This is a genomic window from Micromonospora sp. MGP-C2, assembly GCF_057766525.1.
Map to the genome: position 1 here is coordinate 2568689 of NZ_JBYMEN010000002.1, position 55582 is coordinate 2624270.

The 55582-nt window shown below is 70.8% G+C and carries 56 protein-coding genes, 1 tRNA gene, 1 other RNA gene and 3 pseudogenes (1 of these 61 only partly in view); 15 read left to right on the forward strand and 46 right to left on the reverse strand.

Translation table 11 applies throughout. From position 1 onward, the window contains the following. Together AC3CF1_RS11250 and panB are read left to right on the forward strand one after the other, a co-directional pair. Positions 1 to 1421 carry the 3' portion of an NAD+ synthase gene (locus AC3CF1_RS11250; RefSeq protein ID WP_488450399.1) on the forward strand. Its footprint begins 337 nt before the window's first position, so the window shows 1421 of its 1758 coding nt (coding positions 338-1758); the start codon falls outside the window, past its left edge; its stop codon occupies positions 1419 to 1421. 192 nt (positions 1422 to 1613) lie between these two features. After that, entirely contained in the window at positions 1614 to 2459 is an 846-nt protein-coding gene (panB, locus tag AC3CF1_RS11255) for a 3-methyl-2-oxobutanoate hydroxymethyltransferase (RefSeq protein WP_488450401.1), read from the forward strand. Between the two features lie 108 nt (positions 2460 to 2567). Here the strand turns inward: panB and npdG are convergent, their stop codons facing one another. The 4 genes from npdG to AC3CF1_RS11275 form a co-directional block, all read right to left on the reverse strand. Continuing rightward, a complete protein-coding gene (npdG, locus tag AC3CF1_RS11260) occupies positions 2568 to 3266 on the reverse strand; it encodes an NADPH-dependent F420 reductase (RefSeq protein WP_354983130.1) in 699 nt (232 codons plus the stop codon). A 79-nt stretch (positions 3267 to 3345) separates the two neighbouring features. Continuing rightward, complete coding sequence (locus AC3CF1_RS11265) at positions 3346 to 4776, reverse strand: RNB domain-containing ribonuclease (RefSeq protein ID WP_488450403.1); 1431 nt, start codon at positions 4774 to 4776, stop codon at positions 3346 to 3348. A gap of 86 nt (positions 4777 to 4862) precedes the next feature. Next, positions 4863 to 5702, reverse strand: a complete 840-nt coding sequence (locus tag AC3CF1_RS11270; RefSeq protein WP_330465879.1) for a histone — start codon at positions 5700 to 5702, stop codon at positions 4863 to 4865. 82 nt (positions 5703 to 5784) lie between these two features. Continuing rightward, entirely contained in the window at positions 5785 to 5988 is a 204-nt protein-coding gene (locus tag AC3CF1_RS11275) for a hypothetical protein (RefSeq protein ID WP_488450405.1), read from the reverse strand. 174 nt (positions 5989 to 6162) lie between these two features. Between AC3CF1_RS11275 and AC3CF1_RS11280 the strand changes: the two genes are divergently transcribed. Next, positions 6163 to 6660, forward strand: a complete 498-nt coding sequence (locus tag AC3CF1_RS11280) for an NUDIX hydrolase (RefSeq protein ID WP_488450407.1) — start codon at positions 6163 to 6165, stop codon at positions 6658 to 6660. Positions 6661 to 6666: 6 nt separating this feature from the next. On the opposite strand, the gene AC3CF1_RS11285 is transcribed toward AC3CF1_RS11280, so the two are convergent. The 4 genes from AC3CF1_RS11285 to AC3CF1_RS11300 are packed head-to-tail and all read right to left on the reverse strand — an operon-like array spanning position 6667 to position 8847. After that, positions 6667 to 7428 (reverse strand): hypothetical protein, encoded by a 762-nt coding sequence (locus tag AC3CF1_RS11285; protein WP_488450409.1) that lies wholly within the window; start codon positions 7426 to 7428, stop codon positions 6667 to 6669. Further along, positions 7428 to 7628 (reverse strand): hypothetical protein, encoded by a 201-nt coding sequence (locus AC3CF1_RS11290; protein WP_488450411.1) that lies wholly within the window; start codon positions 7626 to 7628, stop codon positions 7428 to 7430. Before AC3CF1_RS11290 ends, AC3CF1_RS11285 begins: the two co-directional genes overlap by 1 nt. Then, on the reverse strand, positions 7622 to 7954 hold the full coding sequence (locus AC3CF1_RS11295) for a PadR family transcriptional regulator (RefSeq protein ID WP_488450413.1): 333 nt from the start codon (positions 7952 to 7954) through the stop codon (positions 7622 to 7624). The genes AC3CF1_RS11290 and AC3CF1_RS11295 overlap by 7 nt, the downstream gene beginning before the upstream one ends. 20 nt (positions 7955 to 7974) lie before the next feature. Continuing rightward, the gene (locus tag AC3CF1_RS11300) at positions 7975 to 8847 is read right to left on the reverse strand and encodes an AraC family transcriptional regulator (protein WP_099856215.1); all 873 of its coding nucleotides are present in this window, start codon (positions 8845 to 8847) and stop codon (positions 7975 to 7977) included. A gap of 172 nt (positions 8848 to 9019) precedes the next feature. Between AC3CF1_RS11300 and AC3CF1_RS11305 the strand changes: the two genes are divergently transcribed. Continuing rightward, a complete protein-coding gene (locus AC3CF1_RS11305; RefSeq protein ID WP_488450415.1) occupies positions 9020 to 9394 on the forward strand; it encodes a GrpB family protein in 375 nt (124 codons plus the stop codon). A gap of 45 nt (positions 9395 to 9439) precedes the next feature. Here the strand turns inward: AC3CF1_RS11305 and AC3CF1_RS11310 are convergent, their stop codons facing one another. Beyond that, the gene (locus AC3CF1_RS11310) at positions 9440 to 10006 is read right to left on the reverse strand and encodes a GNAT family N-acetyltransferase (protein WP_354983134.1); all 567 of its coding nucleotides are present in this window, start codon (positions 10004 to 10006) and stop codon (positions 9440 to 9442) included. Between the two features lie 65 nt (positions 10007 to 10071). Between AC3CF1_RS11310 and AC3CF1_RS11315 the strand changes: the two genes are divergently transcribed. After that, the gene (locus AC3CF1_RS11315) at positions 10072 to 10956 is read left to right on the forward strand and encodes a transglutaminase-like domain-containing protein (RefSeq protein WP_488450418.1); all 885 of its coding nucleotides are present in this window, start codon (positions 10072 to 10074) and stop codon (positions 10954 to 10956) included. Here AC3CF1_RS11315 and AC3CF1_RS11320 read toward each other — a convergent pair. From AC3CF1_RS11320 to AC3CF1_RS11335, 4 genes are all read right to left on the reverse strand, one after another. Beyond that, entirely contained in the window at positions 10943 to 11884 is a 942-nt protein-coding gene (locus AC3CF1_RS11320; RefSeq protein WP_488450420.1) for a redoxin family protein, read from the reverse strand. The two genes, AC3CF1_RS11315 and AC3CF1_RS11320, sit on opposite strands and share 14 nt — an antisense overlap. Then, positions 11885 to 12373 carry a hypothetical protein gene (locus AC3CF1_RS11325; protein ID WP_488450421.1) on the reverse strand — a complete coding sequence of 163 codons (489 nt, stop codon included), beginning with the start codon at positions 12371 to 12373 and terminating at the stop codon, positions 11885 to 11887. Further along, positions 12316 to 13110: an epoxide hydrolase family protein gene (locus AC3CF1_RS11330; protein WP_488450423.1), complete on the reverse strand. Its 795-nt coding sequence runs from the start codon at positions 13108 to 13110 to the stop codon at positions 12316 to 12318. Before AC3CF1_RS11330 ends, AC3CF1_RS11325 begins: the two co-directional genes overlap by 58 nt. Before the next feature lie 156 nt (positions 13111 to 13266). Then, the gene (locus AC3CF1_RS11335) at positions 13267 to 14103 is read right to left on the reverse strand and encodes an SDR family oxidoreductase (protein ID WP_488450425.1); all 837 of its coding nucleotides are present in this window, start codon (positions 14101 to 14103) and stop codon (positions 13267 to 13269) included. Positions 14104 to 14226: 123 nt separating this feature from the next. Here AC3CF1_RS11335 and AC3CF1_RS11340 point away from each other — a divergent pair, with 123 nt between their 5' ends. Continuing rightward, positions 14227 to 14820 carry a TetR/AcrR family transcriptional regulator gene (locus AC3CF1_RS11340; protein WP_488450427.1) on the forward strand — a complete coding sequence of 198 codons (594 nt, stop codon included), beginning with the start codon at positions 14227 to 14229 and terminating at the stop codon, positions 14818 to 14820. A 42-nt stretch (positions 14821 to 14862) separates the two neighbouring features. On the opposite strand, the gene AC3CF1_RS11345 is transcribed toward AC3CF1_RS11340, so the two are convergent. Beyond that, positions 14863 to 16128: an MFS transporter gene (locus tag AC3CF1_RS11345; RefSeq protein WP_354983140.1), complete on the reverse strand. Its 1266-nt coding sequence runs from the start codon at positions 16126 to 16128 to the stop codon at positions 14863 to 14865. Positions 16129 to 16408: 280 nt separating this feature from the next. Here AC3CF1_RS11345 and AC3CF1_RS11350 point away from each other — a divergent pair, with 280 nt between their 5' ends. Beyond that, positions 16409 to 17323, forward strand: coding sequence for an expansin EXLX1 family cellulose-binding protein (locus AC3CF1_RS11350; protein ID WP_488450429.1), 915 nt, complete (start codon positions 16409 to 16411; stop codon positions 17321 to 17323). A 312-nt stretch (positions 17324 to 17635) separates the two neighbouring features. Here AC3CF1_RS11350 and AC3CF1_RS11355 read toward each other — a convergent pair whose 3' ends face one another. The 4 genes from AC3CF1_RS11355 to AC3CF1_RS11370 all read right to left on the reverse strand — a co-directional run bounded on the left by AC3CF1_RS11355 (position 17636) and on the right by AC3CF1_RS11370 (position 20108). After that, positions 17636 to 18142 (reverse strand): hypothetical protein, encoded by a 507-nt coding sequence (locus AC3CF1_RS11355; RefSeq protein WP_488450431.1) that lies wholly within the window; start codon positions 18140 to 18142, stop codon positions 17636 to 17638. Positions 18143 to 18200: 58 nt separating this feature from the next. Then, positions 18201 to 18659: a MerR family transcriptional regulator gene (locus tag AC3CF1_RS11360; protein ID WP_488450433.1), complete on the reverse strand. Its 459-nt coding sequence runs from the start codon at positions 18657 to 18659 to the stop codon at positions 18201 to 18203. Further along, positions 18656 to 19012: a hypothetical protein gene (locus AC3CF1_RS11365; RefSeq protein ID WP_488450435.1), complete on the reverse strand. Its 357-nt coding sequence runs from the start codon at positions 19010 to 19012 to the stop codon at positions 18656 to 18658. The genes AC3CF1_RS11360 and AC3CF1_RS11365 overlap by 4 nt, the downstream gene beginning before the upstream one ends. Positions 19013 to 19232: 220 nt before the next feature. After that, the gene (locus AC3CF1_RS11370; RefSeq protein ID WP_488450437.1) at positions 19233 to 20108 is read right to left on the reverse strand and encodes an SDR family NAD(P)-dependent oxidoreductase; all 876 of its coding nucleotides are present in this window, start codon (positions 20106 to 20108) and stop codon (positions 19233 to 19235) included. A gap of 51 nt (positions 20109 to 20159) precedes the next feature. Between AC3CF1_RS11370 and AC3CF1_RS11375 the strand changes: the two genes are divergently transcribed. Together AC3CF1_RS11375 and AC3CF1_RS11380 are read left to right on the forward strand one after the other, a co-directional pair. Continuing rightward, complete coding sequence (locus AC3CF1_RS11375) at positions 20160 to 20807, forward strand: TetR/AcrR family transcriptional regulator (RefSeq protein WP_488450438.1); 648 nt, start codon at positions 20160 to 20162, stop codon at positions 20805 to 20807. Positions 20808 to 20949: 142 nt separating this feature from the next. After that, positions 20950 to 21072 carry a DUF397 domain-containing protein gene (locus AC3CF1_RS11380; RefSeq protein WP_488450439.1) on the forward strand — a complete coding sequence of 41 codons (123 nt, stop codon included), beginning with the start codon at positions 20950 to 20952 and terminating at the stop codon, positions 21070 to 21072. Between the two features lie 128 nt (positions 21073 to 21200). On the opposite strand, the gene AC3CF1_RS11385 is transcribed toward AC3CF1_RS11380, so the two are convergent. Next, positions 21201 to 21881, reverse strand: a complete 681-nt coding sequence (locus tag AC3CF1_RS11385) for a hypothetical protein (protein WP_488450440.1) — start codon at positions 21879 to 21881, stop codon at positions 21201 to 21203. A 1606-nt stretch (positions 21882 to 23487) separates the two neighbouring features. Then, positions 23488 to 23903, reverse strand: an RNA gene (gene rnpB / locus AC3CF1_RS11390) — RNase P RNA component class A. A 132-nt stretch (positions 23904 to 24035) separates the two neighbouring features. Here rnpB and AC3CF1_RS11395 point away from each other — a divergent pair. Next, entirely contained in the window at positions 24036 to 24797 is a 762-nt protein-coding gene (locus AC3CF1_RS11395; protein ID WP_099856260.1) for a sulfite exporter TauE/SafE family protein, read from the forward strand. Between the two features lie 90 nt (positions 24798 to 24887). Here AC3CF1_RS11395 and AC3CF1_RS11400 read toward each other — a convergent pair whose 3' ends face one another. Beyond that, complete coding sequence (locus tag AC3CF1_RS11400) at positions 24888 to 26111, reverse strand: MFS transporter (RefSeq protein ID WP_355160361.1); 1224 nt, start codon at positions 26109 to 26111, stop codon at positions 24888 to 24890. Between the two features lie 54 nt (positions 26112 to 26165). On the opposite strand from AC3CF1_RS11400, the gene AC3CF1_RS11405 reads away from it, so the two are divergent. Continuing rightward, entirely contained in the window at positions 26166 to 26624 is a 459-nt protein-coding gene (locus tag AC3CF1_RS11405; protein ID WP_210794728.1) for a MarR family winged helix-turn-helix transcriptional regulator, read from the forward strand. 167 nt (positions 26625 to 26791) lie between these two features. Here AC3CF1_RS11405 and mctP read toward each other — a convergent pair whose 3' ends face one another. From mctP to AC3CF1_RS11440, 7 genes are all read right to left on the reverse strand, one after another. Further along, complete coding sequence (gene mctP, locus AC3CF1_RS11410) at positions 26792 to 28441, reverse strand: monocarboxylate uptake permease MctP (protein ID WP_088949529.1); 1650 nt, start codon at positions 28439 to 28441, stop codon at positions 26792 to 26794. Beyond that, the gene (locus AC3CF1_RS11415; protein ID WP_088949530.1) at positions 28441 to 28683 is read right to left on the reverse strand and encodes a DUF3311 domain-containing protein; all 243 of its coding nucleotides are present in this window, start codon (positions 28681 to 28683) and stop codon (positions 28441 to 28443) included. The genes mctP and AC3CF1_RS11415 overlap by 1 nt, the downstream gene beginning before the upstream one ends. Before the next feature lie 165 nt (positions 28684 to 28848). Beyond that, entirely contained in the window at positions 28849 to 29991 is a 1143-nt protein-coding gene (locus tag AC3CF1_RS11420; RefSeq protein WP_488450441.1) for a bifunctional RNase H/acid phosphatase, read from the reverse strand. A gap of 3 nt (positions 29992 to 29994) precedes the next feature. Beyond that, positions 29995 to 30732: a zinc ribbon domain-containing protein gene (locus tag AC3CF1_RS11425; protein ID WP_099856270.1), complete on the reverse strand. Its 738-nt coding sequence runs from the start codon at positions 30730 to 30732 to the stop codon at positions 29995 to 29997. Further along, positions 30722 to 31594 carry a Nif3-like dinuclear metal center hexameric protein gene (locus tag AC3CF1_RS11430; RefSeq protein ID WP_328371667.1) on the reverse strand — a complete coding sequence of 291 codons (873 nt, stop codon included), beginning with the start codon at positions 31592 to 31594 and terminating at the stop codon, positions 30722 to 30724. The genes AC3CF1_RS11425 and AC3CF1_RS11430 overlap by 11 nt, the downstream gene beginning before the upstream one ends. Before the next feature lie 82 nt (positions 31595 to 31676). Further along, positions 31677 to 32249, reverse strand: coding sequence for a flavoprotein (locus AC3CF1_RS11435; protein WP_088949535.1), 573 nt, complete (start codon positions 32247 to 32249; stop codon positions 31677 to 31679). Positions 32250 to 32265: 16 nt separating this feature from the next. Beyond that, positions 32266 to 33498, reverse strand: coding sequence for a helix-turn-helix domain-containing protein (locus AC3CF1_RS11440; RefSeq protein WP_141910646.1), 1233 nt, complete (start codon positions 33496 to 33498; stop codon positions 32266 to 32268). 248 nt (positions 33499 to 33746) lie between these two features. Here AC3CF1_RS11440 and AC3CF1_RS11445 point away from each other — a divergent pair, with 248 nt between their 5' ends. Continuing rightward, a complete protein-coding gene (locus AC3CF1_RS11445) occupies positions 33747 to 34418 on the forward strand; it encodes a bifunctional DNA primase/polymerase (protein ID WP_088949537.1) in 672 nt (223 codons plus the stop codon). Positions 34419 to 34695: 277 nt separating this feature from the next. Here the strand turns inward: AC3CF1_RS11445 and AC3CF1_RS11450 are convergent, their stop codons facing one another. Genes AC3CF1_RS11450 through AC3CF1_RS11470 form a run of 5 tightly spaced genes read right to left on the reverse strand, consistent with a single transcriptional unit; the run spans position 34696 to position 41006 of the window. Next, on the reverse strand, positions 34696 to 35421 hold the full coding sequence (locus AC3CF1_RS11450) for an FAD:protein FMN transferase (protein ID WP_488452069.1): 726 nt from the start codon (positions 35419 to 35421) through the stop codon (positions 34696 to 34698). 49 nt (positions 35422 to 35470) lie between these two features. Beyond that, the gene (locus AC3CF1_RS11455) at positions 35471 to 36088 is read right to left on the reverse strand and encodes an FMN-binding protein (protein WP_488450442.1); all 618 of its coding nucleotides are present in this window, start codon (positions 36086 to 36088) and stop codon (positions 35471 to 35473) included. A 12-nt stretch (positions 36089 to 36100) separates the two neighbouring features. Then, the gene (locus AC3CF1_RS11460; protein WP_488450443.1) at positions 36101 to 37519 is read right to left on the reverse strand and encodes a ferredoxin reductase family protein; all 1419 of its coding nucleotides are present in this window, start codon (positions 37517 to 37519) and stop codon (positions 36101 to 36103) included. After that, entirely contained in the window at positions 37516 to 38898 is a 1383-nt protein-coding gene (locus tag AC3CF1_RS11465; protein WP_327645415.1) for a DUF1501 domain-containing protein, read from the reverse strand. The genes AC3CF1_RS11460 and AC3CF1_RS11465 overlap by 4 nt, the downstream gene beginning before the upstream one ends. Before the next feature lie 8 nt (positions 38899 to 38906). Further along, entirely contained in the window at positions 38907 to 41006 is a 2100-nt protein-coding gene (locus tag AC3CF1_RS11470) for a DUF1800 domain-containing protein (RefSeq protein ID WP_488450444.1), read from the reverse strand. 431 nt (positions 41007 to 41437) lie between these two features. Between AC3CF1_RS11470 and AC3CF1_RS11475 the strand changes: the two genes are divergently transcribed. Further along, positions 41438 to 41695 carry a DUF3040 domain-containing protein gene (locus AC3CF1_RS11475; RefSeq protein WP_088949542.1) on the forward strand — a complete coding sequence of 86 codons (258 nt, stop codon included), beginning with the start codon at positions 41438 to 41440 and terminating at the stop codon, positions 41693 to 41695. Positions 41696 to 41699: 4 nt separating this feature from the next. Here the strand turns inward: AC3CF1_RS11475 and AC3CF1_RS11480 are convergent, their stop codons facing one another. From AC3CF1_RS11480 to AC3CF1_RS11495, 4 genes and pseudogenes are all read right to left on the reverse strand, one after another. Next, entirely contained in the window at positions 41700 to 42608 is a 909-nt protein-coding gene (locus AC3CF1_RS11480) for an SWIM zinc finger family protein (RefSeq protein WP_488450445.1), read from the reverse strand. A gap of 79 nt (positions 42609 to 42687) precedes the next feature. After that, a pseudogene (locus AC3CF1_RS11485) lies at positions 42688 to 44853 on the reverse strand (DEAD/DEAH box helicase); the annotation flags it as partial. Positions 44854 to 44924: 71 nt separating this feature from the next. Further along, positions 44925 to 45879: pseudogene (locus AC3CF1_RS11490) on the reverse strand (ATP-dependent helicase); the annotation flags it as partial. Positions 45880 to 45993: 114 nt separating this feature from the next. After that, positions 45994 to 46512, reverse strand: coding sequence for a DinB family protein (locus AC3CF1_RS11495; RefSeq protein WP_488450446.1), 519 nt, complete (start codon positions 46510 to 46512; stop codon positions 45994 to 45996). Between the two features lie 83 nt (positions 46513 to 46595). On the opposite strand from AC3CF1_RS11495, the gene AC3CF1_RS11500 reads away from it, so the two are divergent. Then, positions 46596 to 46802, forward strand: coding sequence for a hypothetical protein (locus AC3CF1_RS11500; protein ID WP_088949546.1), 207 nt, complete (start codon positions 46596 to 46598; stop codon positions 46800 to 46802). 9 nt (positions 46803 to 46811) lie between these two features. Here the strand turns inward: AC3CF1_RS11500 and AC3CF1_RS11505 are convergent, their stop codons facing one another. Beyond that, positions 46812 to 47954 (reverse strand): polysaccharide pyruvyl transferase family protein, encoded by a 1143-nt coding sequence (locus AC3CF1_RS11505; RefSeq protein WP_088949547.1) that lies wholly within the window; start codon positions 47952 to 47954, stop codon positions 46812 to 46814. A 94-nt stretch (positions 47955 to 48048) separates the two neighbouring features. Further along, on the reverse strand, positions 48049 to 48528 hold the full coding sequence (locus AC3CF1_RS11510) for a GNAT family N-acetyltransferase (RefSeq protein ID WP_158240973.1): 480 nt from the start codon (positions 48526 to 48528) through the stop codon (positions 48049 to 48051). Between the two features lie 211 nt (positions 48529 to 48739). Between AC3CF1_RS11510 and AC3CF1_RS11515 the strand changes: the two genes are divergently transcribed. Then, positions 48740 to 49675 (forward strand): phosphotransferase family protein, encoded by a 936-nt coding sequence (locus AC3CF1_RS11515; protein WP_488450447.1) that lies wholly within the window; start codon positions 48740 to 48742, stop codon positions 49673 to 49675. Between the two features lie 13 nt (positions 49676 to 49688). Here AC3CF1_RS11515 and AC3CF1_RS11520 read toward each other — a convergent pair whose 3' ends face one another. The 7 genes and pseudogenes from AC3CF1_RS11520 to AC3CF1_RS11550 form a co-directional block, all read right to left on the reverse strand. After that, positions 49689 to 50318 carry an HAD-IA family hydrolase gene (locus AC3CF1_RS11520; protein WP_488450448.1) on the reverse strand — a complete coding sequence of 210 codons (630 nt, stop codon included), beginning with the start codon at positions 50316 to 50318 and terminating at the stop codon, positions 49689 to 49691. Positions 50319 to 50480: 162 nt separating this feature from the next. Next, complete coding sequence (locus tag AC3CF1_RS11525) at positions 50481 to 51026, reverse strand: hypothetical protein (protein ID WP_488450449.1); 546 nt, start codon at positions 51024 to 51026, stop codon at positions 50481 to 50483. A gap of 163 nt (positions 51027 to 51189) precedes the next feature. Further along, positions 51190 to 51261, reverse strand: a tRNA-Val gene (locus tag AC3CF1_RS11530). Between the two features lie 77 nt (positions 51262 to 51338). Further along, positions 51339 to 51803 (reverse strand): peroxiredoxin, encoded by a 465-nt coding sequence (locus AC3CF1_RS11535; protein ID WP_328848737.1) that lies wholly within the window; start codon positions 51801 to 51803, stop codon positions 51339 to 51341. Positions 51804 to 51889: 86 nt separating this feature from the next. Next, positions 51890 to 52326 (reverse strand): annotated as a pseudogene (locus AC3CF1_RS11540) (DUF3052 domain-containing protein). Positions 52327 to 52438: 112 nt separating this feature from the next. Then, on the reverse strand, positions 52439 to 54958 hold the full coding sequence (locus AC3CF1_RS11545) for a thiamine pyrophosphate-dependent enzyme (RefSeq protein ID WP_488450450.1): 2520 nt from the start codon (positions 54956 to 54958) through the stop codon (positions 52439 to 52441). A gap of 51 nt (positions 54959 to 55009) precedes the next feature. Further along, entirely contained in the window at positions 55010 to 55414 is a 405-nt protein-coding gene (locus tag AC3CF1_RS11550; RefSeq protein WP_099856296.1) for a MarR family winged helix-turn-helix transcriptional regulator, read from the reverse strand. Positions 55415 to 55582 lie beyond the last annotated feature (168 nt).

Genomic DNA, 55582 nt, shown 5'->3' on the forward strand with positions numbered 1-55582 from the left:
CCGCGCTGCTGCACCGGGGGGTCGTCGCCGCCCGCTACTTCAAGCACCACCTGCCCAACTACGGGGTCTTCGACGAGGACCGCTACTTCCTCCCCGGCGACACGCTGACGGTGGTGCGGATCGGTGGCGTGGACGTCGCGCTGACCATCTGCGAGGACCTGTGGCAGGCCGGCGGCCCGTTCGCCGCCGCCCGGCAGGCCGGCGTCGGCCTCGTGGTCAACATCAACGGCTCGCCGTACGAGCTGAACAAGGACGACATCCGGCTGCCGCTGGTCCGCCGCCGGGCCGCCGAGGCGGGCGCCGCCATCGCGTACGTCAACATGATCGGCGGGCAGGACGAGCTGGTCTTCGAGGGCGACTCGATGATCGTGGCCGCCGACGGTGAGCTGCTCACCCGCGCCCCGCAGTTCGTCGAGCACCTGCTCGTGCACGACGTCGAGCTGCCGGCCGCCACCGCCACGACGACCACGGAGGCCGTCGCGGACGGCATGCGCATCGTGCACAGCACGCTGGACGGCATTCCGGCCGCGCCGACCGGCCCGGGCGCCACCGGCGGTCTGATCGAGCCGGTGGCCGACGAGGCCGAGGTGTGGCAGGCCCTGGTGCTCGGTCTGCGCGACTACGTCAACAAGAACCGGTTCCCGTCGGTGGTGCTCGGCCTCTCCGGCGGCATCGACTCGGCGGTGGTGGCCGCGTTGGCCGTCGACGCCCTCGGGCCGGACCGGGTGGTCGGGGTGTCGCTGCCCAGCCAGCACTCCTCCGAGCACTCCCGGGAGGACGCCGCCGACCTGGCCAAGCGCACCGGCCTGGACTACCGCGTCGAGCCGATCCAGCCGATGGTGGACGGCTTCCTGGCCAACCTGTCGCTGTCCGGTGTGGCGGTGGAGAACCTCCAGGCCCGGGTCCGTGGCGTGATCCTGATGGCGCTGTCGAACCAGGAGGGCCACCTGGTGCTGACCACCGGCAACAAGAGTGAGCTGGCGGTCGGCTACTCCACGCTGTACGGCGACTCGGTGGGCGGCTTCAACCCGGTCAAGGACGTCTGGAAGACCCTGATCTGGCGGCTCGCGAAGTGGCGCAACCGGGACGCGGCCCGGCGCGGCGAGACCGCCCCGATCCCGGAGAACTCGATCGGCAAGCCGCCGAGCGCCGAGCTGAGCCCGGGCCAACTGGACAGCGACAGCCTGCCCGACTACGACGTACTGGACCCGATTCTGATCGGTTACGTCGACGGTGACCTCGGCCGCGACGGGCTGGTGGAGTCGGGTCACGACCCGGCGATCGTGGACAAGGTGCTGCGGCTGGTGGATACCGCCGAGTACAAGCGGCGGCAGTCGGCGCCGGGCACGAAGATCTCCATGAAGGCGTTCGGTCGGGACCGCCGTCTGCCGATCACCAACCGGTGGCGCGAGCACGGCTGAGGCGTACCCCCGGGGATGTCGGGTCGGTGGCGGGACCCGGCGCCGCCTCGCGGGGGCCGCGCGGCGCGGACCTCGCGGTTTCGCTGTGGAGTGACATCTTGCACTGGGCCCTGCCGTCACCCCGTCTCACGGTGCGACGATCGCGACGGAACCCGGGGACCGCGCAGGCGGCCTCGAGGAAGGGAGACAGAGATGGTGGAGTCCACTCCGAACGAGGTGACCGCGCTGTACGGCGGCCCGGCCACCCGACGGGTCCGCACCCGGGACCTGATCGCCGCGAAGGAGCGCGGTGAGCGGTGGCCGATGCTGACGTCGTACGACCAGTACACGGCGTCGATCTTCGACCAGGCCGGTGTGCCGGTGCTGCTGGTCGGCGACTCGGCCGCGAACAACGTGTTCGGCTACGAGACGACTCTGCCGGTCACGGCCGACGAGTTGCTTCCGCTGGTGCGGGCCGTGGTGCGGGCGACCCGGCAGGCGCTGATCGTCGGTGACCTGCCGTTCGGCTCGTACGAGGAGGGGCCGGCGCAGGCGCTGCGCACCGCCGTCCGGTTCATGAAGGAGGGTGGCTGCCACGCGGTGAAGCTGGAGGGTGGCCGCCGCTGCGCCGAGCAGATCGCCGCGATCGTCGGCGCCGGCATTCCGGTGATGGCGCACATCGGTTTCACCCCGCAGAGCGAGCACACGCTGGGCGGCTACCGGGTGCAGGGCCGGGGCGACGCCGCCGACGATGTGCTCGCCGACGCGCGGGCGGTCACGGAGGCGGGGGCGTTCGCTGTAGTGCTGGAGATGGTGCCCGGCGAGGTGGCCAACCGGATCACCCACGAGCTGCCGATCCCGACGGTGGGCATCGGCGCCGGCCCGGACACCGACGCGCAGGTGCTGGTCTGGCAGGACATGGCCGGCCTGCGGACCGGAAAGACGCCCCGCTTCGTCAAGCGGTACGCGGACCTGGCCGGCGTGCTCACCGACGCCACCCGGCGTTTCGCCGACGAGGTCCGGGGCGGCGAGTTCCCGGCCGCCGAGCACACCTTCTAGGAATGCGCCCGGCGTGATCCACTCGGGTTTGCCGAAAACGCGGTGTCCCTGACCTCGGGACACCGCGTTTTCGCGAAACCGGAGTGGATCACGCCGGCAGAGAACGACTCAGATGTCGGTGACGCGAATGCCCGCGTGCGCCTTGTAACGCTTGTTGATCGCGATCAGGTTCGCGGTGAACGCCTCGATCTGGTGGGCGTTGCGCAACCGCCCGGCGTAGATGCCGCGCATCCCCGGGATCCGGGCAGCGAGCGAGCCGACCACGTCGACCAGCTCGCGGTCCTCGGTGCAGATCAGCACGTCCAGGTCGATCCGGTCGACCTCCGGGTCGGCCAGCAGCGGGGCGCTGACGTGGTTGAACGCCGAGCAGACCCGGGAGTCGGGCAGCAACGCGGCGGCCTGCTGCACGGCGCTGCCCTCGGCGACGGTCAGCGCGTACGGGCCCTGCTTGTCGAAGCCGAGCGGGTTGACGCAGTCGACGACGATCTTGCCGGCGAGTGGCTCGGCCAGGGCGGCGACGGTGGCGGCGTGCCCGTCCCACGGCACCGCGATGATCACCACGTCGCTGCGTCGGGCCACCTCGTCGTTGGCCGCGCCCGTGACACTGCCGGTGGCCGGCACACCGGGCAGGGCGGCGATCTCGGCTGCGGACTCGACGGCCCGCTCAGCGTTGCGGGAGCCGATCAACACCGTCTGCCCGGCCCGCGCGAACCGGTAGGCGAGGCCTCGCCCCTGGTCGCCGGTGCCACCGATGATGCCGACCGTCAGCCCGGACACGTCGGGGAGCGTGCTCGCGTCGTATGCCATGGGTTCATCCTCGCAAACCGACCGGGCCGGCAGCAGCGCGGAGCACTGTGACGATCCCCGCTGCCCCGCGCCCGCAGGGTCAGGCCAGCTCGAACAGGACCGTGCGGGCCGTCGGGTCCGCGGTGACCAGCCGGACGCGGACTCGTTCGCCGAGCGGCAGGTCGCCGAGGCATCGGCTGCGCACCGGCGGGGCGTCCAGCGCGACAGTGCCGCCGGGCGGTCGGGTGCGGGCGCGACCGTTGGGCGGCGCGTCGACGTCCAGCACTGCCGCGTCGAAGGTCTCACCCACCCGGTGCTCCAGCAGCACCGCCTCGGCCAACTCGACGGCGCCCCGGGTGGCTGTCGAGGCGATCCGGTCGGTGCTGGCCATCACCTCGGGCAGCCGGGGCAGCGCCGTGCGGGCCCAGTCGGGCACCGGCTGGCCCGCGTGCAGGGCCAGGCAGACCTCCGTGGCGTACCGGTCGGCCAGACGCCGCAACGGCGCCGTGACGTGGGCGTACGTGGCTGCCACGCCACCATGCTCCGGTTGCTCCGGCACCGTCCCGTCGAAGGCGGTGTACGCGGCGCCGCGCATCAGCTCGGCCGCCTGGTCGATGAACGCGGCGGCGCGCGGCTGGGAGGCGTCCAGACCGGCGATCACCTGACCCGGGCCCACGTCGTCCGGCCAGTGCACGCCCAGCGGCGCGGCGGCGGCCCGCAGCCGCTGCACGGCCTCCGGTTTCGGCGCGGGCATCGTCCGCAGCAACCCGACCCGGCCGGCCAGCATGATGTCGGCGGCGGCCATCCCGGTCAGCAGGGAGATCTGGGCGTTGTGCTCCTCCATCGGCACCGGCGCGCGCAGCACCAGTTGCCAGCCGTCGCCGTCGGGCTCCAGATCCTGCTCAGGCAACGGCAGGTTGATGGCGCCCCGGCGCAACCCGCGGGCCGTCAGCCGGTCGCCGATCTCGGGCAGCAGTGCGATCGGCTCGGGCAGCCGCCCGGCGTCGGCTGCCGCCTGCACCCCGGTGTAGTCGAGTTTGGCCCGGCTGCGAACCAGGGCACGTTCCAGCTCGACGGCCACGGTGCCGCCGTCGGCGTCCAGGTCGATGGTCCAGACCACAGCGGCCCGGTCGTCGTCGGGCAGCAGGCTGGCCGCACCCTCGCTGAGCGTGTGTGGGTGCAGCGGCACGTTCCCGTCGGGCAGGTAGATGGTCTGCCCGCGCCGCCAGGTCTCCGCCTCCAACGCGCCGCCCGGGGCGACGTGGGCGGCGACGTCGGCGATCGCGTACCGCACCCGGTAGCCGCCACCTGGACGGCGGGCGAGGTGCATCGCCTGATCCAGGTCGCGGGAGGTGGCCGGGTCGACAGTGACGAACGGTACGTCGGTGCGGTCGACGGGCGGGCGCGGCGGCGCGCCGGCCGCCTCGTCGGCCTCACGTTGGGCGTCGGCCGGGAACTCCCCGGGCAGGCCGAGTTCGCGGCGCAGTGCGCCGAAGTCGATGCGGGGCGCGAGTACGCGTCGAATGACCACGGGTCAATCCTGACAGCGCCGCCGGTGATCCGCTTCCGGTGACCGGCCGAGATATCTCTCCCCGGGCGAGCCGGGTCGACCGGCGCTCAGCCGGTCGCCTTCCGGGCAGCGCTGCGCGGGCTCCGGGGCGCGGTGGCCCGTGCGGCGGCAGGGCGGGCCGGTGACTTGCGGGCGGTCACCTTGCGGGCCGGGGCCTTGGCCGCGACGGTCTTCTTCGCCGGGGCCTTCTTGGCCGCCGCCTTGCGCGCGGTGGTCGACGAGGTGCCCGTCGCCTTCGCGGCCGGGGCCTTCTTCGCCGGAGCCTTGCGAGCACCGCCGCTGGGGCCGGTCGACGCGGTCTTCTTCGCCGGCGCCTTCTTGGCGGCCGTCTTCGTCGCCGCCGTCCTCTTCGCCGCTGTCTTCTTGACGGCGGACGCCTTGGCCGCGGTCTTACGCGCCGGCGCCTTCGCCGCTGCGGTGGTCTTCTTCGCCGCCGAGGTGGTGGTCTTCTTCGCGGCGCCCACGGTCTTCTTCGCGGCGCTGGTGGTCTTCTTCGCCGTACCCGTGGTCTTCTTCGCCGTGCCCGTCGTCTTCTTCGCGGCGGCGGTGGTCTTGCGCGTCGCGGACGCCGGGGCCCGCTTCGCCGCGACAGTTGTCGAGCGGGTGGTGGTCTTCTTCGCGGGGGCCTTCTTGGCCGTCGTGGTGGCCTTGGTCGTGGTCTTCTTCGCGGGAGCCTTCGTGGCCGCCGTGGTGGTCTTCTTCGCCGGGGCACGTCCCGCGCCGCCGGCGGCCTTCCTCGCCGGGGCCTTCGCCGCCTTCGCACCCGCTGTGGACTTGCGGACGGGGGTGGTCCGGCTCGCGGCCGTGTTGCGCTCCGCCGCGGCGGTCTTCTTCGCGGTGGTGCGCCGGGCGGCCGGGCGGGTGGTGGCCTGCTGTGCTTCGGCCATCGTGGTTCCCTCCTTGGGGACATGCTCTCGCGTGCGTCCTCGCGGAGCACGAAATGCCTCGGCGCGGGCCGTCCCGCGCCGCCTACTTGTTCTCCCCGGCCCAACGAGCGTCCTCGGCATCCCACGCCTCGTTCCGCTCCTGCACGCGTTGCAGGGCGTTCTCCGCGTCGGCCGCCGAGTTGTACGGGCCGAGAACGTGCTTCGCCGGACACACGTCGGCGTCCGTCTCGACCCGGTGATGCCGGGTGCACCAGTAGAACTGCCCACCATGTTCGCTGTCGCTCATGGGAATCACTGTGCACCGCGAACCGTCAGGCCGCCACCGGATCGCACAAGTCGCCGACCCTCTCCACAGTAGATATGCATGGGGCCCGTGGGGCCCGAACAGCGAAACGCGTGGGACTGGAGACCGAAAAGATGCGCAGGTCAGTCTCCCCGCGCAGCGGCCTATGATCGCCGGATGGGGACACCGGACTACATCGTGGGGATGCGCAAGCACGTCGGCCACGACCTGCTCTGGCTGCCCAGCGTCAGCGCGGTGGTCCGCAATGACGCCGGTGAGCTGCTACTGGGCCAGCGTTCCGACGACGGGCGCTGGTCGGTGATCAGCGGGTTCGTCGAGCCGGGCGAACAGCCGGCCACCGCGCTGGTCCGTGAGGTGCAGGAGGAGACGGGCCTGGACGTCGCGCCGGTGCGGATGTCCAGCGCCGTGTCGCACCCGCACACCTACCCCAACGGGGACCAGTGCGAATACCTGAACCTGGGCTTTCTCTGCCGGGTGGTGGCCGGCACCGCCCGGGTCAACGACGACGAGTCGCTGGCCGTGCGGTGGTTCGGATTGGATCGGCTGCCCGAGCTGGACAAGCACGCCCTGCTGGTCATCGCCTACGCCCTGCGCGACAACCCGTCGGCCGGTTACCTGGAGCCGGGCATGACGTGGGACGACGTGCCCGACTGAAGGGGTTCACGCCGGGGTGGACGCGAGCACGACCGGCGCGGTCGGCGCCGACCGCGCCGCCCGGATGGTGTACGCGAGCGCGTACGGCGTGCAGGCCAGGTAGAGCATGGGTTCCGTCGGCACCCGGTTGCTGATGATTCCAAAGATCTCCCATGGAATCGTCGGTCGGGGTAGGCCGATGTTCCAGTCTGTCCAGGCGGCGAGGAGCCACAGCGGCGCGGAGATCCGGTCGATGCTCTCCACCGGCGTCGGACCGATGACCGGGCCAGCGCGATAGCCCGCCGAGATGGCGTCGACGACAGCGAGAATCACCGCGAGGTCGGCGGCGGCGAGTGCGCCGAGAACGCCCACCCACCAGGCCGCGTGGAGGCGACCCCGGGCGGCAAGGCTCGCGGCGGCCCAGAGAGCCAGCGTCAGACCGGCCAACCAGAGCAGCAGCCCGGGTACGAAGGTGGCCAGGTTGTCCGGGGAGATGGCCGACAGGAACACGACTGCTGCCGCCCCGATGGGGAGCACCACGCCGAGCGCGATGCGTAGCGGGCCGTCGAGTGCGGTGCGCCGGGCCCAGCGCGCGGCGAACACCGCCAGCAGCAGCGCCAACCCGACGGTGAACGCCGACCAGAGCGGCCTCTGCGCCCGCTCCGACCAGCTCTCGGCCAACACGCGCTCGATCGGGTACAGGGCGTACGCACCGACGAGCACGATCCCGACGCAGGCGATCGGGGACAGCAGCAACGCGGCTGCGGTGCGGCCGATCCGACCGCGCATCACTGCGCGGTCGACGATCGGGCGCCGGCCCGGCTGACGGCCAGGCTCACCGCGAAGCCGAGCATCTTCGTCCGGTGACCGCTCTCGGCGAGCACGTGCAGCTCGGCGGCCCACTCGCGGCGCAGGTCGACGCGGACGTCGGCCGGCCAGCGGCGCGCAGCCATCTCCAGCAGCAGTTCGGCGGCCCGGCGGGTCACCACGCTGGCGCTCCGGTGGGCTCGGTGCCGCCCCACGAGGGACGAGCGTCGGGGATCGCGGCGCGCAGGTCGGCGAGCGCCTGGCGGGCCTGCGTCACCCCGACGGCGGTCAGCCGGTAGTAGCGACGGGCCGGCCGGCCAGCCGCGACGGGGTCGATCGCCTCCCAGTCGGCGTCCAGCCAGCCGGCCGCGTTCAGCCGGTGCAGCACCGGGTAGAGGGTGCCGCTGGGCAGGCCGGTCAATCGCATCAGGTCCAGCCCGTAGCGCTGCTCGTCGGGTTCGGCGAGCAGCGCCGCGAGCACCTTCGCGACCGGAATGGTCATCCGCATCCGACCACTGTATCGAAACTCTACATAGGGGTGGGTGCCCGTTCGACGGGAATCCACAGCTCGGCGTCCGCCTCGGTGCCGTCCGCGGACACCCGGACCCGGGAGATCTCCGGTCCAGGTCGGCTGCGGTACGGGTTGGACGGAAACCACTGGGTGAACACGTCACGCCACAGGTGCTGCACCGCCTGCGGGAACGCTCCGGAGGTGGTGAACACCGCCCACGTCCCGGCCTGCACCGGCAGCGCGTCCAGGTCCTCCGGTGGCACGGCACCGGTCACCACCCCGTGCCAGTAGTCCAGCTCGGTGCCCTCCTCCCGGCTGTCGGCGAGGTTGTCGCTGACGTTGACGATCCCCGCCGGCTCCTGATCGGAGAGCGCCTCGATCCGTGCGGTCGTCTCCTTGTCGATGCTCCGGATGAACGCGACGATCGCCGGGTTCATCCCCTCGTGCACCAGCGGGACCCGCGCCTTGCGCCCCACCAGCGCGAACGCGTCCTTGCTGACGATTCGGTACTCCATGCTGCCGCTCCCTTCGACGGTGAGTCGGAAGGACATCCGGGGCTGGGCACGCAGCGCTGCCCCCGTACGCCGAGCCTCTCCGGGCCCCACGCCGTGCACGGCGTGGAACGCCCGCGCGAACGCCTCGGCGGATCCGTAGCCGTAGTGCACAGCGACGTCGAGCAACGTCCGCTCCCCCGCGAGCACATCCGCCCCGGCGACGGTGAGACGACGCCGCCGGATGTACTCCGACAGCGGCATCCCGGCCAGTGCGGAGAACAGCCGCCGGAAGTGGTACTCCGACGTCAGCGCGATCCGCGCAAGGTCGGCCACCTCGATCTTCTGGTCGAGGTGACGCTCGATGTGAGCCATCGCCTCGTTGAGCCGATCCAGCACCCGGGCCTCCTTCCCTTTCGAGCACTGACGCTAGGTCGCGGGGTCGGTGGCCCACCCGACATCCGATGCCCGCATCGGTCGGGTGCGCCCGCACCGGTCGTCGTGTCGTAGCCTGGCGGACTTTGCTTCTCCAGGAGGTTGACGTGGCCGAGTATCCGCAGGGTCCACGGCGGTGCCGGGGCTCGCGGCCAAACCCGTCATCGACATCGACCTGGTCATCCAGGACACCGCCGAGGAGTCCGGGTATCTCCCCGCCCTGGAACGGCTCGGCTACCGGCTCGTCCTGCGGGAGCCCTGGTGGCACGGGCACCGGATGCTGCTCAGCGCCGCCGAGGACGTCAACCTGCACGTCTGGCCGCAGGGTGCGCCCGAACCGGTCCGGCACCGGCTGTTCCGCGACTGGCTGCGCTCGCATCCACAAGACCGGGAGCTCTACGCCGCGACCAAACGACGCCTCGCGCAGGACACCGCGCACCGACCCCGCGACTACAGCCTGGCGAAAAACGACGTCATCGACGAGATCTACGCGCGCATCTTCGCCGCCTGAAGCTGGTCGGCGATCCGGGGCCGAGCGCGCCGGCTCGGGTGGCTCTCAGCGCGGCGACTGCTGCATGACCCAGGTGGGCACGGGCTCCGACATTGAGCCCACCACCTCCCAGCCGGCGCGGCGGTACAGCTCGACGTTGGCCGGTTTGCTGGTTTCCAGGATCGCCGGCAGACCGTCGGCGGCGGCGCGCTCCAGCCCGGCCCGCATGACGGCGCGGCCCCAACCGCGTCCGGCGCTGTCGGGGTGGGTGCCCAGGACGCCGAGATACCAGAACGGAAACGCGGGCAGGGCTGCGTGCACGGCATCGTCGTAGCTCTGCACCCGAGCCTGCACGTCAGCGGGGTATCGAGCTGGCGTTGTGTGGCCGGCCGCCGGCTCGGCCGGTGGCTCCCAGATGGCGACCGACGCTCCCCCAGCGATCGTCCAGATCGACGACCGGTGCACCCGCTTGTCGAAGAGGTTCCCGAAGAAGGTGGCGGCGTACTCGGGATAGGTCTCATCGTCGGGAAACAGGTGCCGCAGCACGGGATCCTTGACGAACGCGGCGACCAGCGTGTCGACCACTGCTCGACGGTCCGCTGGGGTGGCGATGGTGATCTCGGGCGCTGTCACAGCAGTCGACACTATCCGGAAAAGCGCCTTGACCCTGACACCGTGGCGGACCGGAGACTGGCCCCATGGACCTCGATGACTACCGGAACCACTCCCCCTACAGCGACCCCGGTCGGCACGGCGGGCTTCTCGACGCCGTGGCGACCGACATCCCCACAGTGGCGGCGACCGCCCGCAACGTGATCGTCCACTACCGGGCCGGCGGCGTAGAGCTGCCCGACGATCGGCTGGACGAGGTGAACTGCCGCTGGGTGGACCGCATCCTGGATACGGACCAGTCCCGCTTTCCCCTGCCACTCACCGCTGAGCGCCCGGCCGTAGACCGGGTTGCCGGCTGCTGCCGGGACCACACGTTGCTCTCGGTGGCGGTGCTGCGCCAACACGGCATTCCCAGCCGCAGCCGGGTCGGGTTCGCCTCCTACTTCACGCCGGGCTGGCACCACGATCACGTGCTGCTGGAGTACTGGAACGGCGAACGATGGGTCTGGGCCGATCCGGAGATCGACCCGGCCGGCGACTGGCGGTTCGACGGCTACGACATCGACCCGACGGCAGGGCTCTTCGACTCGGCAGCACGGGTGTGGTTGGCGTACCGGGCCGGGGCGATCGACCCCGAGGTTTACGGCGTGGCCCCGGAATCGCCGATCCGCGGTGCCTGGTTCATCCACGACTACGTCATCCAGGAGCTGGCTCACCGGCAGAAGGACGAGCTGTTGCTGTGGGACAGCTTCGGCGCGATGACCGACGACCTCACCGACGCCGACCTCACGCTCGCCGACGAGATCGCCGCCCTGCTGCTCGCCGCCGACGACGGCGACGAGGGCGCGGAGAAGGCGCTCGCCGACCGGTACGCGACGGACAGCCGCCTGCGTCCCGGCGCTCAGGTGCAGAGCTTTTCACCGGTCTCCAACACGGTGAGCACAGTCCATCTGCGCCTCAGCCGAACGTGAAGGCGTATGCCTGGACGCCCGGCTCGCCGAATGTGATCTCCAGGGTCCGCTCCCGGACCACGCCGGCCTGGCGGACGAGCTGGTAGAGGCGGCCGTCCTGGAGCACGCCGTTGCCGTCTTCGTCGACGTCGACGCCGTGTGACGGGCCGGGAGCCTGGCCGTCGAGGAGCACCCGGAACGGGATCGACCGTCCCGCCCCGGGGGCCAGCACGAGATGCGCGTCGCGGCCGTGGAACCGGAAGGCGATGCTGCCGCCGGCCCGATCGGCCACGACGCTCTCCGACCCGATCGTCCACTCGCCCGCCAGGGCCCACTGGTTGAGGCCCAGGCTCGCCGGCAGCTCGTAGGCGCGGCGTTCGTCGAGCGCCGGGCCGTTCGGCGACGCGAAGTGTTCGCCACGACCGAATCCGAGGTACGTCTCGGGCGTCCGCAGCTCGCCCCAGTCGGCCTCCGCCTCCGGGCCGACCCCCTTCACGGGTACGGGGGCGCGCTCGATGCCGAGCAGTTGCTGGAGAACCCGCTCGGACTGCTCGTAGCGCCCCTCACCGAAGTGCTCGTCGCGGATGACCCCGTCGGTGTCGACGAAGTACAGCGCCGGCCAGTACTGGTTGCCGAAGGCGCGCCAGATCGCGTAGTCGTTGTCGACCGCCACCGGATAGTCGATCGACCGCGCCGCGACCGCCCGCCGCACCCCGTCGACGTCGTGCTCGAACGAGAACTCCGGCGTGTGCACCCCGATGACGACCAGCCCGTCGTCGCGGTAGGCCTGCGACCAGGCACGGACGTACGGCTCCTGGCGCAGCCAGTTGATGCAGGTCAGCGTCCAGAAGTTCACCAGGACGACGCGCCCGCGCAGGTCGGCGGGGCCGAGTGGCTCGGAGTTGAGCCACTCGGCCGCCCCGTTCAGCGGGGGCAGGTGCACGGCCATCTAGCGAAGCGACCGGAAGGCGGTGCGAAGCTCTTCGGAGAAGATCTTCGGCTGTTCCCAGGCCGCGAAGTGCCCGCCCACGTCGAGCTTGTTGTAGTAGATGAGGTTCGAGTACGCCTGCTCGGCCCAGCTCTGCGGTGCCTCGTACAGCTCGTCGGGAAAGACGCTCACGGCGACCGGAACCTTGACGCCCTTGGCGGCGAAGAACGAGAGCTTGTTCTCCGCGTACAGCCGGGCGGCGGAGATCGCGGTGTTCGTCAACCAGTAGAGCGAGATGTTGTCCAGGATGTCGTCGCGGGTGAGACCGGCCTTGGCCCCGTCGAAGACCTGCGCGATCAGGGCCAGGCTCTTCGCGTCGTGGTCGAGCAGGAAGGACGCCAGGCCGACCGGAGAGTCCGCCAGCCCGGTCAGCGTCTGCGGTCGCGTCGCCATCATGAGGGCGTACGCGACGTGCTTCCAGACGTAGTTGGCTTCCTCGGCGGCACGCATCTCATCGTCGGAGAGGCCGGATGGCAGCGAGCCCATGGCGTTGTTCGCGCCGGTGGTGTCGCCCTGGAACAACAGGTCGATCTCGGGTGGGATCGCACCGGGCATGTTGGTGTGGATGCCGAGCAGTTCCGGGGCGCCTGGATGCCCATCTGGTCGACGATGACCGCGCCCCAGTCGCCGCCCTGCGCGACGAACCGGTTGTAGCCGAGACGCTTCATCAGCTCGGTCCAAGCGGTCGCGATCTTCTGCGGGTTCCATCCCGACGTTGTCGGCTTGCCGGAGAAGCCGTGGCCCGGCAGCGACGGGATCACCAGGTGGAAGGCGTCCGACGCGCTGCCGCCGTACGCGGTGGGGTCGGTCAGCGGCTCGATGATCTTCATCTGCTCGATCACCGACCCGGGCCACCCGTGGGTGACGATCAGCGGCAGCGCGTCCTCGTGCTTCGAACGCACGTGGATGAAGTGGATGTCGACGCCGTCGATGGTGGTCATGAACTGCGGCACCGAGTTCATTCGTGCCTCGACCTTGCGCCAGTCGTACTCCTTTTCCCAATAGCGGGCAACGGCCTGAATCGTCGCGAGTGGCACGCCCTGCGACTGGTCGTCAACCGTTTCCTTGTCCGGCCAGCGGGTGGCCGCGATGCGCCGTTTCAGGTCGTCCAGGTCCGCCTGGGGAATGTCGACCGAGAACGGCCGAATCTCCGTGGTGCCGGGGCGAGTCTTGGTTTTGACAGCCATGCGTGTTCCTCTCCGTCTAGGTTTGCGCCTCGTGAGGGGAATCATGGGGTGAAGGCACTGCCCGGACCTGTGTGCCAATTCGAGATGGGCACGCCGCCGCCATATCTCGGAGCCTAGAACGCCGCGCCCCGGGCTCGTGGCGATACGAGCAGTCCCTCACTGGTCCTGCCCGGGGGCGGCTACCGCGTGCTCGGCGGCTCGGCTGACCTGCTCCCAGCCCGCCCAGGTGTCCATCCGCCGGCGGGAGAGGTCGAACGCCAGGTCGTACACCATGCTCCCGAGCAGGAGCCGCAGCGGCGGGTCGTCGCTGTCGACCAGGCGCAGCAACGCCTCGGCGGCCAGCCGGGGCTCGCTGTCGATCGATCCTTCCGCCCACTGTCGTTCCAGTTCGGCGCGCAGCGGCGCGTACGCCTCTATTGGGCTGGTGGCGCTCAAACTGGTGTAGAGATCGGTCCAGTAACCGCCCGGCTGCACGATGCTGAGCTTGATGTCGAAGGCCGCCGCCTCCATTGCCAACGCCTCGCTCATGCCTTCCAGGGCGAATTTGCTCGCGCTGTACATGCCGGTGCTCGGAAAACCACCCAACGCGGCGATGCTGGACACCTGCACGATGTGGCCGGACCGTTGGGCTCGCAGATGCGGCAGCACCGCCTGACTGACCCACAGCGCGCCGAAGAGGTTGACCTCGAACTGGGCTCGCGCCTCCGCCTCGGTGAACTCTTCGACCATTCCCATGGAGAGGGTCCCGGCGTTGTTGACGACGATGTCGAGCCGTCCGAAGTGCTCGACGGCGGTGGCCACGGCGGCGAATACCGCAGCCCGGTCGGTCACGTCGAGGGTCAGCGTCAGCAGCCGGTCGCCGTGGCGCTCGTCGAAGTCGCCCCGGGCGATGGTCCGGGCGGCGGCGACCACCCGGTCCCCCCGGTCGAGCGCGGCGTCGGTGAAGGCGCGGCCCAGGCCGCGGCTGGCGCCGGTGATGAACCAGGTGCGCATGTCGGAACTCCATCCCCTTAGCGAGACGAGACGGTCCGTCTCGTCATGGAGGAGAGATTAGGGCGCACCGTCCCGGCCGTCAAGACGAGACGGTTCGTCTCGTTGCTGATATCGTGGCGCCCCATGACCCCCAACACGGCCCGCCGGAGAGAGACCTCCCGACGCGCCATCCTGACCGCGGCCTTCGACCTGCTCCAGGAGATCGGGTACGCGAAGGTCAGCATCGAGGGCATCGCCGCGCGCGCCGGCGTCGGCAAACAGACCATCTACCGTTGGTGGCCGTCCAAGGGCGCGGTCATCTTCGACGCGTTCCTCATGCTCAGCGAGGCCACCGAGGGCGGGCCACCGACCCTGCCGGACACCCGCGACCTGGCAGCCGACCTGACCCTGGTGCTTCGCGCCACGGTCGAGGAGATGAACGATCCCCGGTACGAGCAACCGATGCGCGCGCTGGCCACCGAGATCGCGCTCGACCCCGAGCTGGCGGCGGCCTACGCCGAACGCCTGGACGGGCCGCTAAAGGAGGCCAAACGGCAGCGCCTACGCAGCGCCCAGCAGGCCGGGCAACTCGCCGACGACATCGACCTCGACGTGGCGGTGGACCTGATCTGGGGACCGTTGTTCAGCCGATGGCTGCAACGCAGCGGCCCGCTCACCGCCGAGTACGCCGACCTCGTCGTCACCACCGCCCTCAACGGGTTACGCCCCCGCCAATGACAACCGCCTGACGGGTGCGTAGCGGTGGCTCACGCGGCCGCATCAATCATCATCGCGCGAGCCCGTCGAGGCCAGCGCCGCGCGACCGCGTTGGCGGCCCAGTACGCGGAGCGCGGGGATCGTGACCAGATTCAGCGCGAGCACGACGAGGAACGGCGCGCTGTGGTGGAGCGCGAACAGTGTGCCGAAGAGGATGGGGCCGCCGATCTCGGCTGCCATGAACGAGTATTGCCACACGGCCAGGTAGTCGCCCCGTTCCGCCTCGGGTGCCATGTTGCTGACGATTGCGACCGATGTCGGCGCATGGAGGATCTCGGCGAGACTGAACGCGAGGACCGCCGCAGCGAGAGGAGCGACCGCGAACGGAAGCGCCGAGGATGTCGCGAACGCCAGCAGCGCGCAGCCCGCAGCCCATGCGACGGCCGCGGCCCGCAGCACGGCGAACGGTTCGCGGCGACCCGCTTGGCGGGCGCCGATGATGCCGAAGCCAGAGATGAGCAGCGCGTTCCCGACCAGCACGACGGAGCTGACCCATCCCGGGCCGTCCAGCGCCGTGTTCATGACCACCGGCACAGTCAGGCCCAGGAGGAGCGTCGAGATCGCGAAGACGACGTTTGTCGACAGCAGACCGAGAAAACGCCCGTCACGCAGCACCGTCCCCTGCGCGTGCGATGCGCCGGGAACCCGTGCGCGCGCTCGCGACCGTGCGACAGGCAGCATGAGCAGGAGAGATGCCGCCAGACAGCCGGCGGCGAGGAGTGCGAGCACGATATAGACCCGCGTACCCGGAATCGTCAGCGCGACGCCGGTGATGATCCCGCCTGCCGCAATCCCCGCGGTGCGGGCGATGTTCGCCAGCGCGAACCAGTGCTGCTGCCTGGGACCGTCCTGCGCATGATCAGCGAGAGCCGCGAAGATCGTCGACCAGAACAGCCGACCGCCGATCGACATGATCGCAGTGACGACGAAGACGCTCAGCGGGTCTCGGGCGAAGGCATAGCCGAGATAGGCGAGCGCCTGAATGCCTTGCGCGGCGAGGACGAGTCGGCGTGCACCGTATCTGTCGGCCAAGCGGCCGGCCGCGGCGGGCACCGGCACGGACGTGAAACCCGCGAGCCCCACGAGAACGCCGAGCGTGCTCAGGCGGATGTCGGTGAGCTCGACGAAGAACACCAGCGAGAGCGGTAGAAACAGTCCGCTTCCGATGGAAACGAACACAAGAGAAGCAGTAAGCGACGCGTCAACAGCGCGGCGCCCGGAATGGACAGACATTGAAGACCTTCGCGAAAGAGGTGAACAGGGCAGCATCCATCGCCCGCGCGCCTCAAAGACCCGCGGGAGCTAGCCCTGTCTCACGTCCATCGCGAACTTCACGGCCATGACTGTACCCACGCGCAAGCCACTGAACGTCAGTGCCCGACTGCTTGCATCACCCCGTCGACAACCTGCTGGCCAGCAACACCCGCCGAGCACGACGACCACGTCGTGACCACCGCCCTGAACGGAGTGCGATCCCGTCCGTGCTCCAAGTGACGGTCCGCTCGACGATTTTGCGCTGCCGCAGCACACTGCGGCAACATCAGGCGCCGTGACGGCACCAGGCTCGGCCCCCTTCAACGACACCCCGGTCGGCACACTCCGGTCGCGTCGGCGGGTCAGACACTGGTTGTCCGGCGCCGGGGTCACCGCCCTGGCCGCCGTACTCGGCATCACCCTCGCCGTACGCGGTGGTGCCACCCCGGCCTGCGCCGCGCCACCGACCGGAGACACCGTCCACAAGGCCAAGGCCAGCTTTTACGACGCCGGCCGCTCGGGCGGCAACTGCTCCTTCCCCGGCCCACCCGCGGACCGGCTCTACGTGGCCCTCGGCTCGTCGGCGTACTCCGGGTCCGCGGCCTGCGGCAGCTATTTGGACGTGACCGGCCCGAAGGGCACCGTCCGCGTCATGGTCATGGACCAGTGCGGCGGGTGCGGGACCGGCAAGATCGACCTCTCCGATGAGGCGTACGCCAAGATTGCCGACCGGGCGCAGGGCATCGCGCAGGTGACGTACCGGGCGGTGGTGAACCCGCCGCTCGACGGAGGCCTCACCTTCCGGATGAAGGGCGGCGCCTCGCGGTACTGGTTCGCGGTGCAGGTCGGCAACCACGGCAACCCACTCCGCTCGGTCGAGGCACAGGGGCCCGACGGTGGCTTCCGCAAGGCGGCCCGCGAGAGCGACAACTACTGGACCGTCGAGGGCGGGCTCGGCCCCGGGCCCTACAACATCAGGGTCACCGATGTGTACGGACGCCAGGCGACCGCCACCGCCATCCGGATGGTCACGAAGCAGGTCCAACGCAGCACGGCCACGCTCGCCTCCCCCACGCCGCCCAGCAGTTCACCGTCGGCTCCGCCGTCCCCCAGCATCGCGCCCTCGCCGAGCACGTCCGAATCGGTCGCACCAACGACGACCATCGAAGCGCTCGCCGGTGCCGCTCCGCTCAACGCCCCTCGCTGCTGACCACACGCCCCTACCTGCCTCGGTCACGGCATCGGGCGAGCTGGGATCTGAGAACTGGTACGTGCCTCTCCTTGCCACGTTTTTTCGCCAGGGTAAGGGACAGGGCCGCGTCCACGACGGTGAGTGACGCCCTGACAATCGCTCCCGAGCAGGCCGACGGTTACCGGCCGGGCGGTTGGCCTCCGCTGCGTAGCAGCCGGTCAGCACAAGATTCACCGACTGGCCCATGAGGACCTGAAACCGCTGTCGGTCCACCACCCTCGTCAACGACGCCAGTCGTGAACGGTCGCCCGCACCGACCTTGACCTCTTGTTACCGGGCCCGGTCTGAAGCCGGATCTTCAGCTGGCTCGCGGTGCAGGATGGTCCGCGCCAGCGCGGCGAGCTGGATACGCAGATCGTCGTCGGCCCGTCCGTTGAGATCGTCCTCAAGACGACTGGCCAGCGCGGTGACGGCCGGAAGCAGATCGGCCAACTGGCTGCCCTCGTGTCCCACCACGTAGAGACCGTGTGTTCCCACCTCGTCGGTGATGCTCCGGTCGAGGATCCGCTCGGAGGTGTCGGCCGCGATCAGTGACACCGCGGTTGGCAGGTCCGGCTCCGGAAGCCCGAGCTCGGCGATGACCGCCGCCAGGCGCCGGTTCGCGTCATGCTCCGGCAGTGTCCGGGCCGACTCAGACGCGAGCGCCACCACGGCCTCACCGTCGACGCCGGCCACCAGCAGGTCGCAGGCCAGCAGCACCGCATGGTGCGGGTCGGCGTTGTCGAGCAGCGCTCGGGCCTGCTCGACCCGGAGCCGGCGAAGGAGTGTCTCGTCCACGAACCGAGGCTAAGCGATCTCTCATAATCGGTGAGCGCCCGATTCCGGCCGTCGCTGGTCAGCGTGGCCTCGGTTTCCCGCCCTGGAGTTGATCCATCGGACCACCGGAGAGAGGCAGCGGGCAGCAGGTGCTTTCGGCGCAGGCGACCAGGTCGTCACAACCGGCCGAGATGGCGTCCCGCAGGGTGTCGCGGATGACGGTGAGGTCCGTCAGCCTCTGCTCGACCTCGATGAGCTTCTCCCTGGCACGCGCCTGAAGACCGGTGTCGGTTCGGCCCCTCTGCTGGTGCCGGCCGGCGTCGAGCAGGTCGGCAACCTCGTTGAGGGTGAAACCCAGGCGTTGCGCGGTCTTGATGACTCGCAGCAGGGTGACCGTCTCGGCCGGGTAGAGCCGGTGCCCGCCCGGCGACCGCTGCGGCGAGTCGAGCAGGCCCCGGCGCTCGTAGTAGCGCAGCGTCTGCTGGTTGACACCTGCCGCGTCGGCGAGTTGACCGCTGCGCAGGCCAGACCCGGTCACCTCTGATCTCGCAGAGACACGGCCCGCGCGGCGAGGGCGTCGAGCACGTCGACGTAGGCTGCCGGCACCCGGACGTCCAGCGAGAGCGAGTCGGGGCCCGGCCGGGAGAGGCCGAACGTGAAGAACGAGCAGCAGGACGACTCACGGGCCGTCAGGTCCCGCGCCGTCTCCTCGACCTGCGCACCACCATCGAGCCGCAACCGCAGGTGCTGCGCCGACAGCCGGTCGAGGCCCCGCACCGCATCGGTGAAGAACTGGTCAAACTCGGCCAGCCGTAGCGGCCGTTCAGCCGTCGGAAGGGTGCAGGCCTCCGGCACCCAGGCGTCGTCCGTCGTGATGTGGCGATCACTCATACCGTCGACGGTAAGCCTGTACCCAGGTATCAGATGCAAGCCCGACGCCTGGCTGGGCTGGAATCCCCCGCCAGGCGTCGTGTGGTTACCAGGCTCGACCGGACCGGCGGGGCCGTCGGGCCAGGGACGACCGCCCGAGGAACCGCGCGTGCACCGCCGGCAGGTTAGGACGCAGACCCAGACCGTGTACGTCGTCGATCGGAGCGGCTCGCGGAGCCCCTCATCGACCGACGGCTCCCTTCGGGTAGTGGCGGCGCAGGTTGGCGGCGAGGACGCGGTCGAGCGTGCGGTCGGAGAGCATCCGGCCCAGGCGCATGATCAGGGCGGCATCCCGGCCGGCGGTGTAGCGGGTGCGCGGTCTACGCGTCGTCACAGCCCTCGCGATGACCCGGGCGGCGGCGTCGGCGGTCAGCCCTGAAGCAGTGCCTGCGGTCATCAACCTGTTATTCGCCTGGACGAGGCTGCCGTAGCGCTCGTCCTGCTCCGGCGTCATTTGGGCAGCCAGGTGGTTCGCCGTCTCGACCCCGCGGGCAGCCATCTCCGTGCGGACGCCTCCGGGCTCGATCACCACCACCTGCACGCCAAGTGGAGCGACCTCCCGGCGGAGCGAGTCGCTGACCGCCTCCAGGGCGAACTTGGCGCCGGCGTACGCGCCGTATGTGGCCATGGCGAACTTGCCGCCCACCGAGCTGATGTTGATTACACGACCCTTGCTGCGTAGCAGCGCGGGCAGGAGCGCTTGAGTGACAGCGATGTGCCCGAACAGGTTGACTTCGAACGCCCGCCGCCACTCCGCCATCGGCAGGACTTCGACTGGGGCGTTCACCTGGACGCCGGCGTTGTTGACGAGCGCGTGCAGTGCACGGGGGTCATCGGCGACCCGCGCGGCGAGTGCCTCCACGTGCTCGGACTTGGTGATGTCGAGGATGACCGGCTCGATGCCTGTCGATCGGATGACGTCGGCGTCACTGTCGCGTCGCACGCCGGCCAGGACGTGGAATCCCTGGCGAGCCAGCTCGCGGGCGGCTGACGCGCCCACGCCCGTGGACGCTCCGGTTACGACGACCAGCCTTTGGATTTCAGATGACGTTGTCATCTTCGCTACCCTACTGTTTCAGATGACACTGTCAACCCTATGATGGGCGTCATGACCACCCGTGCGGAGTCCGCCGCCGCCACCCGTCGCGCTCTGCTCGACGCGGCCGCCGAACTCCTCGACCTCGGCGGCCCCGACGCGGTCACCTTGCGCGAGGTGGGCGCGCGGGCAGGCGTGACCCGGGGAGCGCCGTACCGGCACTTCACGGGCAAGGACAGCCTGCTGACCGCCGTCGCGGCCGAAAGCTGGGAACGGATCGGCGACCAGGTGCACGCCCTTCGGACCGACCCGGCCCTGTCTGCCTCCGAGAAGCTGCGCGGCGCTCTCCGCACCCTCATCGACGTCGGCCGGGAGCAGCCGCACCTGTACCAGGTGTTGTTCAGGCGGCGCGCAAACCTTCCTGGGCAACTCGGTGACGGGATGGATCGCATCCGGCGTCAGCTATGCGGGCCGGAAGGCGACCCGGCCGTGGCCGACCGCGCGGCCGAACGCTTCCAGGGCGAGTTCCTGAACATCGTCGCCGACCTCGTGGGAGAGCGAAACGCACGGCGCCACGGCGCCCTGCTGCTAACCAGCGCCCACGGCATCGCGAGCATGGAGATCAGCGGCTACCTCGACACAGGCAAGTGGCACACCACCGCCGACGAACTCGTCGACACCCTCGTCCGCATGGTCACGGACGCCGGCGAAATGCCATAGCAACGCCCCCGCCCCCTCGACGGCAGACGCCCCGTGCGGATCCGCAGCGAGCGACCCCCTTGTTAAGAGCCATCAGGGACCTCAGTAACGCCCTCTGGCACAAGTCCACCCGCATCGGTGCGAGCGGCGGAAACTGCGTCGAGTGGCAAGCAACCTGCCCGGTGTCATGGCCGTCCACGACTCGACGGACGCCGCCGGACCGGCATTGACCTTCGCCCCAGCAGCCTGGGCCACGTTCGTCACCCAGGTCGCCGAGTGGCCGTAACCGACGCCGAACGCGCGCCAAACGACCCGGTCCGTTTGGTGGCTGGAGCGCGGGTCGAAGCCCGCTCCAGGGAGTGCGGTCGACGGGATGCCGGTCAGTGGCGACGGATCGGTTGACTGCCTAAATGCTTAGCGTCCAAGGTCGCGCCTGAGTCGCGCCGAGGTTTGGGCTTGGGTTGCCATTCCCAGGAGTGAAGACATGATAGACACGAGAATGCCAATGACGATCGGCGGAAGTAACCAGATATAGCTCAGCGCCCAGCAGAAAATGATTACTATGCCGATGACGCCAGCCGCCAGTAGGTCGACTTTCTGGGCGGCCTCGTAATTTTTGAAGGCACTACCTCGAATCTCTCTCTTACGAACGACCGAAGCGTGCCAGTTAGCTATGACGGCCGCGAACGAGAAGGCCGAGTAAAACAGCAGCCAGTGCCGTAGGTCTCTAACCACCGCCACTGATGTGGCAGCCTCCCTGCTGAGCACGTAAGTAGGCCAGAGGAAGAGGGCTAGCTGCGCCCCAGCGATCGAGAAGGAGGCGAGGACCTGCGTAAGGCGAAGTGGTCCAAATAGAAGCAGCGTGCCAACTTGGATACTATAATAGGCAAGAACGGCACCCAATATGGAGGCACCAGCAACTCCGAATGAGATGTACTCCACCGAAGTGGACTGCTTACCCATAACAACGCGACCAAGCAGTACGATGGCAAGCAGGATGTTGGCACTCGCTACGATTACTGAAAATTCATGCCAATGATTGCTGGCTTGATTCTCAAGTCGTTCTCGTACTCGTCTTACCGAATCCTCTTCCATATCTCGCCCCTAGCATAGGTCTAAGCGCGCCACGAGCAGGTAAGTTGGGGCACCCGCTTGGTCGGATCAACCGCCGCTAGTCACTGGGCATTCGTGGCACGGTAGTTCTGCGCGCACGCCCACCGCGTCGGAATGCGGCCGACCGCACACGCGAAGGAACGACATCTCTCTCGCCTTCGACTTGGCCGCTCCCCGGGTAGTCCCCACTTGACCGGACGTCTGGGAAGTAATGGCAGCTACGGGCAGCCAAAACGGCGAATGAGGTTAGGATGGCAAAGCTCACAGCCAGCACGCCAAAAAGGGCAGGGTCGGGCAGCAGGTACGTTACAGGTTTCGTGCCCACGAACACCGTACCGGCAATCATGGTAACCGCCGATCCGATGATGAGGCGGGCCATCACCTTTGGAATCCACAGTGGCGGGGGCGTGCGCGGCTTGCGGAACACGACCAGCGCGAGCACTCCTATCAGCACGGTGAGCGCACTGAGCAAAAGGCCGAACCCGTAGGGACGAGTAAGCGCGACCTCCTTGTTGACTCGGCACACGTCGGAGACACCCTGGCCCAGCCCTGCTTGGCCGGTACAGCCTCTTATATCAATGTCCAACGCTGCAGCGGCGATAAGGGTCATTGCTACAACGGGGCCGATCGCCCCGACCAAGATCCGGGCCGACGCCAGCATCGGCAATAGATGGCCAAACGGCGCAGCTGCGAGCGCCGTAGCGTAGAACATTCCGAGAATCGCCAGACAGAACGCGGGACCGTGAAGAAATATAGCGGAAAACGCGATCTCAGAATCAGGCGGGTGACTCGCGAGTATCCCGTATGATACCGCACATATAATCAAGGAGCCGAGCGTATTGAATAGGACCACTGTAACCTGCTGGTGGACCCGTGAGCCTTCGTCGGGACGCCGCTTGTTCACCGACTGCACAGGTTCCGACGCTCCAGGCATTCGGTTGAGGTATAGGAGAAGCGCACTAAAGGCGAAACCGGCGAGAACGCCGGCGACCTGGGAATACGAGGCCGCAGTTGCGCCGATGTCTATGACCGAACTTGCGAGGATCACCAGAGTCCCTGCCCATCGCAGTTACGAAGTGCAACCTCCCTCAGTCTGCTCTGCTCGCATCGACAGGGCAACCGCCCCGCCGAGTCAACTTCGCCGAAAAGCAGCACCGCAGCAGATGATGCGCCTCAATGTAGAGAGGGAATTGTCCGATCATCTCGCAGAAGTAGACGGACAGGCGTTCGACGTGTCGGGCGTGCATCCGGTCGGCTAACCTGGTCAGATGGTTAGGGAGTTGCCGCTCGGGATCACTGGCCCTCCCGCAGCGGCCGCAGCGGGAGGGTAGTGCCGCGGCGGGCCTCGGTGACGACCAGGTTGTCCGGTCACCGCGGTCCAACCCCGGGACTGGCTTGCCACCGTGTGACGGGGTCGAGGCACCAGCTCCACCGCCAGGACGTGCCCGCCCTCGCTCAGGCCGCCTCCAGGCCGTCCCAGGCCGTGGCCAGGCCGTCAAACGGCACCCAACGATGACCAAGGTCAACCAACACCACCAGATGAACAACGAGGTCAGAGCCTTGATCAGGTCTCTGAGCGGGTGGGCGACGGACGAGTCGACCTGTACGCCGGATTCTGTGCGCGACGCGTACCCCGAAGGGTTTGCGCCGGCGGCGGCCATCCATCTCGGCCTGCCGTTGCCGGCAGGCTCCAGCGGCCTACCCGCAGACATCGGGCGGGCAGCCCTCAAGCGTCTGCGCCGGGTCGTCAGCTTGCGGTGACGGCCCTTGCTTGGCCTTGCTCCGGGTGGGGTTTACCTAGCCACCCCGGTCACCCGGGGTGCTGGTGGGCTCTTACCCCACCGTTTCACCCTTACCGTCCCCGTTGGGGTCGGCGGTCTGTTTTCTGTGGCACTGTCCCGCGGGTCGCCCCGGGTTGCCGTTAACAACCACCCTGCCCTGTGGAGTCCGGACGTTCCTCGGCGGCGGGCCTGAGCCCGCCGACGCGACCGCCCGGTCGACTCGTCCGTCGCGCTCCTATCCTAACGACGGACGGTCCGTCGGCACTCCCGCCCCACCTGGGCAAGATCGCGCAGGTCAGGAGGGGTCGAGGGCGAGGTCTTCGCCCTCCGAGGCGACGGCTAGCCTCGTGGGGCTATGGATCTCTCCCACGCCGCGCTGCTGCTCGCCGCCGGTCTCGCCGCTGGCACGGTCAACGCGGTGGCCGGTGGTGGCTCCCTGATCACCTTCCCGGCGATGATCGCGGTCGGGTTGCCCCCGGTGCCGGCGAACGTCAGCAACTCGGTGGCGGTGTTCCCCGGCTACCTGGCCAGCGTGGCGGGTAGCCGGCAGGATCTGCCGCGTCCCCGCGCGTTGGCCACGCTGGTGCCCACCACGATCGTCGGCACGATCCTCGGGGCGCTGTTGCTGCTGGCCACGCCGGCCCGCGCGTTCGAGCTGGTCGTACCGTTTCTGGTCCTCGGCGCGACAGCGGTCCTGGCCTTCCAGGATCCGTTGCGCCGGCTGGTCGGTCACCCCCGGGACATGTCGCCCCGCCAGCGGACGGTCGCGGTGCAGACGATGGTCGGGCTCGGTGCGGTGTACGGCGGGTACTTCGGTGCGGCGCTCGGGGTGATGCTGGTCGCCGGCCTGGCCCTGGTGTTGGACGCGACCCTGGCGCGGGTGAGCGCGATCAAGAATCTGCTGTCCGCGGTGGTGGGGTTCACGACGCTTGTGGTGTTCGCCCTGTTCGGCCCGGTGAACTGGGCGGCCGTCGCGGTGGTCGCGCCAGCCACGTTGATCGGCGGGTACGCGGGTGCCCGACTGGTCCGCCGGCTGCCGCCGGTGCTGCTGAAGACGCTGATCGTTGTGTTCGGTACGACGATCGGCCTCTACCTGCTCTGGCGCGCGTTGAGCTGACGCCAGGACTCGCGCAACTTCGGGGAAACTGCTGCCTCAGCGCGCGTCGAGGCAGCAGTTTCCCGGAAAGTGCGCGGATCTAGAAGGAGGTCAGCCGACCGGCTCCTCGGCGACCTTCTCGGTGTCGGCGGCGGCTCGGTTCCAGCGGGACCAGAGGACGCGCTCGCCGTAGCCGGCGGCCATCAGGTGCGCGAAGGCCAGGTAGACCAGCACACCGACGGCGAGCACCCCGAAGCCGACCCAGAACGGCAGCGACAGCGAGTGTTCGGCGAGCTTGCCGGAGATGATCGGCGCTGGCGCGGCGGCGCCCCAGCGGACCAGGTTGAACGCGCCGGTGGCGACGCGGCGGTCGCTGGAGCCGAGGCCGAGCGCCAGGTCGGTGAGGTTGGCGTTGGCCAGGCCCATGCAGAGTCCGGCGAGCACCAGCACCACGAGCGCTTCGGCGGTGCTGGTGGAGGTGGCGAAGAGGACCATGCAGACCAGCAGCCCGGCAATGGCCACGCCGACGGTCTGCACGGCGCCGATCCGGTGGGCCAGCCGGTGGCCGATCACCATGATGCCGGCGGCCAGGCCGAGCCCCCAGCCGGTGAAGGCAAGCCCCAGCGGGATGACGTCCAGGCCGAGGAAGAGCGGCGTGTAGCCGAGCACCACGAAGAACACGAAGTTGTACGCGCCGGTCACCACGCAGAGGGCGATGAACGCCGGCCGGCGGTAGGTGGCGAAGATCTGGCCGACGCGCACCGGGGCCTGGCGGTTGGTGGGCTCGCGCAGCTTGCGGGAGGCCACACCGAGGGCGAGGACCATGAAGACGCCGCAGACGAAGAACGGCAGCCGCCAGCTGATCTCACCGAGCAGGCCGCCGATCAGCGGGCCGACGGCGAAGCCCATGCCCAGGGCGGTCTCGAAGAGGCCGACCACCCATTCCCGGTCGACGGCCAGGTTGACCAGCACCACCATGGCGGTGGCGAAGAACATCGCGTTGCCCAGACCCCAGACGCCGCGCAGCACGGAGAGCTGCACGATGTTGTCGCTGAACGAGGCGAGGATCGCGGCGAGGCCGACCACTGAGACGCCGGTGATGAGCACCGGTTTGAAGCCGAAGCGGCCGCTGGCCAGGGTCGCGGGGATCATGCCCAGGGCCATGACCGCGATGTACGCGGTGAACAGCAGCTCGACCTGCCAGGCGGTGACGCCGATCGCCTCGCCGATGGCGGGCAGGATCGGGTCGACGACGGCGATGCCGGCGATGGCGAGGAAGGCCACCAGCGTGGTGGCGTAGATGGCACTGCGGTTCGGTTCGGAACGCCGATCCACTCCGACTCCTCAGATAGCTGTATGGTACAGGTACTTATCCTGTATCATACAGCTATGAGTGACGACGACGAGATCACCCTCGGCCGCATCGAGACCGAGGTTGCCCTGCTGATGCGCTTCGGCGAGGCGACCCGGCGGGCCACCGGCACCGCCGAGCACCGGGTGCTCGACCGGGCGGCGTACGTGATCCTGCGTCACCTGGACACCGCCGGCCCGCAGAACGTCTCCGCGCTCGCCGCCCGGCTCAACCTGGACGGCTCGACCGTCACCCGGCAGGTGTCGGCGCTGCAACGCGACGGCCTGATCGTGCGCGCCCCCGACCCGACGGACGGCCGCGGCACGGTCATCTCCCCCACCCCGGCCGGGCTCCAGCGGATGGCCGCCGTGCAGAACGCCCGCACCCGGCTCTACGGCGACATGCTGGCCGACTGGAGCGCCGAGGACCGCACCTCCCTGGCGACCCTGCTGGGCCGCCTCAACCAGGCCCTGGTCTCCCGCAGCCGCCCCCGTTGAGTGCCGAAACGCGCCTGAGCGGCGGGAAACGCCCCTGATTCGTTTACGACATCAGCTCCACAGCGTCCGAGCAACACCCGCAGCGCCCGGACGCCACCCCACCCGATCGCGGCGGAAAAGGTGCGCCCCGGCACCGACCACGTCGGCACCCGGGCGCGTACCCGATCTCAGGCGACCGGCTCCCGGGCGGAGTCGGCGTCGCGGTCGGTGCCGGGGGTGACGCGGGGGTCGCCCTCGTCGGCGAAGTAGTCGTCCGGCTCGGTGCCGTCGACTCCCTCGTCCACCTTCGCGGCCCGCAGCGCCAGCGTCACCAGTGCCGCGACGGCCAGGTTGACCGCCACCGCCACGATGCCGACGTAGATCGTCCTGGTGGTGTCGAACCCGAACTCCGACAGCGGGAACGCCGAGCCACCGAAGTGCTTCCGGGTCGGGCTCGCCACCTGGTAGAGCATCCACATGCCCAACCCCATACCGACCGCCCAGCCGACGATCAGGCCGGTGCGGTGGAACCAGCGGGTGTAGAGACCCAGCGCCACCGCCGGCAGCGTCTGAAGGATGATCACGCCACCGATCAGCTGAAGGTCGATGGAGAACTGCGGGTCGAGGAAGACGATGCAGGCCACCGCACCGACCTTCACCACCAGCGAGGTGATCTTCGAGACGTTGGCCTCCTGGGCCGGGGAGGCGTCCCGCTTCAGGTACTCCTTGTAGATGTTGCGGGTGAACAGGTTCGCCGCCGCGATCGACATGATCGCCGCGGGCACCAGCGCCCCGATGCCGATCGCCGCGTACGCGACACCGGCGAACCAGTCCGGGAACTGCTGGTCGAACAGCAGCGGCACGACGGTGTTGCTGTCGACCGTGCCCTCCTTCGAGCCGGGCAACGGCTTCACCCCGGCCGCGATGGCCATGTAGCCGAGCAGCGCGATCAGCCCGAGCAGCAGGCTGTACGCCGGCAGCGCCGACATGTTCCGCTTGATCACGTCGCGGTTCCGGCTGGCCAGCACACCGGTGATGCTGTGCGGATAGAGGAAGAGCGCCAACGCCGAACCGAGCGCCAACGTCACGTACTGAAGCTGGTTGTTGCCGTTGAGCAGGATGCCGTCGTTCGGATTGGGCGAGGCGTCGAACTTCGCGTCCGCGGCGGCGAAGATGTCACCCCAACCGCCCAGCTTGTAGGGCAGGTAGACGACCGCCACCAGGATGACGATGTAGATCAGGCTGTCCTTGACGAACGCGATCAGCGCCGGCGCACGCAGCCCCGACTGGTAGGTGTACGCGGCCAGGATGGCGAACGCGATGATGATCGGCAGGTGCCGGGCCAGCGCGTTGTCGCCGGTGACCCCCATCGTCTTGAGCACCGCCTCGATGCCGACCAGCTGCAACGCGATGTACGGCATGGTGGCGACGATTCCGGTGATCGCGATCAGCAGCGCCAGCACCGGCGAGTCGAACCGGTTGCGGACGAAGTCGGCCGGCGTGACGAACCCGTGCCGGTGCGACACCGACCAGAGCCGGACCAGCACCAGGAAGACCAGCGGGTAGATGACGATGGTGTACGGCACGGCGAAGAACCCGGCCGCCCCGGCACCGAACATCAGCGCCGGCACCGCCACGAACGTGTACGCCGTGTAGAGGTCACCGCCGACGAGGAACCAGGTGATCCAGCCGCCGAAGCTGCGACCGCCCAACCCCCACTCGTCCAGGTGCGCCATGTCCTTCGGTGCCCGCCAGCGCGCGGCCACGAAGCCCATCACGCTCACCAGCAGGAAGAGGAACGAGAAGACGATGATCTCGGTGAGATGGTCACGCCACATCAGCGGTCACCCCGCTTCTTCGTCATCTGATAGACCAGCGTCGTGGTGCTGACGCCCAGCAGGATGAACGCCAGTTGCAGCCAGTAGAAGCGTGGGAAGCCGAAGACCCGGGGCGAGTCGCCATTGAAGAAGACCGGGATCAGCGGCACCACGATGGGAATGAAGAGCAACCAGTTCCAGGGACTGTGGTCCTTCGCCCTGGTTGGCGCCGTGGTCGGCGCCTCCGGTTCCGGTGCAGCCATCTGACACACCTCCGGGGAGTCGTGGCTCTCGATGTAACGGCCGGAGGCTACGACTCTGTGACGGCGGTCACCCGACCCGCCCGGAAGGTGCTGCGCCGAACGGCCGACCGGCTGCGCCGAACGGCGCGACCGACCAGCCGGGCGGATACGTCCAGTAGCGCCGGCTCAGAGCGCGGCGAGGTGGGCGGTGTCGTTGACCGTACGGACGGCGACGCCGCCGTCGGGCCACATGTCGAGCACCGAGATGCCGGCCGCGTCCAGGAAGAGCCGGTGCAGGAACCCGTCGCCAGCGGCGAGCGCGTCGCGCAGCATCAGCTTGATCGGCGAGACGTGCGAGACGACCACCACGGTCTCCCCGGGGTACGCGGTGAGCAGCCCGGTGACGACGCGGTGCGCGCGTTCGGCGACGTGGGTGAACGACTCCCCGCCCGGCGGGGCGATCCGGGGTGAGGCGAGCCAGGCGTCCATCTCCCCCGGCCACCGCTCGCGGACCTCGGTGAAGGTGCGACCCTCCCACTGGCCGAAGTCGCACTCGATCAGGTCGTCCTCGGTGCGCACCGGCACGTCGCCGCCGAGCGCTTCGGCGATCGACGCCGCGGTGGCCGTACACCGGGACAGCGGTGAGCTGAGCACGGCCCCGACGGACGGGGCCAGCTCGGCCACCCGGGCGCCGGTGGCGCGGACCTGGGCGCGGCCCTTCTCGGAGAGCGGCACGTCGCCGCGGCCGGAGTAGCGCCGCTGCTCGGTGTACTCGGTCTCGCCGTGCCGGACCAGGATGAGCCGGGTGGCCGTGAAGCTCGGCCGGGGCTCCCAGGACGCCGGCGCTGTGGCCGGGTCACTGCCGGTCGCGGGCGTCGCCGGCGGTTGGCCCGTCTTCGGGGCGGACGGGGGTCGGCCGGCGGCGGCGTCCATGGCGGCGTTGGCGAGCGCGTCGGCGTGCCGGTTCTGCTCGCGGGGGATCCAGGCGAACCGGACCGCGGCGAAGCGGCCCACCAGCACGGCTGCCTGGGCGGCGAGGGGCCGCAGACCGGGGTGCTTGATCTGCCACCGGCCGCACATCTGCTCGACCACCAGCTTGGAGTCCATCCGGACGTCCACCTCGGCGGCGCCCAGCTCGGCGGCGGCGGTCAGCCCGGCGATCAGCCCCTGGTACTCGGCGACGTTGTTGGTCGCCGTGCCGAGCGACTCGGAGCGCTCGGCGAGCACCTCGCCGGTCTCCGCGTCACGCACCACCGCGCCGTAGCCGGCGGGGCCGGGATTGCCCCGGGACCCGCCGTCGGCCTCGACGCTGACCACCCGCGGTGCCACGACCTACAGACCCGACTCGTTGGTGCGGACCATGATCCGCCGGCAGTCCTCGCAGCGGACCACGTCGTCCGGGGCGGCCTTGCGGATCCGGGCCAGGTCGGCACCGGAGAGATCCAACCGGCACCCGCCGCAGCGGCCCGCGGTGAGCAGGGCGGCACCCAGCCCGGTGTCCGCGCGGATCTTGTCGTAGAGGTTGACCAGGTCGCTCGGGAGGTCAGCGGCGAGTGGCTGACGGGCCCCGCGCTTGAACTCCTCCTCCTTCGCGATCTCGGCCATCGCCTCGTCGCGGCGCTGCTCGGTGGCGGCCCGCTTGTCGCGGGTGTCGGCCAGCCGCTGCTCCACGCCGTCCAGTACGCCCTGCGCGGTTTCCCGCTGCTCCATCAGCTCCAGCTCGGCGTCCTCCAGGTCACCCTGGCGCCGGTTCAGCGAGACCAGCTCGTGCTGGAGGGCCTCCAGCTCCCGGGCCGGGCCGGTGCCGGCGGCCAGCCGGTTCTCGTCCTTCTCCTTACGGACCCGGACCTGCTCGACGTCCTTCTCCAGCCGGGCGATGTCCCGGTCGAGGTCGTCGACCGCCACCTGGGCGCGGACCCGCTCGTCCTCCAGCGACGACAACTCCCGGGCCAGCGACTCCAGCTCGGCCCGCTCGGGCAGCGTCCGCCGGCGGTGGGCGAGCTGGGCGAGGTTGGTGTCGATCGCCTGGAGGTCGAGCAGGCGGCGCTGCACCTGAGGGTCAGCCTTCACGGTCGGGCTCCTTGTCGTCCACAACGGGTGCGGCGGCGTGCACGGTCCACGGGTCGGTGTCCAGGTCGGACACCAGCGTCTCGACGCCCAGCGCCTCCCGGAGGAGGGCGGCCAGGTCGTCCAGCCACGGTCGTTCGGTCGCCCAGTGGGCGGCGTCGATCAGGGCGGGACCATCGGCGGCGAGGTGCTCGCCGGCCGGGTGGTGCCGCAGGTCGGCGGTGAGGAAGGCGTCCACCCCGGCGGCGGTCGCGGCGCCGAGGAAGCTGTCCCCCGACCCGCCGCTGACGGCGAGGGTACGAACCATACGCCCGGGATCCCCCGCGGCGCGAACTCCCCAGGACGTGACGGGAAGCACGGCGGCGGCGTGCCGGGTCAGCTCGGCGAGGGTCATCGGGTGGGGCAGCTCGCCGATCCGCCCGAAGCCCCGGTCGTCGCCGTGGGCGGGCGAGCCGGGCGCGGGCCGCAGCAGCGGGCGCAGCCCGGTCAGCCCGAACCGGGCAGCGAGGGCGTCCGAGACGCCCGGGGAGGCGACGTCGGCGTTGGTGTGCGCCGCGTAGAGCGCCACCCCGGCCCGGATCAGCTGGTGGATGATCCGCCCCTTGAAGGTCGTCGGGGCGACCGACGAGACCCCGCGCAGCAGCAGGGGGTGATGCGCGACGATCATGTCGGCGTCGGCGGCCAGCGCCTCGGCGACCGTCTCGGGCACCACGTCGACGACGCAGAGCACCCGGCGCACCGGGGCTGACGGCTCACCGAGCACCAGGCCCACCCGGTCCCACTCCTCGGCCCAGACCGGCGGAAAGCGCCGTTCCAGCTCGGCCACGACGTCGGTCACCGTCGGCGCGGATCCGCTTGTGCTCACGGCGGCCCAGCTTACCGGCGCGGGGACCGTGGGGCGGCGACGCCCGGCCCGGCCGCGCCGACTGGGAGCCCTGCCGGGAACGCTAGGCGGCGCTCACCGAGACGGCGCGCAGCGCGGCCAGCGGCTTCGCCCAGGGGAAGGCGGGCAGGTGCTGCTCCCCCGTTCCCGGCGGGTGCAGGGCGATCACGTGATCACCGAAGAGCACCGTGACACCCCACTCGGCCAGCCGGGCCACCCCGGCCCGAAACGCCGGGTGGGCGGCCATCGCCGCATTGGTGTAGGGCACCGCCACGATGGGGACGCCCTTGCCCTGCGCCTCTATCAGCAGCCCGAGCGCGAGGGTGTCGGTGATCCCGGCTGCCCACTTGTTGACCGTGTTGACGGTGGCCGGGCAGACGATCATGGCATCGGCGGGCGGCAGCACGTCCGGGTCACCGGGATTCTTGTAGTGCGTCCGCACCGGGTGGCCGGTCTGCCGAACCAGTGCCGACTGGTCGACGAACTTCGCGCCGTCCGGCGTGGTGACCACGCAGACGTCCCAACCATCCTGCTGGGCAAGGTCGACCAGACGGCCGACGTGCCGCGCCAACGGCGAACCGCAGGCGATGACGTAGAGCACCTCGCGGTGCCCGCTGGTGCACGGTGGGCCGGCCATCAAGCCGGCTCCGCGCTCATACCCCTACTCCCATGTGCTCAGCCAACTCCGCTACCGGAGAAGGCGGCGCACCACGTGTGCGACGCAGGATGTCCGACATCACCTCGTGCGCGATCGGACGGCAACGGATCTCGGACGGAGCGAGTCGATCACCGAGCAGCAGCATCTCGCCGGCGTTCGCCACGTCGCCGATCTGGGCGTACCCGCGGGCGATGTCGAGCAGGTGGTGGGCGCGACGTTCGGGCAGCAGCGCGTTGAAGGAGGGCTCGGCGATGCGCAGCTGGTGCACCTCCACGGCCCGACCGCCGTCGCCCAGCTCCACCGCGGCGGCGGCCCGGTGCAGCTCGACATTCGTCGGGCCGAACGACGTCCAGTAGTGGTTGTGGTCGCCGCCGAGCAGGATGGCGGCCTCCTGCGCGCAGTTGATCAGGTCGTCGACGCTGGCCGTGTCACCGATGCGGGAGGCGGCCATCGCACCCTGGAGCAGCAGCATCCCGTAGACGGACAGCCGGGCCGGGGAGACCTCGTTGCTGCCACCCGGTGCCAGCCGGTTGGCGATCTGGACGTTCAACTCCAGCGCGGGACGGGCCCGGCCCATCGCGACCAGGGCGGCGCACACGCGGGTGGTGGCGATCCCGGCCAGCAGCGGGTCGTTGGCCCGCTGGGCCACCGCCATCGACCGGTCGGCTGCCAGCCAGGCCAGCTCGCACTCGCCGAGCTTGCGCAGCACCGACGAGGCGATCTGGTAGACCTGCCCGAGCAGGTGGGCCGCCTCGGGGGCCCGCTCACCGCCGTACGCGGCGTCGGCCGCCTGTGCGTCGCGCAGCAGCTTGGGCAGCGCCCGGGTGAGCATCCCGTAGCGGCCGTACTGGTAGGTGAGCCACGCGTGGTTGACGGCCTTGCGCATGTCGTCCAGGGGCGGCGGGCAGGAGGGCGCCGCGTCGAAGTACGCGCTCATCGAGTCGTAGCGTTCCAGCGCCGCCCGGATCTCCTGCACCTCGATCTGGTCGATGCAGTTCAACGCGTCGGTGCGGCGCTCCGGGTCCTTACCCATGAGCAGTTGGACGTCCACCTGGAGGATGTCGGCGATCTCGTACAGGACGGAGAACTTGTCCAGTCGACGGACGCCGCGTTCGACCTTGTCCACCCAGCTCTTCGACTTGCCGAGCCGGTCGGCGAAGACCTGCTGCGACATCTTGCGTCGCCCCCGCCAGTAAGCCACTCGCCGTCCTATGGGTAGCTCGTCCATCTGCCCATCCTCCCCTGCCGCCCACGACCCATTGAGTCGAGGCGATGTCCGCGGGTGCGGCGACCGTCGTTCACTTTCAGGTTTTCGCTGGTCGCACACGATGTACGTCAGCCGTACAGCCAGTCCTCGTACTTTTCGTGCAAGTTGCACGAGCCGTTCGTCAACCTCAACGATCGTGGGTTACGGCAGTGACGGTGCTCGACATGCGACCTGGCGACCGCCGGGCCAGAAGAGGGGAGATGGCACACATGTGGGGAAATGTCGCACCGCGCGTGGCCGAACTGTCGCCGCTGGAACGGGTCCGGCTGCGCCGGGTCGCCATGCGGTACGCCGCACACGGCTGGGAGGTGACCCCGGGTGCCTGCCTGGCCCGCAGTCGCTTCGTCTGCGGCCGGGCCGGCTGTCCCACAGTGGGCTGCCACCCCGCGCTGGAGAACTGGGAGCTGGCTGCCAGCGCCGACCCGGCCCGGGTGGCGACCTGGTGGCGCAGCCGCCCGCACGGGGTGCTGCTGCCCACCGGCCGGGCCTTCGACGTGCTGGAGGTGCCCGCCCACCTCGGCCGGCACGTGCTCGACGCGGTGCAGATCCACCCCGCCGGCACCGGCGTACGCGGGCCGGTGCTGGTCACTCCCACCGGGCGGTGGATGTTCCTGGTCCGCCCCGGCGACCCGCTCCGGCCGGAGCTGGAACACTGCTTCCACGTGGTCCGGCACGGCCCCGGCTCGTGGATCCCCGCGCCGCCGACCCGGCTGCCCGAGGGCACTGTCCGCTGGGCGGTCGCCCCCGAGCAGGCCCGCTGGCAACTCCCGGACTCGTACCTCGTGCAGAACACGTTGATCGGGGCGCTGCGCGCCACCGGGGTGACGCTCACCCCCGACCTGCTCCCCGGTCACCTGCCCCTGCCCCGACGAGGCATGTGAAACAGGCCCGGCCGACGATTCCATCCGGTGCCCGACAGCGTCGCCGGAGCGCCGGTCCTCGTTGACAGGGGGACGGCGCGAACGCGCGCCACGAACGGGGGAACGATGTCCACGGACGACAGAGCCTCTCATCCCGGCGGCACCGAGCCGCCCCGGCGCAACCACCCAGGACACCGCTGGGCCGGCACCCGACCGTCCGGGTCGCGCCCCGGCCGCCCACGCCCCACCGGGTCCCGCCCGGCCGGCACCCACCGCCCGGTCCGCTAGGGGCCCGCGTCTAGTCGGTCAGCGGGATGGCGGCGGAGTAGTACTGGCGGCCGTCGTCGGTGACGACGGCGTGGGTGTGGTCGTCGTCCAGACGGTCCAGCCAGCCCAGACCGGTGGTCCCCATGGCCAGGGCGGCGGTGGCGTACGCGTCGGCCACCCCCAGGTCGGTGCCGACCACTGTCACCGAGCGCAACCCGCTGGCCGGCGCGCCCCGACGCGGGTCCAGCACGTGCCGGCCCCTCTCGTAGACGCCGGACGTGGCCACGGCCAGGTCGGTCCCGGTGAGCACCAGGCAGGTCGACATCGCGTCCCACGGGTGCCGGATGCCGATCCGCCAGGGCTCCCCCGACGGCGAGAGCCCGCGTACGCGCACGTCACCGCCGGCGTTCACGCAGTGGTTCCCGGCACCGGCGGCGAGCAGGCGATCCGAGGCGACCTGGGCCGCCCAGCCCTTGACGAAGCCGGACGGGTCGAGCCGCCCGGTGGCGTACGCGTCGAAGAACCCGTCGGTGGCGCCCCACAGGTCGGCGCAGGCTTCCAGCACGAACCGCAGGTCGGCGGACGCCTCGGAGAGCAGCACCTCGCCCCGGTCGAAGCGGCACACCTCGCTGTCCGGCTTGTAGGTGCTGAACCGGGCGTCCACCTCGCGCATCCAGGCGAAGACCTGGTCCGCCAGCTCCCGCAGGGTCGCCGGTGGCAGGTCGTCGGCGAGATCCAGGGCGATCGCCGTACCCATGATCTGTTCGACCCGGCACAGCCCGGGTCGGGTCAGCGCGGCCGGCACGTCAGAATGCCTGCTCGATGGCGGACCGCAGGGACTGCTTGTAGGCGTCGCTGGTCTCGGTGGCGCCGGAGACGGTGTTGAGGTTGGCGCTCTGCTTCTGCACCACCTCGCCGCCGGTGCCGTCGTAGCGGTTGCTGACGTCGCCGCTGTGGATGTCGGACTCACCCCCGGTGGGCAGCGACAGTGCGACGGCCTCGATGATCCGGTTACCGGAGACCACGATCTGCACCTGCACGTACCCGTACGTCTCGCTGCCGTCCTTCGCGTCGAAGCCGGTGCCGGTGACCCGGCGGGTGGTCGACTGGGGCGCCTTGGTGGTGGTCCGCGGAGCGCTGGGGGCCTTCGTCGTCCTGGTGGCCGACGGGCGGGCGGTGGTCTTGCCGGGTTTGGGCGACGTCGACGGCCCGGTGCTGGCCGACGACGAAGGCGCTACGCCCGCCGGGTCGGCACCCGGTGCGTCCGGGTCGGCGCTCGGGTCGACGCCCGGCCCGGCGGGGTTGACCGGCTGGGCGGTCGGCAGGTTCTGGGCGACCGGGGTGGCGCTCGTGGAGCCCTTGAACACCACCAGCGCGGTGGTGCTGGCGGCCAGACCGGTGATCGCGAGGAACGCGCGACGCATGGGATGCCTCTCCTACAACTCGAACGTGGCCAGGTGGATCTGCCGTCGGGGCACGCCGGCTCGGCGCAGTGCGCGCACCGACTGTTCCACCAGCCCGGGTGGCCCGCACAGGTAGACGTCGCGCCGGGCCACGTCGGGCACCAGCTGACGCAACCCGTCCGGGCTCATCAACTGACGGGGGCCGGGGTCGTCGCGGGAGCCGATGACGTACCAGACGGAGGTGTCGCGCTCCTGGGCCAGCCAGTCCAGCTCACGGCTGAGCAGCACGTCGGCCGGGGTACTCGCGCGGTAGATCAGGGCCGCACCCGGGGGCAGTTCCTCCAGCATCGCCCGGATGGGGGTGATGCCGCTGCCGCCAGCGATCAGCAGGGCCCGTTCGCGGACCCGGTGCGCGGCGGTGAAGGTGCCCGACGGACCTTCGGCCCAGACCCGGGTGCCCGGCTCCAGGTCGCGCAGGTCGGCGGTGTGGGTGCCGACCACCTTGACGGTGACCCGCAGCCAGCGGCCGTTGGCGGCGGCCGAGACGGAGAACGGGTGCGACTGCCACCAGCAGCCCCGGGTGAGGAACCGCCAGCGGAAGTGCTGGCCGCCGAGCATCGCCAGCCGGCCGAGCCGCTCCCCGGTGAGGTAGACGGAAATGGTGTCCGGGCTCTCGGCGACCACGTCGGCGACCCGCAGCTTGTAGCGCAGGTTGAACGCCAGCGGCGCAATCACGCGACCCCAGAGCAGGGCGGCGACCACCAACAGGTAGAGCGCGATCCAGCCGGTGCGCACCGGGCCGGGCCGGTACAGCTGCGCGCCGTGGGTGAACTGGTGGCCGAAGCCGAGCAGCAGCACCAGATAGCTGGACAGGTGCAGCAGGTGCCACACCTCGTAGGGCAACGCCCGCCGGATCGCCCGGATGCTGCTGAACCCGACCAGCATCATGATGCCGGCGGCGACGAACGCCGAGACCATGTCCTCGTACTCGCCGAGCAACGTGCCGACCTCGGCGAGGACCGACTGCTTACGCAGGTCGGCGTAGCCGACGAGGATCAGCGACACGTGCGCCAGCACGGTGACCAGCAGGGTGGCACCGATGTCCCGGTGCCAGCGGGCCGTCTGCTCGCCGCCGATCCACCGTTCCAGCACCGGCAGTCGGCTCATCATCAGCACCTGCACCAGCAGCAGATAGCCGGCGATCAGACCCGAGATCCGGCCCGCCGCCGTGACGGTCGCCGCGGTGGTCTTCAACGAGCCGGCGGACGTGCCCAGCCACCACGGCAGCACGCTGGCGACCAGGCCGACCAGGAGCAGCACGCCCAGCAGCCGCCGGCCGCCGGGTCCGCGCCGGTCCGGGATCTGCGGGGGTACGGGCGCAGCCGACCGGCCGCCGTGCCGGGACGAGGTCCCGGTACGACGGCCGGCGGCGTGGGTGTGCGGGTACGTCACGCGTACAGCTTCATCGGGGCGTACTTCTGGCGGGGGAAGACCTTCTCGACCTCCGCGTTCGTGAGCCCGAACCGGCCCTGAGCCACAGCGCCGTAGACGTTGAACATGTTGTTGTACTCCGGCACGTCACCGGAGTCCAGCTTGTCCAGGCCGTTCCAGGTGCCGAGCAGCGAGCCGGCAAGCTTCTTGCCGGAGAGCACTGTGACAACCCCGCCGTGCCCGTGGTCGGTGCCGCCGGTGTTGGAGCCGACCCGACGGCCGAACTCGCTGGACACCATGATCGTCACGTCGGCGGCCTGCGGGCCGAGGTCGGTGAAGAACGCGGCCATGGCACTGGCCAGGTCGTTCAACCGGCGGTGCAGTTGGCCGCCCGCACTGGTGCCCTGGTTCTCGTGGGTGTCGTAGCCACCCATGCCGACGGTGGCGACCCGGACGTTGGCGCCGCCCTTGATCAGCTGGGCGAGCTGCTTGAACGCGTTGCCGACGCCCTCGTACTTGACGCCCTCGACGGGCTGGTACGGCTTGGCGGCGAGCTTCTGGGCGGTGGCCAGCGCGCCCATGCCCTCCTGCACGGCTTCCTCGACCGGGTGGTTGATCCCGGTGAACAGCCCCTTGATGGCCTTCTCGGTGGCGGCCCGGAACCGCTCGTCACCGTTGAGCCGCAACGATCCGATGCTGTTCAGCGAGATCGCGCCGTTGTTGCCGACCAGCGAGCGGGGCAGGGTGCTGCCGATGCCGACGCTGCGGAACGCGGTGCCCTTGCCCAGGTTGTCGACCAGACCGTCCAGCCAACCGCGACCGCCGGTCTCGTTGGGCAGCCCGCCCAGGTTGCAGGCGTCCGCGGCCTGGAAGTGGCTGCGCGACAGCCGCTCGTCCGAGACCGCCGGGATGAAGCCCAACTGGCCGGCGCCGAGCCACTTCTCCAACGGCTTGAACGCGCTGGTCAGCTTGAAGCCGCGGCCCAGGGCCAGCGAATCGTTGCCGAGCAGCAGGTCGGGGCGGGCCTTGGCGAGCACCGGGTCGTTGTCCGGTGCGATCAGGCTCAGCCCGTCCAGCCCGCCGTAGAGGAAGACGTGGATCAGGGTGCCCGTCTTGGTCGCCGCGAACGACGCCGACGTGGTGACGAACTGGGCGGTGGCCAGGGCGGTGGCGGTGGCCGCGGCACCGGCGACGAAGGTACGCCGGGTGACGCCACGACCGTCCTGCTGGGCCTCCTCCAGGTTCTCCAGCGTGCGGTAGCGGTCGAGCTCCGCGGCGTTCTCGGCGGCGACGATGTCCGCCTCCGCGCGCAGCAACGCCTCGGCCGGGTTGTCGGCCAGCCGGCGCACGTCGGGGCATTCGGGGTGCAGGGGGAAAGAGTTGTACACAGTCTTCTCCATCGGGTGCCTCACCGGAGGTGGTGCTGGGGGGAAGCGAGGATCGCCCGCGCGACGGCGGTGATGGCCCCGTTGAACGTGGCGTCGACCTTGGCGGTCGCCGGCACGCCGGCCACGCCGAGGATCAGATTCTTTTCCCGCGTGCTCAGCTTCTGACCCACCAGCCGCTGGGAGAGCGCGTCCACGTACGCCCCGGCGGCGGCCGGCGGCTTGGCGACCAGCTTCTCCGGCGCCGTGTACGTGAAGGTGGTGCGGTAGCCGGCGAGGACCTCGCCCGCCTCGTTCCAGCCGTTGACCATGGTGCCGGCCGACGTCCAGGCGACGTAGACGTCCGGGTAGCCGTCCGGGGTGGGATGACCCATCGGGTAGTGACCCAGCTCGCGCAGCTTGTCGTGGATCTGCCGCAGGCCGCGGGCGTACGGGGTGCGCTTGCTGTCACCGTTGTTGTGCTTCGGCGACGCGTCCGGCGAGACACCCAGGGTGCGGTACGTGGCGACCAGGTACTCCATCGGCCGGCGCACCTTCTGGCCCACGCCGGCCCAGAACTCGGAGGAGCAGAACATCGCCATCAGCACGGGCTTGATCAGGCCGTTGTTGGTGATGTAGATCTTGGCCAGCCGGTCCACCAGGGACTTCGGCGGGGTGTCCGAGACGAAGCGGGTCGCCAGGCTCTGCGCGACGTACTTCGCGGTCGACGGGTGCAGCGCGATGTACGTGATGTACGCGTCGATCGCCGCGTCGGCCTTCTTCGGGTCCGTCGAGTTGTTCGCGTGGGTGAAGCCGAGGATCTTCACCTTGCCGACGTAGTGCTGCTCGGGCTTGAAGACGTACTTGCCGTCCTTGTCGATGCCGCGGCCGGTCTGGAGCATGGCCGCCTGGCGCACGTCCGGCTCCTTGTAGCCGCCGTCGACGCCCACCGAGTAGAGCTCGAGGTTCTCCCGGGCGAGGTTCTCGTTGATCGCGTCCTTGCGGGAGTCCTTCTGGTTCAGGTAGATCAGCAGCGCGGGGTGCTTGTTCGCGGCGACCAGCATCTCCGGGTAGCTGCCCAGGGCGTACTTGCGCACCACGTCCTGGTCGAACGAGTTGCGGTACGCCTCGCCACCGTCGAAGTCGGCGGCGACGTGCAGGAAGTCGTTCCAGAAGTCGACCATCACCTCGAACAGCTGGCGCTTCGACCAGATCTGCCGGGCGATGGTGGCGTCGATCATCTCCCGCTCCGGCTGGGCGCCCTGCTCGTTGAGCTGGTCCCGCTGGGCGCGCAACTGCTGCACGTTGAGCTTCAGGGTGGGCAGCTCGGCGAGCTTCAGCTCGGCCTTGCTCGGCTCGAGCTTCTCCGGGTCCATCTGGGCGCGGATCCAGGCGTCGATGCCCTGGTTCTTGATGTCGGCGATCACCGCGGGCGTCGGCCCGAAGGTGGCCCGCCGGGCCAGGTGCAGGATCGGGTCCTTGGCCAGCACCGTCTTCACTGTCACCTGGGTCGCCGCAGCGGCTGCGGCCGGGCCGGAGAAGCTCCGTCCACCGGCCGGCGCGTTCTTCTTGAGCGCCTCGCCGGCCCGGGAGCCCATGTAGCTTTCGTTCTGCTCGGTGTAGGTACGCACCGTGCTGGGCTGCTGGCCACTGGGCCGCGCCGCGGTGCCGTCGGTCACCGTGCTGCCGGTGGCGTCACCGGCCGCCGCCTCGTCACCGAAGAGCCCGCGGATCTGCGGGGTCATGGCGAGCGCGGCGCCGCCGGCGACGACGGCGGCGGTGCCGCCGAGAGCCACCATGGCCTTGCGCCGGCCGACCTTGCGGCCCGGCTCGTCGTCATCGTCCAGGGTGGGCAGTCCGCTGCCGGCGGGTCGTGCCGGGGCCGGGCGTCCGAGCCCTTCCGGGCCGACCCACTGCGGCCCGCGCGGGGCGGGGGCGGGGTGCCCGGCGGGCGGGTAAGCCTCGCCGTACTGCTCGCGCGGGTCGGCCTGCGCCGGGTAGCCGCCCTGGTAGGGGTGGGGCGAGTCGTACCCGTAGGGCGCGGGCGTGTTGGGGTCGCCGTAACCGTCCGCGTTGTGGTGCTGGCGTCCGTCCCAACCGCGGTCGTCCCGCGGTCGACGTGGTGGCACATTCTGGTCGGCCATGTACCAATCCCGATTTCTGATGAGCGCCGGAAGCTGCGACCGGACAGGTGCGGCAGGTGCGGCGACTGTTGCCTGAGGGGGTTGCTACGGCAAGGTAACCAAGGCCCCATGGGCCTTCAAGGTGGGTCGAACACCCCCGTGAGGGCACTTAAGACAGCGCTCAGTACGACGTCGGCGACCAATGTCTGACCGGGCACCGGCGCGGACCTCCCCAGCAGGGCGTACGCGCGGCAGCCGGGCACGGAACGGACCACACGGCAGTACGCGACACTTTCCGCGCCGTTCACCACCACAGACAAACTTAAGGTTCAGATAAGCCGGACATGAGGTGCCCTCACGTGGAGGAAAAGTAGCAGCGGCGGTCGAGCGTGAGCCGCCACCGCAGCGGGTATGCCGCCGAACCGCTGAACGCGTGAGGGGAAGGCAGCGCCATGCTCAGCAAAGAGGATCAGCGCAGGTTCGACCAGATCACCCGTCAGCTCCGGGAGAGTGACCCGGCCTTCTTCGCCCGGCTGGACCACCGGGTCCGGGCCCGCAGGGGCCGCTATCTGATGTTGTTGACCATCGTGCTGTGGGCGTCGCTGCCAGCGATCGCCGTGTTCGCCGGTCGGATGACCGGTGCGATCTGCGCGGTGGTGCTCGTGGTCAACGCCGCGATCATGTGGCGGTTCCGCCGCCGCTGGACGTGACGGCTCACCGCTCGCCCGGGCCGAACGCCCGGTACGCGCGGCGCAGCCGTTCGAGCAGTCCCGGCCCGCCGATGGCCGGGGCTGGCGCCCCGAGCTGCCGTAGCAGCAGGTCGGGACCGGTCGCCAGTCGCGGCGGCCGGTCGGGCAACGGCACCGGCGGCAGCCAGAACCGGTCTGCCGCCTCCGGTAGCGGCGTCGCCGACAGCCCGGCGAGCGCGCGGGCCGCGCCGACCGGGGCCGTGACGTCCACTGTCGACTGGTCGGTGTCCGGTTCGGACACCGCGAGGACCGGCTGGGGCCGTGGGACGGCGCCGGTGGCCTGCACCCGACGGGCACGCAGCTCGGCGAGCAGCTCGGCGCGGGACCGTCCGCGCCAGTGCAGCAGCTCGAACGGGTCCGCGTCGAAGGCCTCGGCCAGCAGGTAGAACGTCGCCGCGAGGTGCTTGCACGGCACCGCGAAGTCGGGGCAGTTGCACCGCTGGGTCAGCTCGTCCACGGCGGCCGGGAAGAGCGGCGCGCCGGCGGCGACGAACAGCTCCTCCAGCTCGTCGGGGAGGTCCCCGGCGAGCAGCCGGGCGCTGAAGAACGCCTGCCCGGCCAACTCCTCCTCGATTCGGGACCAGAGCGCCGCCGGGAACGGCCGCAGCGCGATGGACACCTGGTACGGCTGCGGCCGGGAGCCCTGCACCACCGCGCTGACCAGACCGGGTGTGATGTCGAGCGAGAGCACCTGACCGGCCCGCGCGTACGAACGGCCGCGGGTCAACCGGGTGCCGAGCGCGAACGACTCCAGCACCTCCAGGAAACGCCGGGACCACCAGGACCGGCCGATCGCGCCCCGGGCGCTGCGCGCCCGCAGACCCCCGTCGACCTTGCGAGGGCGGCCGTAGTCGGCGAACCGGTCGGTGCTCACGCCAGAGCTCCGCTGCGCTCCGCGCTGCCGCGAGGCACAACGCTGCTGTGTCTGATGGTTCGCTCGCTCCGCTCGCTCATCACTCCACCACCGCCCCGGCCTCCAGGGCGAACAGCTCGCGCAACTGGCCGGTGGACAGCTCGGTGATCCACTGCTCGCCGGTGCCCACCACCCGCTGGGCGAGGGCACGCTTGTCGGCGATCATCGCGGCGACCTTCTCCTCCACAGTGCCGGCGCAGACGAACTTGCGAACCTGCACCCGTCGGCGCTGCCCGATCCGGAACGCCCGGTCGGTGGCCTGGTCCTCCACCGCCGGGTTCCACCACCGGTCCACGTGCACCACGTGGTTGGCGGCGGTCAGGGTGAGCCCGGTGCCGCCGGCCTTGAGGGAGAGGACGAACAGCGGTGGGCCGTCCGCCGACTGGAAGCGCTGCACCATGGCGTCCCGCTCCGCCTTACCGAGGCCGCCGTGCAGGAACAGCACCTCCCGGCCGAAGCGCGCCGACAGGTGACCGCGCAACATCGCACCGAACTCGGCGTACTGCGTGAACAGCAACGCCCGCTCCCCCGCCGCCAGCACCTCCTCCACGATCTCGGTCAGCCGGGAAAGCTTGCCGGAGCGGCCCTCCAGCGCCGAACCGTCGCGGAGCAACTGCGCCGGGTGGTTGCAGACCTGCTTGAGCCGGGTCATGGTGGCCAGCACCAGGCCACGTCGCTCGATGCCGTCGCTGGTCTCGATTCGGGTGAGCATGTCGTCGACCACCACCCGGTACAGGGCGGCCTGCTCGGCGGTGAGGTTGCAGAGAACCTCCATCTCCAGCTTCTCCGGCAGGTCCGAGATGATCGACGAGTCGGTCTTGAGTCGGCGCAACACGAACGGGCCGGTGATCCGGCGCAGCCGCTCGGCGGCCTCGGCGTCGCCGTGCCGCTCGATCGGCTCGGCGAACCGCTTGCGGAACGTCGCCGCCGGCCCGAGCAGGCCCGGGTTGGCGAACTGCATGATCGACCACAGGTCGGCGAGCCGGTTCTCCACCGGCGTACCGGTCACCGCCACCCGCTGCCGGGCCGGCAGCGCGCGGACCGCCTCGGCCTGCCGGGTCGACGCGTTCTTGATGGCCTGCGCCTCGTCCACCACCACCCGGTGCCAGTCGATGCCGGCCAGGTCGACGGCGTCGCGGGCCGCCACCGAGTAGGTGGTGAGAACCAGGTCCGCGCCGTGCGCTGCCGCGGTGAACTCCGCCCCCCGTGCCCGCTCCGCCCCATGGTGTACGTGCACACGCAGCGTCGGCGTGAACCGTGCCGCCTCCCGCTGCCAGTTGCCGACCAGCGACATCGGACAGACCAGCAGGGTCGGGCCGGCCTCCGGTGGGTCCCCGGCGAGCAGCGCGAGCAGTTGGACGGTCTTGCCCAGCCCCATGTCGTCGGCGAGCACACCACCCAGCCCGAGCGAGCGCAGGAAGGCCAGCCACGCCAACCCACGCTGCTGGTACGGGCGCAGCGTCCCCACGAAGCTCGGCGGCGGATCCAACGGGGTGAGCCGACGCTCGACCGCACCGGCGAGCAGGTCGCCGAGCGCCCCGTCGGCGCTCACCTCCAGCACCGGTAGCGCGCCGGTGGCCTCGCCGTCGGCCAGCCCGAGGCGGAGCAGGTCGGCGACGGTCAACTCACCCGCGGAACGGAGCAGGCGCAGACCGGCGGCGAGCCGCCCCGGGTCCAGCTCCACCCACCGGCCGCGCAGCCGCACCAGCGGGGTCTTCAACTCGGCCAGCGTCGCCAACTCGTCGGCGGACAGCGGATGGTCACCGAGGGCGACCTCCCAGCGGTAGTCGACCAGGGCGTCCAGACCGACGCCGGCTTCGGTGCCACCCACAGTGCCGGGCGCGGTGCGACTGCGGGCACGCAACCGGGCGCCGAGCCGCGCCGACGGGCGCTGCCACCAGGACGGCAGCAGCACCCCGAAACCGGCCGCGTGCAGCACCGGAGCGCCCTCGCTGAGGAACCGGTGCGCCCCCTCGACGTCAAGGTCCATCGCCTCGGGGGCGGCGGTCCGCAGCGCGGCGTCCAGATCCGGCCAGAGCCGGCTGGCCCGGCCCAGCTCGGCGAGCAGCGTCTCCTGCGGGCTGGTCGTCCGGCCGGCCAGCCCGCCGAGCGTGTGCGGCGCCCGCCAGACCTGCCCGGCGTCGACGTGCAGGCCGGGTTCGTCGGCGGCCTGCAACCCGAACTCCAACCGCCAGCGCCCACCGCCGGTCGGCTCGACCGACGCCGGGACGACGTCGGTCGGCGCCGGGCGGGTGGCCAGGATCGGTTCGGTGACCTCGTCGGGGGCCGGTTCCACCAGCCGGAAACTGGCCCGCACCGGGCCGCCCGCGGCGTCGCGCTGCCAGTTGTCCAGCTCGTCGCGCAGGGTGGCCAACGCGGTCGGGTCGACGGTGAAGTCGCGCCGGGGGCCGGCGAGCGCGGCCAACCACGCCGGTGCCGGGCCACCCGGCCGCAGCCCACGCGCCAGGGTGGTGGTCGCCAGAGCGGCCCGCGCGGCGGCGTCGGTCAGCGCGTCCAGCGCATCCGCGACCACGTCGGCAGCGGTCAGCTCACCGTCACCCGGGCCGGTGGTCCCGGTGGTGGTGACGGCTCGGGCCGCTGGTGGCAGGGCCAGCGCCAGCGAACGGGCCCATGCGGCGTCGGTGCCGGTCAGCAGGGGACGCCAGACCGCCAGCGCCGGCACCTGCGCCCCGGCTTCCAACGGCGTTTCGGCGGCCGACCGCGTTTCGGCGGCCGACCGCGTTTCGGCGGCTGACGGTGTGCGGACGCCGGGGAGGACACGGCCACGGGTCACCAGGTCGGCGGCGAAGTCGGCCAGCTCGGCGAGGTGACGCAGGGTGGCCCCGGGCACCGCCGGGAGTTCGTCCAGAGCGCGCAGGAGCGGCAGCGCGTCGTCCGGGGCGTACACCAGCACGGGGACCCGCCACCCGGCCAGGGTGAGCCGGCCGCGGGTCGGGGGTGCGACGGCGGTCCGGATCAGCTCGGGTGAGTCGGTCGGCGCGCCGGCCCGGGTGGGCAGGGTGAGCAGCGCGGTGTCCGGGCGGGCGGGCTCGGCGGCGTCGGCGAGGACGGCGACCAGGTCGGTGTGCCCGGCGGCGAAGGGATGCGGGCGTCCCCGGGGTGACCGACCGGAACGGGTCGGTGCGGAAGGCGCGGCGCTGTCCTCGGCCCAGACGGCGAGACCGCCGGTTGGGCTGTCGCCGGGCAGCCACAGCCCGTGGATGACCAGCACCTGCTCCCCCTCGTCGCCGCCCGCGCCCAGGATAGGCGGCCCCCTGCGGGTCCGGCGCATCCCACCCAGGGCTCACCGCGTCGCCGTCAAAGGCCGCCCGGGCGTGATCGAAGATCAGATCGCGCCGGACTCGCCGTCGGTCAGCTCGCGCAGGATGTCGGCGTGACCCGCGTGCCGGGCCGTCTCCTCGATCATGTGCACCAGCACCCAGCGCAGCGACACCTCACCGAGTTGCGGGTGCGGCACCACGTGGTCGAGGTCGAGGCTCGCGGCGACGACCCGGGATCGGGCGCAGGCCCGCTCGTACGCCTCGGTGAGCCCGGCGACGGTGTCCTGGTCGCCGACCGCGAAGTGCGCCGCCGCGTCGTCGTCCGAGGTCAGGTAGACGTCGCCCGGCTCGGGGGCCAGCAGGGTCGGGAACCAGTTCCGCTCGACCATCGTCAGGTGCTTGACCAGCCCGGCGAGCGTGGTCGCCGAGGGCACCAGCCGGCGGCGCGCGTCGGCGTCGGAGAGACCGCGCAGCTTGCGCAGCAGCACGGCTCGGTGGAAGTCGAGGAACGAGTCCAGGACGGCGCGTTCGTCGGCGGTGCGGGCGAGCACCGGACCGAGCGTCGGATCGATCGTCTGCTCCATCCGCCGACCCTAGTGACGAAGCGGGGCTCCCCGCTGCCCCGCTATCCGCTGCGGGCGGGCGGCACTACGGGCAGGATGGGCGCATGGCTTCATCCGTGCAGATCCTTCTCGTCGGCGGCACGGCGGACGGGCAGACCATCACCGTCGAACTGGACAGCAACGGCCGTCCGCCGCTGACCCACCACCACATCGGCTCGGGTGGGCTGGCCGACGCGCAGATCTACGAGTTGGAGACCGCCCGGGAAGAGGCCCGCGAGTGGCGCTACCGGTGGACCGGCCCGGCGGTGTGACAGCCCAGGTCAGACCCGGGTGAGGGCCTGACTGCGCAGGCTCTCCAACACGCCGCGGGTGACCTCCGAGGTGCCCCGCGCCTGCTCGCACACCTCCGCCACCCGGCGGGCGGTGGCCTCGGCGCGTTGCTCCCGCTCGTCCCACAATCGGTCGACCTCGGCCAGCAGCGGCCCCTCGACCTCCCGCTCGACGCCGCGCAGGGCCGGCACGCCGAGTCGTTGGGCCAGGTCGAAGACCTTGCCGGCGTACGGCAGGGGCAGGAACGGTGTGCCGACCATCGCCGCGAAGATCAGGAAGTGCAGGCGCATGCCGACGGCCAGGTCGAAGTGGCGCATGAGCCCGAGCACCTGCTGCGGCGAATAGGTGCCGTGCAGGATCCGGCCCCGCTCGGCGGCGACCATGTGGGACAGGACGCCGTGGGCGTGCCGGATGTCGTCGCGTTCCATCGGCACGAACAGCACGTACGCGTCGATCCGGTGCACCAGGAAGTCACCGATCTGGGCCAGCAGCCGGTGGTAGCCGTCCACGTCCAGCCGCTCGGCGGCCCGCCCCGGCTCCCGCACGCTGATCCCGACCAGTCGCTTGCCGACCGGCACACCCTCCTCGGCCAGCAGGTGCGCCGGGAACTCCTCCGGTTGCAACAGGAAGGCCGGGTCCGCGGTGACCGTGATCGGGTTGAGCAGGCCAGCTTCCTCCAGCACCATCCGGGACTCCTGGTCACGGACGGTCACCTGAGTCGCGCCGGAGAGCGTCTCCCGGACCATGCCGGTGTCCACCCCGTCACTGAGCGGCCCGACCCCCACCGCGTACGTGATCAGCGGCAGGCCCCGCTCCTGGGCGACCCGGACCACCCGCAGGTAACGGCGAGCCTCCCGGTCGTAGAGGATGCCACCGCCGCCCAGGATGAGCAGGTCGAGCTGGGCCAGGACCAGGGCGGAGTCGGTGCGGCTGACGCCCTCCCAGGGCACCGCCTCGACGTCCGGATGGGCGGCCCGGGTGTGCTCCGGGTTACGGGAGAAGACGATGATCCGGGCATTCGGTTCCTGCGTACGCAGATCGGTGAGCAGGCCGGTGAGGATCGCCTCGTCGCCGAGGTTTCGCCCACCGTACGAGCCCAGCACACCGATGGTCAGTCCGGCACCGTGCGTCATCCGTCGCTCCTCCCCAGGTGCGGTCCGCGCCGGTTTCCCGCTGGGCAGGTGAACAGTCCTGCCGGGGGGACCGTCCTGGGCCTCGCTTCCGACCTCAGCCCGCCGGGTCGATCCGCTTCGCCATCTGCTGTGAGGTGACCTCGAAGCCCAGACTGCGGTAGAGCCCGATCGCCACGGTGTTCGTCCCGAACACGTTCAGGCCCAGCTCGGGCACCTTGAGCTGGGCGAGTTCGACCTCGATGAGCTGGATCATCCGGCGTGCGTACCCGTGTCCCCGGTGCTCCTCGTGCACCTCGATGTTGTGGATCCACGCCTGGTCCGGGGCGGCGGCCGTCGGCAGGGTCACCCAGATCCAGCCGACCTCGGTGTCACCGACCCGGCCCATCCGCAGCAGCGCCCCCTCGGTGGCCGCGCCCGCCGGCAGCGACTCCCGGATCTGACTGCTCGACCGATCAAGGGCCGCCTCCGGGGTCATCCCCCGGTGCGCCACCAGGTCATCGGCGTACCCCTGCTCCAGCGACACCAGCAGCCGGGCCAGCTCCTGCGCCGTCATCGGCGTCAACGTCAATTCCACAGTCGCTCCCCTTCGTCGTTGCCAGCGGGTAGTGCAGCAGAACCCGCCCGGACACGCCACCGGGTTCGCCGCGGCGGGACGGCCAGGCGTGCGCGACCCGGCCATGATGACGAGCTCACGTCAGCGACGGCCACCTCGACAATCCGGAGGGGGTGGCCACCGGCGGGGAAATGGGTTGTCCGGTGGCGTGGAAGGGGCGCACGGTGAGTAGGTGACGCAGCAGACCACCAACCGGATCGGCTGGACGGACCTGCCCGAGCGGGTCCGGACGTCGGTGCAGGAGATCATCGGCGACCGGGTGGTCGAGGCGGTGTCCCAACCGGGCGGCTACTCGCCGGGCACCGCGGACCGGGTCCGCACCGCGACCGGCCTGCGGGCGTTCGTCAAGGCGATCAGCCCGGCGCAGAACCCGGACAGCCCCGGGATGCACCGGGCGGAGGCCCGCACGGCCGCCGCCCTGCCGGCCTCGGCACCGACGCCCCGACTGTTGGGCTGCCACGACGACGGCGAGTGGGTGGCGCTTGTCTTCTCCGACGTGGACGGTCGACACCCGGCCACCCCGTGGCGGGCCGACGAGCTGACCCGCGTCCTGAAGGCCCTGGAGGTGATGGCCGCGGTGCTCACCCCGAGCCCGGTGACGCACGTGCCGACCGCCGCCGACCGGCTGGCCGAGGACTTCGCCGGGTGGCACCGGATCGCCGCCGACCCACCGGCTGTGCTGGACCCGTGGGCCCGGGAGCACCTGGACCAACTGCGCGCCGCCGCCGACCACGGCATCGCCGCGCTGACCGGTGACACGCTCTGCCACGTGGACGTACGGGCCGACAACCTGCTGCTCGACGCGACCGGCACGGTCACCGTCGTCGACTGGCCGTGGGCCTGCCAAGGGCCGGCCTGGCTGGACACCGCGCTGCTGCTGGTCAACGTCCGGCTGCACGGCGGGCACGACACCGAGTCCCTGCTGCGCCGGCTGCCGATCACCGCCGAGGTCGACCCGATGACGCTCACCGGCGTGTACGCCGGGCTGGCCGGGTTCTTCGCCGACGGCGCTCGTCGTCCGCCACCGCAGGGCATCCCCACCGTCCGCGCGTTTCAGCAGGCCCAGGCCGACGCCCTGCTCCCGTGGCTGGCCACCCGCCTCCGGTGACCCGGCGGGCGGGTCAGGACGCCGTCGGCGTCGACTCCAGGTGGCGTGCCAGTTGCGCCAGGTCGGCAAGGCGCAGATCGCCGTCGAGGCCCTTCAGCGCGGCGGTCATCGCACCGGCCGCCCGCCCGGCCCGCAGCCCCACCTCGGCGTCCTCGACCACCAGGCACCGCGCCACGGGCACGCCCAGCAGAGCGGCGGCCCGCAGATAGCCCTCCGGGTCCGGCTTGCCCACCCGCACGTCCTCCACGGTGACCAGCACCGGCGCGACGATGCCAGCGGCACCGAGCCGAGCCTCGGCCAGTCGCGCGTCCGCGCTGGTCACCACCGCCCAGGGCAACCCCGAACGGGCCAGCGCGCTCAGCAGGTCGTGCGCCCCGACGGTGGCCGTCACGTCGGACAGGTCGTCGTACTGCAACGCGAGCTGCCGCGCCGCAGCCGCGGCGACCGCGCTGTCGTCGAGCGCGGGCAGCAGCCGGCGGATGGTCCGGTCGGCGGGGCTGCCGTGCGCGATCGCCAGCGCCGCAGCGGGGTCGACGGCGTATTCGACGGCCCACCGCTCCCAGGCCCGCTCGACGGCGGCGTCGGAGTCGACCAGGGTGCCATCCATGTCGAACAGCACCGCGCCGATGCCTGCCAGTGTCACGCCACGCTCCCCCTGATGCTCGTCGAACGACATTAGCCGCCCCGCTCCCCCCGTCCCAAGATCCGCGCAACTTCGGGGATCCTGCTGCCTCACCGACTGCTGAGGCAGCAACAACACTGAAGTTGCGCGGATCTTGACGGGTCGGCGTGGGGTGGCGCGCCTTCAGGCGTTGTTCAGCGCCGGGCGTACCGCGTCGAGGAACGAGAGGCGGTGATTCGTCCGCAGCTCGATCGCGGCGAGCCAGCGCTCCCGATGGCGCTCACGCAAGGGAGCCGTCGGGCCGCCCGGCTCGTCGCGGAGCCGACGCTGGTCGGCGCGCTCCGCACCGATACTGGTCAACACCGACCGGGCCGCCGCCTCGACCTCCGCCGGCCCTTCCAACAACACAAGGTTGTACGCCTCGTCCACGGCGCGCATCGCCGCGTACGCCTCGTCGTAGCCCGAAACCGGCTCACTCCCGCCGGCTTCGAGCCACCGCCGGTCCAACTGCCGGTACGCCTGGTCGCAGGCGCTCAGGAACCCGACGTACGCGTCCCGCCGTAGCTCGTCCCGGCGCGTCGCCCGCCGTTCGACGCTCTCCTGGCGGGCCACGGCGAGTTGGTGGGCCAGTTGCCGTCGGGTGCTCAACGCGCCGACCAACCCGGTCATGGCGGCCGCGGCCAATGTGGACAGTGAGGTGATCAGCGCGACGGCGACGGTGTCCTGCACCCACCCATCATGGCGGCGCGCGCAGTGGGCGTCGTCACCCGGGCGCGGGTCGGCACGCGGTCGATGGTTGGCAGTCGGGCAACTCGACACGCCGAACGCCGCGCTGCTGAGCTGCCAGGGATCGTTCGCGGGCACGAACTGCTGCCGTTTTCATGATGAGGGGTGGGCGCGGCAGGTTTCGAACCTGCGACCCCCCGCTTGTAAGGCGGGTGCTCTCCCACTGAGCTACGCGCCCGGATCGCCCATGCGGCGGGCCGGTGGTAGGCAAGCTTACCTTGCCCGCCACCGGTCCGGGCGCACGGCGTACCCCGGTCAGACGGTCGCTGCGGCGATGGCCTTGCGCCAGCCCTGCTGGTCGCGGGCCTCGCCCGGGCCGTTCATCTCGGCGAAGCGGACCACGCCGGCCTTGTCGATGACGAAGGTGCCCCGGTTGGCGAACCCGGCGACGTCGTTGAAGACCCCGTACGCCTGGGCGACACCGCCGTGCGGCCAGAAGTCGGCCAGCATCGGGAACTGGTAGCCCTCGCGGTCAGCCCAGATCTTGTGGCTGTAGGCCGAGTCGACGCTGACGGTCAGCACCTGGACGTCGTCGTTCACGTACTCGTCGAGGTTGTCCCGTATCTCGGACAGCTCACCCCGGCAGGTGCCGGTGAAGGCGAGCGGGTAGAAGACCAGCAGGACGACGCGCCTGCCCCGGAAGCCCGAGAGCCGGACCTCCTGGTTGTTCTGGTCCTTCAGCACGAAGTCCGGTGCCTCGGCACCAACCTCGATGGGCATGCGAACTCTCCTCGGGTCGGGTCACGAAAACGGCACCGGCTTGCCACCCGGCGGTGCGGACCGCCGGGCGCGCGAAGCGGCACGGGCTACTTCTTGGCCTTGGCCCCTCGGCGCAGCACCAGACGTGCGCCGCTCCAGTCCCGGCCGGCGTTGACGGTCGAGGTCTGCTGAAGGCCGGCGGTGGGTGCGGACTCCGCGACCTCACTCGGCTCGACGTGCCCGTCACGCCCCGCCTTCGGGGTGAGGAGCCACACGACCCCGTTGTCGGCCAGCGGGCCGAGGGCATCGACGAGAAGCTCGAAAAGGTCACCGTCGCCGTCGCGGTACCAAACCAGCACGGCGTCGACCACCTCGTCGGTGTCCTCGTCGACCAGATCTCCACAGCGGTCGGTCAGGGCGTCTCGGAGATCCTGGTCGACGTCGTCGTCGTACCCCATCTCCATGACGACCATCCCGGTTCGATTCCGAACCGGTCCGCCAGGCTGCGTACCCCGTCGGCGGCCTGACCAGCGGTCGCGCTCACTGTCGCGTGCCTCCTCATCTCGTCCCTGCTCGCGGCGTCGGTGCGACGCCGTCAGGCAAAGTCCACACAGTTGTGCGTCCGCGCGCAAGTGGCGCACCGGGTGGAACGGAATTTACCGTGCCAGCAGCGTACGGGCACCGTCGGTAATGGCTTCCGCGGAGACCAGTACGTGACGTGCTGCCGGACCTAATGGTACAAACGAGTCAACTGCCGCTACTCGTCGCGCGGCACCGACATATCCGGCGTCGACCAGCGCGGCGATCACTCCCTCGCCGACCCCGCCGGATCGGCGTGTCTCGTCCACGACCAGCACCCGACCGGTCGCCGAGGACTCCCGGATGATGTCGGCCACCGGCAGGGGGGCCAACCAGCGCAGGTCCACCACCCGCGTGCCCACCCCCTCCTCGGCGAGGACGGCCGCTGCCCGCAGCGACATCCGTACCCCGTTACCGAAGGTGATGATGGTCAGGTCGTCCGCCGAACCGACCCGGTAGACCCGGGCCCGCCCGATCGGCACGTGCCCGGCCACCCACGCCCCCGGCTCCGGGTATCCGGCCAGCCACTCCCCGTCGCCATCGGCGTACAGGTCGCGGGTGTGGTAGAGCGCGATCGGCTCCAGGAACACGCAGACACTGCCGTCCACCGCCGCGCTGGCCAGGCAGGTCCGCAGCATGGGCGCGGCGTCGTCCGGCCGCGCCGGCACCGCGACCACCAGACCAGGCACATCCCGGAGTACGGCCACCGAGTTGTCGTTGTGGAAGTGCCCGCCGAACCCCTCCTGGTACGCCAGCCCGGCCACCCGCACCACCATCGGGTTGCGGAACGCCCCCTGGGAGAAAAACCGCATGGTGGCCGCCTCACCGCGCAGCTGGTCTTCGGCGTTGTGCAGGTACGCCAGGTACTGGATCTCCGGCACCGGCAGCATCCCGGCCAGCCCCGCGCCGAGGCCCAACCCCAGCACCGACGTCTCGTCCAACAGGGTGTCGAAGACCCGGGCCGCCCCGAAACGGTCGCGCAGCCCCTTCGTCACCCCGTACACGCCGCCCTTGGCAGCCACGTCCTCACCGAAGATCGCCATCTGCGGGTGGTCGAGCATCCCGTCGGCGAGCGCCGCGTTGATGCTCTGCGCCAGCGTCATCGGCCCACTCAGCTCCGGCGGCTTGCCACCGAACGCCTCCGCCCGGGCACCCGCGCCCGGGCCGCTGGCCCGCGCCGCGGCGTCGGCCACCGCCCGCGCCACCCGCATCGGGCGGCGGGGCGCCAACGCCGACACCACGTCGGCAGCGGAGGCCAGCTTCGGCTCGCCCAGCACCTCCTCGGCCAGCCGGCGTACCTGCCAGCCGGTCTCGTCGTACCGGGCCAGCAGCTCCTCGCCCGTCGCCACACCGGCGTCGACGAGCAGCCGCGCGGTGGCGGCCACCGGGTCCCGGTCCAGGTCGTCGGCCAGCTCGGCCGGGCTGCGGTACGCCGACTCCGCGTCCGCACCGGCGTGCCCCATCAGCCGTACGGTGCGCAGGTGCAGCACGGCCGGCCGCCGGGTACGGCGTACCCAGGCCGCGGCCTCCGCCGCCACCGCGTACGTCTGCACCGGGTCGGCCCCGTCCGCGCTGAAGTAGCGGATGCCCGGCTTGGCCCGCAGGGTCGCCTCGACCCAGCCCTCCGGTGAACGGACGCTGATGCCCAGCCCGTTGTCCTCGCAGACGAAGAGCACCGGGATGCGCAGCTTGCCGTGGTCGTACCACCCGGCGGTGTTGAAGGCGGCGGTGGCGCTGGCGTGGTTGACCGAGGCGTCGCCGAACGAGCAGACCACGATCGCGTCCGGTGGCCAGGGGGCGTGCGTGGCGCCCGCGCCGCTGCCGACCCGGACCCCCGCCCCGGTACGCCGCCCGGCGCTGTCCAGTCGGCGCAGCCGTTCCACGGCCAGTCCCATGCCGACCGCACGGGGCAGGTGTGAGGCGATGGTGGAGGTGGTCGGCACGATGGCCAGGTCGGCCCGGCCGAACACCTTGTGCCGGCCGCCGGCGATCGGCTCCTGGCTGGAGGCGACCATGCCGCGCAGCACGTCCCGGGCCGCGTCCGCGTACGCCGCGAACCCACCGGTCGGCGGCTCGGTCCCGGACGGCTCGGACGGCTCGGACTGGTCGGCTGCCTCGGGTTCGGCGGCGGGACCCGGGTCCACGGCTCGCTGCGGGTCCACGACGGGCTGCGTGCCGGTGCCTGGTTGCGTGCCAGTGCCTGGTGGCGTGTCGGCGGCCGGCTGTGCCTGGTCCGCCGGCGTCGCCTCGGCGGCGGCCTGCGCGGCGCGCTGGCAGTAGAACGCGCCGGAGCGGTAGTGCAGCAGCGCCGGATCGGTGGGACGTAGCGCGGCGGCGACCGCGGCGTTGCCCTCGTGCCCGGCCGAGCCGATCGTGTAGAAGCCCTCCCCGAAGCTGCGCAGCCAACGGCCGGCCAGGTCGAGCTGCCGGCTGGCCACCTGTGCGTCGAACAGGTCCAGCACCTGCGCGCCGGTCAGTGGGGCGTCGTCGGTGACCGGGTCAGCGGGATCACGCCGTTGCTGCGCGGCGGGCAGCGCCGCCAGCGTCTCCCGGAATCGGTCGTCGAGGTCTTGCGGGGTGGTCACGTCGGACAGCATTACCGACGGGAGGCCGCCTCGCCCAGTGGGACACGGCCGGGGCGGGTCGGCTCACTCCGGCCCGCAGGGCTCCGGGCAGCCACCGTCGGACACCTTCCACACCAGGTCACGAAGGGTGCTCAGCTCCCGGTCGGTCAGCCCTGACAGGAGTCGGGAGTCAGACATCACCTCGGTCACCCGGTCCCGTTCGACGCGCCCCTTCTCGGTCACCACCAACGTCTTCTGCCGCCGGTCCGCCGGGTCGGTGCGGCGCTCGACCAACCCGGCCTGCTCCAGCTTGTCGACCAGCACCGTCACGTTCGACCGGTCGCAGCCGAGTTGGCCGGCGAGGTCGCGGGCGGGCAGCGGGTGGTCCGGGTCCAGTTCACGCAACGCCCGAGCCGCCGCCGGGGTGAGTCCCAACTCGGCGAACGCGGAGCCCTGCCGGTGCCGCAGGGCGTCGCTCACGTGGGCCATCCGGCGTAGCACATCGGCGGCGAGACCGGCCCGATCCACCGGCCCACCTGCTGCGGAACCCACCTCCTGCGTCACGGCCACATCGTACGCACGGGGCCGGTCGCCGAGGCCCCCGACCGAAGCCTCCAGATCCGCGCAACATCAGGGAAAGTGCTGCCTCGGCGCGCG

Coding starts and splice junctions, on each gene's coding strand:
- AC3CF1_RS11270 (WP_330465879.1), bottom strand. CDS start 5,702: ATGGCCGAAGCACAGCAGGCCACCACCCGCCCGGCCGCCCGGCGCACC.
- AC3CF1_RS11365 (WP_488450435.1), bottom strand. CDS start 19,012: ATGAGTGATCGCCACATCACGACGGACGACGCCTGGGTGCCGGAGGCC.
- AC3CF1_RS11320 (WP_488450420.1), bottom strand. CDS start 11,884: ATGGCCGTGCACCTGCCCCCGCTGAACGGGGCGGCCGAGTGGCTCAAC.
- AC3CF1_RS11415 (WP_088949530.1), bottom strand. CDS start 28,683: ATGGCTGCACCGGAACCGGAGGCGCCGACCACGGCGCCAACCAGGGCG.
- AC3CF1_RS11465 (WP_327645415.1), bottom strand. CDS start 38,898: ATGGAGAAGACTGTGTACAACTCTTTCCCCCTGCACCCCGAATGCCCC.
- AC3CF1_RS11535 (WP_328848737.1), bottom strand. CDS start 51,803: ATGCCCATCGAGGTTGGTGCCGAGGCACCGGACTTCGTGCTGAAGGAC.
- AC3CF1_RS11475 (WP_088949542.1), top strand. CDS start 41,438: ATGCTCAGCAAAGAGGATCAGCGCAGGTTCGACCAGATCACCCGTCAG.
- AC3CF1_RS11325 (WP_488450421.1), bottom strand. CDS start 12,373: ATGCGTGCCGCCGAGGAAGCCAACTACGTCTGGAAGCACGTCGCGTAC.
- AC3CF1_RS11335 (WP_488450425.1), bottom strand. CDS start 14,103: ATGCGCACCTGGTTCATCACCGGCGCCAGCCGCGGCCTGGGCCGCGCC.
- AC3CF1_RS11500 (WP_088949546.1), top strand. CDS start 46,596: ATGGCTTCATCCGTGCAGATCCTTCTCGTCGGCGGCACGGCGGACGGG.
- AC3CF1_RS11295 (WP_488450413.1), bottom strand. CDS start 7,954: ATGCGGATGACCATTCCGGTCGCGAAGGTGCTCGCGGCGCTGCTCGCC.
- AC3CF1_RS11395 (WP_099856260.1), top strand. CDS start 24,036: ATGGATCTCTCCCACGCCGCGCTGCTGCTCGCCGCCGGTCTCGCCGCT.
- AC3CF1_RS11545 (WP_488450450.1), bottom strand. CDS start 54,958: ATGCTGTCCGACGTGACCACCCCGCAAGACCTCGACGACCGATTCCGG.
- AC3CF1_RS11505 (WP_088949547.1), bottom strand. CDS start 47,954: ATGACGCACGGTGCCGGACTGACCATCGGTGTGCTGGGCTCGTACGGT.
- AC3CF1_RS11375 (WP_488450438.1), top strand. CDS start 20,160: ATGACCACCCGTGCGGAGTCCGCCGCCGCCACCCGTCGCGCTCTGCTC.
- npdG (WP_354983130.1), bottom strand. CDS start 3,266: ATGGCATACGACGCGAGCACGCTCCCCGACGTGTCCGGGCTGACGGTC.
- AC3CF1_RS11440 (WP_141910646.1), bottom strand. CDS start 33,498: ATGGACGAGCTACCCATAGGACGGCGAGTGGCTTACTGGCGGGGGCGA.
- AC3CF1_RS11495 (WP_488450446.1), bottom strand. CDS start 46,512: ATGGAGCAGACGATCGATCCGACGCTCGGTCCGGTGCTCGCCCGCACC.
- AC3CF1_RS11315 (WP_488450418.1), top strand. CDS start 10,072: ATGGACCTCGATGACTACCGGAACCACTCCCCCTACAGCGACCCCGGT.
- panB (WP_488450401.1), top strand. CDS start 1,614: ATGGTGGAGTCCACTCCGAACGAGGTGACCGCGCTGTACGGCGGCCCG.
- AC3CF1_RS11445 (WP_088949537.1), top strand. CDS start 33,747: ATGTGGGGAAATGTCGCACCGCGCGTGGCCGAACTGTCGCCGCTGGAA.
- AC3CF1_RS11435 (WP_088949535.1), bottom strand. CDS start 32,249: ATGGCCGGCCCACCGTGCACCAGCGGGCACCGCGAGGTGCTCTACGTC.
- AC3CF1_RS11385 (WP_488450440.1), bottom strand. CDS start 21,881: ATGGAAGAGGATTCGGTAAGACGAGTACGAGAACGACTTGAGAATCAA.
- AC3CF1_RS11370 (WP_488450437.1), bottom strand. CDS start 20,108: ATGACAACGTCATCTGAAATCCAAAGGCTGGTCGTCGTAACCGGAGCG.
- AC3CF1_RS11405 (WP_210794728.1), top strand. CDS start 26,166: ATGAGTGACGACGACGAGATCACCCTCGGCCGCATCGAGACCGAGGTT.
- AC3CF1_RS11330 (WP_488450423.1), bottom strand. CDS start 13,110: ATGGCTGTCAAAACCAAGACTCGCCCCGGCACCACGGAGATTCGGCCG.
- AC3CF1_RS11340 (WP_488450427.1), top strand. CDS start 14,227: ATGACCCCCAACACGGCCCGCCGGAGAGAGACCTCCCGACGCGCCATC.
- AC3CF1_RS11280 (WP_488450407.1), top strand. CDS start 6,163: ATGGGGACACCGGACTACATCGTGGGGATGCGCAAGCACGTCGGCCAC.
- AC3CF1_RS11550 (WP_099856296.1), bottom strand. CDS start 55,414: ATGGCCCACGTGAGCGACGCCCTGCGGCACCGGCAGGGCTCCGCGTTC.
- AC3CF1_RS11285 (WP_488450409.1), bottom strand. CDS start 7,428: ATGCGCGGTCGGATCGGCCGCACCGCAGCCGCGTTGCTGCTGTCCCCG.
- AC3CF1_RS11275 (WP_488450405.1), bottom strand. CDS start 5,988: ATGAGCGACAGCGAACATGGTGGGCAGTTCTACTGGTGCACCCGGCAT.
- AC3CF1_RS11345 (WP_354983140.1), bottom strand. CDS start 16,128: ATGCTGCCCTGTTCACCTCTTTCGCGAAGGTCTTCAATGTCTGTCCAT.
- AC3CF1_RS11455 (WP_488450442.1), bottom strand. CDS start 36,088: ATGCGTCGCGCGTTCCTCGCGATCACCGGTCTGGCCGCCAGCACCACC.
- mctP (WP_088949529.1), bottom strand. CDS start 28,441: ATGTGGCGTGACCATCTCACCGAGATCATCGTCTTCTCGTTCCTCTTC.
- AC3CF1_RS11450 (WP_488452069.1), bottom strand. CDS start 35,421: ATGGGTACGGCGATCGCCCTGGATCTCGCCGACGACCTGCCACCGGCG.
- AC3CF1_RS11470 (WP_488450444.1), bottom strand. CDS start 41,006: ATGGCCGACCAGAATGTGCCACCACGTCGACCGCGGGACGACCGCGGT.